This is a genomic window from Alcaligenes sp. PF14, assembly GCF_037150615.1.
Taxonomy (GTDB): Bacteria; Pseudomonadota; Gammaproteobacteria; order Burkholderiales; family Burkholderiaceae_B; genus Alcaligenes; species Alcaligenes phenolicus.
This window is the reverse complement of record NZ_JBAGRS010000010.1, coordinates 1-40,637: the sequence shown is the minus strand read 5'-3', so window position 1 is coordinate 40,637 and position 40,637 is coordinate 1. Positions and strand designations below refer to the sequence as shown.

The 40,637-nt window shown below is 56.3% G+C and carries 36 protein-coding genes and 1 pseudogene; 24 read left to right on the top strand and 13 right to left on the bottom strand.

Features of this window, described 5'->3' with window-relative positions:
- Positions 1-146 precede the first annotated feature (146 nt).
- From rpsJ to rpsQ, 13 genes are all read left to right on the top strand, one after another.
- On the top strand, positions 147-458 hold the full coding sequence (gene rpsJ, locus WFM49_RS18030) for a 30S ribosomal protein S10 (protein ID WP_003803053.1): 312 nt from the start codon (positions 147-149) through the stop codon (positions 456-458).
- Between the two features lie 272 nt (positions 459-730).
- On the top strand, positions 731-2,665 hold the full coding sequence (locus WFM49_RS18655) for a glycine betaine ABC transporter substrate-binding protein (protein WP_442893040.1): 1,935 nt from the start codon (positions 731-733) through the stop codon (positions 2,663-2,665).
- The gene (locus WFM49_RS18015) at positions 2,662-3,504 is read left to right on the top strand and encodes a quaternary amine ABC transporter ATP-binding protein (RefSeq protein WP_336974725.1); all 843 of its coding nucleotides are present in this window, start codon (positions 2,662-2,664) and stop codon (positions 3,502-3,504) included. The genes WFM49_RS18655 and WFM49_RS18015 overlap by 4 nt, the downstream gene beginning before the upstream one ends.
- A gap of 240 nt (positions 3,505-3,744) precedes the next feature.
- Complete coding sequence (gene rplC / locus WFM49_RS18010) at positions 3,745-4,419, top strand: 50S ribosomal protein L3 (RefSeq protein WP_003803046.1); 675 nt, start codon at positions 3,745-3,747, stop codon at positions 4,417-4,419.
- A 3-nt stretch (positions 4,420-4,422) separates the two neighbouring features.
- On the top strand, positions 4,423-5,043 hold the full coding sequence (rplD, locus tag WFM49_RS18005) for a 50S ribosomal protein L4 (protein ID WP_009462425.1): 621 nt from the start codon (positions 4,423-4,425) through the stop codon (positions 5,041-5,043).
- Positions 5,040-5,336: a 50S ribosomal protein L23 gene (gene rplW, locus WFM49_RS18000; RefSeq protein WP_003803043.1), complete on the top strand. Its 297-nt coding sequence runs from the start codon at positions 5,040-5,042 to the stop codon at positions 5,334-5,336. The genes rplD and rplW overlap by 4 nt, the downstream gene beginning before the upstream one ends.
- A 1-nt stretch (position 5,337) precedes the next feature.
- Positions 5,338-6,165, top strand: a complete 828-nt coding sequence (gene rplB / locus WFM49_RS17995; protein WP_003803041.1) for a 50S ribosomal protein L2 — start codon at positions 5,338-5,340, stop codon at positions 6,163-6,165.
- Positions 6,166-6,177: 12 nt separating this feature from the next.
- Entirely contained in the window at positions 6,178-6,453 is a 276-nt protein-coding gene (gene rpsS / locus WFM49_RS17990) for a 30S ribosomal protein S19 (protein WP_003803039.1), read from the top strand.
- Between the two features lie 3 nt (positions 6,454-6,456).
- Positions 6,457-6,786 (top strand): 50S ribosomal protein L22, encoded by a 330-nt coding sequence (gene rplV / locus WFM49_RS17985; RefSeq protein WP_009462426.1) that lies wholly within the window; start codon positions 6,457-6,459, stop codon positions 6,784-6,786.
- Between the two features lie 9 nt (positions 6,787-6,795).
- Positions 6,796-7,569 carry a 30S ribosomal protein S3 gene (gene rpsC / locus WFM49_RS17980; protein ID WP_003803035.1) on the top strand — a complete coding sequence of 258 codons (774 nt, stop codon included), beginning with the start codon at positions 6,796-6,798 and terminating at the stop codon, positions 7,567-7,569.
- 3 nt (positions 7,570-7,572) lie between these two features.
- The gene (gene rplP, locus WFM49_RS17975; RefSeq protein ID WP_003803033.1) at positions 7,573-7,989 is read left to right on the top strand and encodes a 50S ribosomal protein L16; all 417 of its coding nucleotides are present in this window, start codon (positions 7,573-7,575) and stop codon (positions 7,987-7,989) included.
- A gap of 9 nt (positions 7,990-7,998) precedes the next feature.
- Positions 7,999-8,190 (top strand): 50S ribosomal protein L29, encoded by a 192-nt coding sequence (gene rpmC / locus WFM49_RS17970; protein ID WP_003803032.1) that lies wholly within the window; start codon positions 7,999-8,001, stop codon positions 8,188-8,190.
- A gap of 1 nt (position 8,191) precedes the next feature.
- Entirely contained in the window at positions 8,192-8,467 is a 276-nt protein-coding gene (gene rpsQ / locus WFM49_RS17965) for a 30S ribosomal protein S17 (protein ID WP_009462428.1), read from the top strand.
- Between the two features lie 306 nt (positions 8,468-8,773).
- Here the strand turns inward: rpsQ and WFM49_RS17960 are convergent, their stop codons facing one another.
- Entirely contained in the window at positions 8,774-9,742 is a 969-nt protein-coding gene (locus WFM49_RS17960; RefSeq protein ID WP_336974720.1) for an AraC family transcriptional regulator, read from the bottom strand.
- A gap of 129 nt (positions 9,743-9,871) precedes the next feature.
- Here WFM49_RS17960 and WFM49_RS17955 point away from each other — a divergent pair, with 129 nt between their 5' ends.
- From WFM49_RS17955 to WFM49_RS17935, 5 genes are all read left to right on the top strand, one after another.
- On the top strand, positions 9,872-10,432 hold the full coding sequence (locus WFM49_RS17955) for a carboxymuconolactone decarboxylase family protein (protein ID WP_009462432.1): 561 nt from the start codon (positions 9,872-9,874) through the stop codon (positions 10,430-10,432).
- On the top strand, positions 10,417-11,508 hold the full coding sequence (locus WFM49_RS17950) for an acyl-CoA dehydrogenase family protein (RefSeq protein WP_088451690.1): 1,092 nt from the start codon (positions 10,417-10,419) through the stop codon (positions 11,506-11,508). The genes WFM49_RS17955 and WFM49_RS17950 overlap by 16 nt, the downstream gene beginning before the upstream one ends.
- Positions 11,505-12,314, top strand: a complete 810-nt coding sequence (locus tag WFM49_RS17945; protein WP_250756332.1) for an ABC transporter ATP-binding protein — start codon at positions 11,505-11,507, stop codon at positions 12,312-12,314. The genes WFM49_RS17950 and WFM49_RS17945 overlap by 4 nt, the downstream gene beginning before the upstream one ends.
- A gap of 10 nt (positions 12,315-12,324) precedes the next feature.
- Entirely contained in the window at positions 12,325-13,521 is a 1,197-nt protein-coding gene (locus WFM49_RS17940; protein WP_336974717.1) for an ABC transporter substrate-binding protein, read from the top strand.
- 77 nt (positions 13,522-13,598) lie between these two features.
- The gene (locus WFM49_RS17935; protein ID WP_035269569.1) at positions 13,599-14,348 is read left to right on the top strand and encodes an ABC transporter permease; all 750 of its coding nucleotides are present in this window, start codon (positions 13,599-13,601) and stop codon (positions 14,346-14,348) included.
- 326 nt (positions 14,349-14,674) lie between these two features.
- On the opposite strand, the gene cysG is transcribed toward WFM49_RS17935, so the two are convergent.
- The 12 genes from cysG to WFM49_RS17875 form a co-directional block, all read right to left on the bottom strand.
- Positions 14,675-16,129 carry a siroheme synthase CysG gene (cysG, locus tag WFM49_RS17930; RefSeq protein ID WP_336974714.1) on the bottom strand — a complete coding sequence of 485 codons (1,455 nt, stop codon included), beginning with the start codon at positions 16,127-16,129 and terminating at the stop codon, positions 14,675-14,677.
- 1 nt (position 16,130) lies between these two features.
- Positions 16,131-17,840 (bottom strand): assimilatory sulfite reductase (NADPH) hemoprotein subunit, encoded by a 1,710-nt coding sequence (cysI, locus tag WFM49_RS17925; RefSeq protein WP_060185540.1) that lies wholly within the window; start codon positions 17,838-17,840, stop codon positions 16,131-16,133.
- 11 nt (positions 17,841-17,851) lie between these two features.
- Positions 17,852-19,684, bottom strand: a complete 1,833-nt coding sequence (locus WFM49_RS17920; protein WP_336974712.1) for an assimilatory sulfite reductase (NADPH) flavoprotein subunit — start codon at positions 19,682-19,684, stop codon at positions 17,852-17,854.
- A gap of 154 nt (positions 19,685-19,838) precedes the next feature.
- On the bottom strand, positions 19,839-21,503 hold the full coding sequence (locus tag WFM49_RS17915; RefSeq protein ID WP_336974711.1) for an AMP-binding protein: 1,665 nt from the start codon (positions 21,501-21,503) through the stop codon (positions 19,839-19,841).
- A gap of 23 nt (positions 21,504-21,526) precedes the next feature.
- Positions 21,527-22,099: a chalcone isomerase family protein gene (locus tag WFM49_RS17910; RefSeq protein ID WP_250756326.1), complete on the bottom strand. Its 573-nt coding sequence runs from the start codon at positions 22,097-22,099 to the stop codon at positions 21,527-21,529.
- A 19-nt stretch (positions 22,100-22,118) separates the two neighbouring features.
- Positions 22,119-22,637 carry a DUF4442 domain-containing protein gene (locus WFM49_RS17905; protein WP_009462453.1) on the bottom strand — a complete coding sequence of 173 codons (519 nt, stop codon included), beginning with the start codon at positions 22,635-22,637 and terminating at the stop codon, positions 22,119-22,121.
- A gap of 9 nt (positions 22,638-22,646) precedes the next feature.
- Positions 22,647-23,972 carry an OmpP1/FadL family transporter gene (locus WFM49_RS17900; protein WP_009462456.1) on the bottom strand — a complete coding sequence of 442 codons (1,326 nt, stop codon included), beginning with the start codon at positions 23,970-23,972 and terminating at the stop codon, positions 22,647-22,649.
- A 125-nt stretch (positions 23,973-24,097) separates the two neighbouring features.
- Positions 24,098-26,041 (bottom strand): 3-hydroxyacyl-CoA dehydrogenase NAD-binding domain-containing protein, encoded by a 1,944-nt coding sequence (locus WFM49_RS17895; RefSeq protein WP_336974708.1) that lies wholly within the window; start codon positions 26,039-26,041, stop codon positions 24,098-24,100.
- A complete protein-coding gene (locus tag WFM49_RS17890; protein ID WP_336974706.1) occupies positions 26,038-27,333 on the bottom strand; it encodes an acetyl-CoA C-acetyltransferase in 1,296 nt (431 codons plus the stop codon). The genes WFM49_RS17895 and WFM49_RS17890 overlap by 4 nt, the downstream gene beginning before the upstream one ends.
- The gene (locus tag WFM49_RS17885) at positions 27,330-29,675 is read right to left on the bottom strand and encodes an acyl-CoA dehydrogenase (protein WP_026484842.1); all 2,346 of its coding nucleotides are present in this window, start codon (positions 29,673-29,675) and stop codon (positions 27,330-27,332) included. Before WFM49_RS17885 ends, WFM49_RS17890 begins: the two co-directional genes overlap by 4 nt.
- 211 nt (positions 29,676-29,886) lie before the next feature.
- Positions 29,887-30,540 (bottom strand): TetR/AcrR family transcriptional regulator, encoded by a 654-nt coding sequence (locus tag WFM49_RS17880; RefSeq protein WP_009462459.1) that lies wholly within the window; start codon positions 30,538-30,540, stop codon positions 29,887-29,889.
- A gap of 106 nt (positions 30,541-30,646) precedes the next feature.
- Positions 30,647-32,074 carry an NAD-dependent succinate-semialdehyde dehydrogenase gene (locus tag WFM49_RS17875; RefSeq protein WP_083055327.1) on the bottom strand — a complete coding sequence of 476 codons (1,428 nt, stop codon included), beginning with the start codon at positions 32,072-32,074 and terminating at the stop codon, positions 30,647-30,649.
- Between the two features lie 849 nt (positions 32,075-32,923).
- Here WFM49_RS17875 and WFM49_RS17870 point away from each other — a divergent pair.
- From WFM49_RS17870 to WFM49_RS17845, 6 genes and pseudogenes are all read left to right on the top strand, one after another.
- Positions 32,924-34,441: a TolC family outer membrane protein gene (locus WFM49_RS17870; protein ID WP_442893039.1), complete on the top strand. Its 1,518-nt coding sequence runs from the start codon at positions 32,924-32,926 to the stop codon at positions 34,439-34,441.
- 43 nt (positions 34,442-34,484) lie between these two features.
- Positions 34,485-34,706: a hypothetical protein gene (locus tag WFM49_RS17865; RefSeq protein ID WP_022983326.1), complete on the top strand. Its 222-nt coding sequence runs from the start codon at positions 34,485-34,487 to the stop codon at positions 34,704-34,706.
- Entirely contained in the window at positions 34,690-36,873 is a 2,184-nt protein-coding gene (locus WFM49_RS17860) for a type I secretion system permease/ATPase (RefSeq protein WP_336974702.1), read from the top strand. The genes WFM49_RS17865 and WFM49_RS17860 overlap by 17 nt, the downstream gene beginning before the upstream one ends.
- A 71-nt stretch (positions 36,874-36,944) precedes the next feature.
- Positions 36,945-38,230: pseudogene (locus WFM49_RS17855) on the top strand (HlyD family type I secretion periplasmic adaptor subunit).
- Between the two features lie 108 nt (positions 38,231-38,338).
- Complete coding sequence (locus WFM49_RS17850) at positions 38,339-38,953, top strand: response regulator transcription factor (RefSeq protein WP_035269588.1); 615 nt, start codon at positions 38,339-38,341, stop codon at positions 38,951-38,953.
- Positions 38,954-39,128: 175 nt separating this feature from the next.
- A partial coding sequence (locus WFM49_RS17845; protein ID WP_336974699.1) for a retention module-containing protein occupies positions 39,129-40,637 on the top strand: 1,509 nt, incomplete at its 3' end.

The following is a 40,637-nucleotide window of genomic DNA, read 5'->3' as shown; positions in this document are numbered from 1 at the left end:
TAAGCCTTGATCGCGGTGTGAAGGTGCAAACCTTCCCGCCGCGTCTTTGCTACCCCCAAAAGGGGTGCTTTTTAGTCAGCGTTTCTTCGAGTAATCGATAAACCCGGTCAAAAAGGCCCCACTTATATCGTTCTTTAGGATTACCCATGAAAAACCAGAAAATCCGCATCCGTCTGAAGGCTTACGATTACAAGTTGATCGATCAGTCTGCTGCTGAGATCGTAGAAACCGCCAAGCGCACCGGCGCTGTTGTTCGTGGTCCAGTACCACTGCCAACACGTATCCGTCGCTACGACATTCTGCGTTCGCCGCACGTCAACAAGACATCGCGCGATCAGTTTGAAATGCGTACCCACCAGCGCTTGATGGACATTGTCGATCCTACCGACAAGACCGTCGACGCTCTGATGCGTCTGGATTTGCCAGCCGGTGTTGACGTCGAAATCGCTCTGCAGTAATTCTGCCTAGCTGTTCGAGTTACATCGAAAGAAACGCCATGCGACCGCATGGCGTTTTTTTTCGTCTGCACGTTTCCTTCTGGCGCTGCAGGAGCAATGGCGACTGTCCGTTTATCCTGAACAGAACAAGAGCTTTGCTCTCAGGTGGTTCATGGCTAGTTCATCATGGTGTTGTTATTGGGAAAAAGCGGGTTTTGGTCTACTTTTTACGACCGGACACACTTTGCCAGGGCTACAAATGCGACGATGGGCAGGGTTGAAGGAGGACAAGAATGATAAATCGGAGAAGAAAGCCGTTCCTGGTCCTGTGGTATTTCCTGGCGCTCTGGCTATGTCTGTGGGGAAGCAGCGCATCAGCGCAAGCGTGTGCGGACGACAAACCCATACGGCTGGCGGACCTGAGCTGGGAGAGCGCAGCATTTAGCACCGAGCTGTATCAGCAGATTCTGGAGAAGGCCTACGGTTGCAAGACCGAACGGGTTCCAGGCTCCTCGGCGGCTTTGGAAAGTGCGCTGGCGCAAAATGATATTCAAGTAATTGGCGAGATCTGGTCGGGACGTACCGAGATCATTGAAAAAGCCATTGAAGCCGGCCAGGTGCAGGTACTTGGTAATACCCTGAAGGGTGGGGCAGAACAGGGCTGGTATGTGCCGGACTATGTCATCGATGGCAACCCGGACAAGGGAATCAAGCCAACTGCACCCGATCTACAGAAAGTTGAGGATTTAGGGCGCTATGCCACTGTTTTTAGTGACCCGGAACAGCCCAATAAAGGCCGCTTCTATAACTGCCCCTCCGGCTGGGTATGTGAAACCTTCAATAGTCGCCTGTTCAATCTCTATGGTTTGGGCGAGCACTATCAAAACTTTCGGCCCGGTACGGGTGCGGCTCTGGATGCGGCGATCAGCGCCGCCTATGACAGGCGTGAACCCATCCTGTTCTATTACTGGCAGCCTGCGGGTCTGATGGCCAAATATTCCTTCAAGAAGTTAGCTAGCGCGCCTTTCAATGAAAGCTGTTGGGAAGCCGCTGTGTCGGGCAAGGGCAAGATCTGCCCTACGGACTTTATCCTGGCGCATATAGGCGTAGCGGCTTCTACTCCTTTCGTAGAGTCCCACCCCGAGCTGGTCACTTTGTTTGAAAAGATCCAGCTAGAGCCCGAACAGATGAACAAGATTATTCTGGGCATGACAGAGGGTGGGCAGGACGCCAGCACGCAGGTACAGAAGTTCCTGAAAGAGAATGCAGAGCAATGGCGTCAGTGGATGCCAATAGCCCAGGCAGATCGCTTGCAGGCTGCTTTGCAATCTCAGGCAATACAGCCGGTAGCCGCAGCGCAGTCCCGTTTCTTCCCGGAGTGGTCGGCTGCTGATTGGGTGAACCGTCAGTTGCTGGTTGCCGTACAGGATTGGGGAACAGGATTTCGTCAGATCAGTGCCTGGATTCTGACGCATGCCATCTTGCCGGTAGAGCGTGTGTTGCAGCAGGTGCCTGCCTGGGCGATTCTGGCGTTGACCGGTTTGCTGGCCTGGTGGGGACAACGGCGCTTTTTGCCTGTTCTGCTCTATGTAGCGGGCCTGTACTTGATAGGCGCCATGGGTCTGTGGGACAAGCTGATGCAAACCTTCACCTTGGTGCTGGTGGCCACAGTCTTTTCTGTGCTGATTGGCGTCCCGGTTGGCATTCTTAGTGCTCGTAGCCGTCTGCTTAGAAAAGTGCTGACGCCCGTACTGGATGTGATGCAAACCATGCCCAGTTTTGTGTATCTGATCCCGGTACTGATGCTGTTCGGTCTGGGTAAGGTTCCCGCCGTTTTGGCCACTGTTGTCTATGCCGTCCCTCCCTTGATTCGCCTGACCAGCCTGGGCTTGCGACAGGTGGACAAACATGTGATGGAAGCAGCCCAGGCGTACGGGGTTACACGCTGGCAAATGCTGACCAAGGTCACCTTGCCCCTGGCGCGGCCCAGCATCATGGCCGGTATTAATCAAACCACCATGATGGCCTTGTCCATGGTGGTGGTCGCTTCCATGATTGGGGCTCAGGGTTTGGGTGAAGACGTGCTGGCTGGTATTCAGACACTGGATATAGGACGTGGTTTGCAGGCGGGGGTGGCGATTGTGATCCTGGCCATTGTTATTGACCGAATCTCTCAATCCTTTGGTCGTTCTCAGCGTCACCGTCGCAAGGTCAGGAGGCAAGCATGAATACCATTCCTACCCCCTCGGGTGAGCAGGGCTGCAAGATAGAACTGCGAGACGTTTATAAGGTCTTTGGGAGCCGGGCGACCGAAGCCGTAGAGCTGTTAAAGCAGGGGGCCGACAAGCAGGCCGTGCAAAAGCAGACAGATTGCATCGTAGGCCTGGCAGGGGTCGATGCCTGCTTTCCCGCGCAGCAGATATCCTGCGTCATGGGTTTATCCGGTTCAGGCAAATCCACGCTGGTGCGCCACATCAACCGTTTGATCGACCCCAGTGCCGGGCAGGTGTTGGTGGATGGACAGGACATATTGCAGCTGGACATGGCCAGCTTGCGACAATTTCGCCGCTATGGGATCAGCATGGTCTTTCAGGCCTTTGGCTTGCTGCCCCATTTGACGGTGTTGGAGAATGTCGCCTTCGGTCTGGAGGTCCGAGGAGACAAGCGTTCACAGGCCAGAGAGCAGGCTCGGCAATGGCTGGAGCGCGTGGGTCTGCATGATTATGCCGATAACTATCCGGACGAATTGTCAGGCGGGATGCAGCAACGAGTAGGACTTGCCCGAGCCTTGGCCGTTGATGCAGACATTCTTTTGATGGACGAAGCCTTCTCGGCCCTGGATCCCTTGATTCGCTACGAGATGCAGGATGAGCTTTTACGCCTGCAAAACAGCCTGAACAAAACCATCATCTTTATTACTCACGATATTGATGAGGCATTACGGTTGGGCCAGCATATTGTGGTGCTACGTGAGGGCAGGGTGGAACAAAGCGGTACTCCGGCTCAAATTCGTGATGAACCGGTGAACGAATACGTGGCTCGTTTTGTCAATAAGGCGCATCAATAGAAAATGCGCGGCAGATCAATTTTTCTGATTCAGACTGTGTAGCCAAGCACCCCGAATTCAAAAAAACTGTTGTCAATCAAGCAGTTTAGGGCGGATTTTTGCAGTAAATCTTGCTTGGCTTTACAGCTGCGTGCTATATTTACTAGCTTAGCCAAAAAGTTTTGGCTATGGTCGTCGCGCAAATTATTGCGTGTACTCTCAGTTAGCCCTGACCAATCGTAGTCAGGAATGGAGAAAACGATGTCGAACTCGACACCTACGCCTGCCGCGTGGCGGCTGGGCCTTGTTGGGCGTAAAGTTGGCATGACCCGTGTGTTTACAGAGGAAGGCGAGTCCATCCCTGTGACCGTGCTGGACGTGTCCAACAACCGCATCACCCAGGTCAAGACGCCCGCAGTTGACGGTTACGCTGCTGTACAGGTTGCCTTTGGCACCCGTCGTGCAACACGCGTTACCAAGCCCCAGGCAGGGCACTATGCAAAAGCTGGCGTTGAAGCTGGCAGCATCCTGAAAGAATTCCGCCTCGACCCCGCTGCTATCGCCGAGCTTTCCGCCGGTTCCGTAGTTGCTGTGGAAAGCATTTTCGAAGCGGGTCAGAAGGTTGACGTTACGGGCACCACGATTGGTAAAGGCTTTGCCGGTACCATCAAACGCCACAATTTTGGCGGCCAGCGTAACAGCCACGGTAACTCGCGCTCGCACCGCGTACCCGGTTCCATTGGTCAAGCCCAGGATCCAGGCCGTGTGTTCAAAGGTAAAAAAATGTCGGGCCATATGGGTGACGTTACCCGTACGGTTCAGAATCTTGACGTGATCCGCGTCGACGCCGAGCGTGGCTTGTTGCTGGTCCGGGGCGCTGTCCCAGGTCACAAGAATGCCAATATCGTTGTGCGCCCTGCTGTGAAAGGAGCCTAATCCATGGAACTGAAGCTCCTGAACGAACAAGGCCAAGCTGCATCCACATTGCAGGCCAACGAAACCGTTTTCGGTCGTGAATTCAACGAAGCACTGGTTCACCAGATCGTTGTTGCATACCAAGCCAATGCTCGCAGCGGTAACAGCAAGCAATTGACTCGTGCCGAAGTCAACCACAGCACCAAGAAGCCATGGCGCCAGAAAGGCACCGGCCGCGCTCGTGCTGGTATGACATCCTCGCCCGTGTGGCGTGGAGGCGGTCGTGCATTCCCCAACACCGGTGAAGAAAACTACGCACACAAGGTCAACAAGAAGATGTACCGCGCAGGTATCAGCGCGATTCTGTCTCAGTTGGTCCGTGACGAGCGTCTGTTGGTTGTTGATTCCTTCACTCTGGAAGCACCCAAGACCCGTCTGGCAGCCAACAAGCTGAAAGACCTGGGCCTGGAATCCGTGCTGATCATCACCGACGCGCTGGACGAGAACGTGTACCTGGCTACGCGTAACCTGCCTCACGTTGCTGTGGTTGAACCACGCTACGCCGACCCGCTGTCCCTGATCCACTACAAAAAAGTGTTGGTCACCAAAGCGGCTGTCGCTCAGTTTGAGGAGATGTTGGGATGAACGCCGAACGTCTATTGCAAGTAATTCTGGCTCCTGTCGTGACTGAAAAAGCCACGTACGTTGCCGAAAAAAATCAGCAAATCGCTTTCCGCGTCGCTCCTGATGCTACCAAGCCTGAAATCAAAGCTGCTATTGAACTGCTGTTCAAAGTAGAAGTTGAGTCGGTGCAGGTGCTCAATCAGAAGGGCAAGGAAAAGCGCTTTGGCCGTTTCATGGGTCGCCGCCGCAGTGTGCGCAAGGCATATGTCTCGCTCAAGCCCGGTCAGGAACTCGACTTTTCTGAGGTGAACTAATATGGCATTGGTAAAAGTAAAACCAACGTCGCCAGGTCGCCGTGGCATGATCAAAGTGGTTCACCCTGAACTGCACAAAGGCGCTCCTTACGCGGCTTTGCTGGAAAAGAAATCCAGCAGTGCTGGCCGTAACAACAACGGCCACATCACGGTTCGTCACCGTGGCGGCGGTCACAAGCAGCATTACCGTATTGTCGACTTCCGTCGCAACAAGGACGGTATTCCTGCGAAAGTAGAACGTCTGGAATACGACCCTAACCGCAGCGCTCACATCGCATTGGTGTGCTACGCAGACGGCGAGCGTCGTTACATCATCGCCCCTCGTGGTCTGGAAGTGGGTGCAACGGTTGTGTCTGGCGCGGAAGCTCCTATCCGTTCCGGCAACACTTTGCCTATCCGCAACATTCCTGTGGGTCAAACCATTCACTGCATCGAGATGCTGCCTGGTAAGGGTGCTCAAATCGCTCGTTCCGCTGGTGGTTCCGCTGTGTTGCTGGCTCGTGAAGGCACGTACGCTCAAGTGCGTCTGCGTTCCGGTGAGGTTCGCCGCATTCACATCGACTGCCGCGCCACGATTGGCGAAGTCAGCAACCACGATCACAGCCTGCGTCAAATCGGTAAAGCCGGTGCTGTTCGCTGGCGTGGTATTCGTCCTACCGTTCGCGGTGTGGCGATGAACCCAGTCGATCACCCGCACGGTGGTGGTGAAGGTCGTACGGGTGAAGGCCGTGAGCCAGTCAGCCCATGGGGTACTCCTGCCAAGGGCTACCGCACCCGTCGTAACAAGCGCACAGACAACATGATTGTTTCGCGCCGTAAGCGCAAGTAAGGGGCGAACACTATGTCACGTTCGATCAAAAAAGGCCCATTCGTTGATGCTCACCTGATCAAAAAGGTTGACGCAGCCGTTGTGGGTAACGACAAGCGACCAATCAAAACCTGGTCGCGCCGCTCTACCATCCTGCCCGAGTTCATTGGGCTGACGATTGCCGTTCACAATGGCCGTCAACACATTCCCGTTTACATCAACGAGAACATGGTTGGCCACAAGCTCGGCGAGTTCGCCTTGACCCGTACTTTCAAGGGTCACGCTGCGGACAAAAAGGCCCGGAGATAAGTGATGGAAACTACAGCAATTATTCGTGGAGTCCATATTTCGGCGCAAAAAGCACGTCTGGTTGCGGACATGGTCCGCGGCAAGTCCGTCGCTCACGCTCTGAATACGCTGACTTTCACTCCCAAGAAAGCCGCTGGCATCATCAAAAAAGCTCTGGAATCGGCTATTGCCAACGCTGAGCACAATGACGGCGCCGACATCGACGAACTGAAAGTCACCTCCATTTACGTGGACAAGGCTCAGTCGTTGAAGCGTTTTTCTGCACGAGCCAAAGGCCGCGGTAACCGTATTGAGAAGCAGACTTGCCACATTGTGGTCAAAGTCGGCGCTTAAGGAGTCACAATGGGACAGAAAATCCACCCAATTGGGTTCCGCCTGGCTGTTAACCGTAACTGGAGCTCGCGTTGGTACGCTGACGGTGCTGAGTTCGGTACGATGTTGGCTGACGACATCCGTGTGCGCGAATACCTGAAACGCAAGCTGAAAAGTGCGTCCGTTGGCCGTGTGGTCATCGAGCGTCCTGCCAAGAATGCTCGCATCACTATTTACTCGGCTCGTCCTGGTGTAGTGATCGGCAAGCGCGGCGAGGATATCGAAAGCCTGAAGGCTGACCTGCAGCGCCTGTTGGGCGTGCCAGTGCACGTTAACATCGAAGAAATTCGCAAACCTGAAACCGACGCTCAACTGATCGCCGACTCCATTGCTCAGCAATTGGAAAAGCGCATCATGTTCCGTCGTGCGATGAAGCGTTCTATGCAAAACGCCATGCGTCTGGGTGCCCAAGGCATCAAGATCATGAGCTCGGGTCGCTTGAACGGCATCGAAATCGCTCGTACCGAATGGTACCGCGAAGGCCGTGTGCCTCTGCACACCCTGCGCGCTAACATCGATTACGGTACTTCCGAAGCGCACACGACGTACGGGATCATCGGTATCAAGGTCTGGGTCTACAAGGGCGACATGCTGCCTAACGGCGAAATGCCTGTTGACACCGTAGCCCCTGAAGAGCGCCGCCCACGTCGTCCACGTGGTGACCGCCCTGAAAACCGCCGTCCAGGTGGTCGTGGCCGCGGTCCTCGTAAAGACGCTGCTCCTGCTGCGTCCGAAGGAGAATAAAACATGCTGCAACCTTCTCGCAGAAAGTATCGCAAAGAGCACAAAGGCCGTAACACCGGTCTGGCTACTCGCGGTGCGCAAGTTTCGTTTGGCGAATTTGGTCTGAAAGCCACTGACCGTGGCCGTCTGACTGCTCGCCAGATCGAAGCAGCACGTCGTGCTATTAACCGTCACATCAAACGTGGTGGCCGCATCTGGATCCGCATCTTCCCCGATAAGCCAATTTCGCAGAAACCTGCCGAAGTTCGTATGGGTAACGGTAAGGGTAATCCAGAGTTCTGGGTCGCTGAGATTCAACCAGGCAAGGTCCTGTACGAAATGGAAGGTGTTAGCGAAGAGCTGGCACGCGAAGCATTCCGTCTGGCCGCTGCCAAGCTGCCTATCTCGACGACGTTCGTAACGCGTCAGATCGGTGCTTAAGGAGACGTCATGAAAGCCAGCGAACTCCGTACTAAAGATGCCGCCGAGCTCCAAAAAGAGCTCGAGAGCCTGTTGAAAGCACAATTTAACCTGCGCATGCAGCGTGCTACTCAACAGCTTTCCAACACCAGCCAATTGGGCAAAGTACGTCGCGACATCGCTCGCGTCCGTACCGTCATGGCTGAGACCGCAGGAAAGTAAGATGAGCGAAACTCAAACTACCGCAAAACGTCAACGTACCCTGATCGGTCAAGTTGTCAGCAACAAGATGGACAAAACTGTCGTCGTTCTGGTTGAACGCCGCGTTAAACATCCCTTGTATGGCAAGATCATCGTCCGCTCCAATAAATACAAAGCGCACGACGAGACCAACCAGTACAACGAAGGCGATACCGTTGAGATTACCGAAGGCCGTCCTATCAGCCGCAGCAAGTCCTGGACTGTTGTGCGTCTGATCGAAGCAGCCCGCGTGATCTAAACGCTTGCTCAGATGTCCAGGCTTCGGCCTGGCTCTGGTAGGTCAAAAACCCCGATCTGTTTACAGATTGGGGTTTTTTTTATGCCCAGTTGTTTGTCGGCGGGCACTGGAACAGAAGAGTGATCGTATGGTGTGCCTGTTGCCAGCCTGAAGGTTGGAATTAGCGTTTGATTCCGAGTGGCCCGTGGGTTTTATGGCATCTTGCACAGGACAACGGCTACTCCTTATGGCTCGGGCCATTGAGCTGCATGAAGGATTAGGCTGAAAACAGAGGCTGGTTGCAGCCGTAAGTCGCGTACTGGCGACTTAGCTACGCGCGTCTTGCTTGCGCCATTGCGCCGGGCTGAGACCCACACTGCGTCTGAACGCGGCGCTGAATGCGGCCGCAGAGCTATAACCGATACGCTCGGCAATCTGCTCCATGGTCAGACCTTGCTCCAGCTGACGCTTGGCCAGCTGCATACGTAGTTGCAACAGTACTTGGGCTGGCGCCATCCCGCACAGCAAGGTAAAGCGGCGGTGAAAGGCAGCGCGTGACATGTTCAAGTAGGCGGCCATATCGTCCACCGACCAGGCTTTGGCGGGTTCACGCAGCAGCTGCTCGATCAGGCCACCAAAGGCAGGGTCACTTGCCAGATGAATCAAGCCGGCGGGCAGGGCACCTTCGGTGGGTGTCTGTCCTATTTGCTGGCGCAAGGTATAGAACAACAACAGCTCCACCAACTTTTCCAGCAGGCTGGAGTTGGCTTGCGGCTGGCGTCGCATTTCGGCCTGGATCAAGTCCAGCAAAGGGCGTCCTGAATCTGCATCTGTCTGAGAACCATCAATCAACAAAACATCAGGCACGGTCGCCAGCAGCAATTCGCTCAAACCACGGCCCAGATCCAGAAAGCCACAGAGCAAGCCCGTACTGTGTGGCACTTGTGGCTCCAGGCTCTGCATGGTTTGTCGCCGCATGGTCGTATTCCAGTCTGGCGGCGTGGGCGATGAGCTTAGGCGATGGGGCACATCCCGCAAGAAGAACACCGCATCACCCGCCTGCAAGGTCAAGGCTTCCTGATGCTGAATATGCAGCCAGCACGGCCCATGCAAGACCACATGAAAGCCTGCGCGTTGGTGCCCGTGCAGGCTGCTTTCCCATTGATTGCAGTATTGCCCCAAGTGAAACAGGCTGGCCGAGATCTCCAGCCCGGACAAGAGCAGTTCCTCCACAGGGTGTCCTGTGTCTTTGGAGTCGACAGCGCAATGGCTGTCAGGAAAGGCAGAGTCGCTCATGCAGAAAATATGCTTATTTCTTTTCGTGGATATTTTTAATATGAATACCGCTATGTTCGCACATGGAGATAAGGCGCCAGTCAATCGACAATGAAACCTTCTCGGATTAACTAAGGAATTGTCGCCATCATGACTCGCTTAACTTTGCATACTGTGGACTCCGCACCAGAGGCGGTCAAACCAGCCCTTGAAAAAGCTGTGCGTGGTAGCGGCTTTTTGTCCAATTTGCTGGCTATTTTGGCTAATGCGCCCGTTGCCCTGCAAGCCTATCAGGATATGTCTGCCTTGAACGCTACCGCCAGCCTGTCGCTGGTCGAGCGTGAAGTCGTGCAACTGGTTGCCGGTACCACTCACGGTTGCCGTTTCTGCGTGGCCGGTCACACCGCCATTGCGACCAATAAAGCCAAGCTGGACCCGGAAATTCTGGCCGCTTTGCGTGCGCGTGGCTTTGACCAGATCAACGACGAGCGCCTGCAGGCTCTGGCTCTGTTCAGTCGCGCCGTGATTGATACCCGTGGTCAGGTGTCGGATCAGGCTCTGGCCGATTTCCGTGCTGCCGGTTACGGCGACCAGCAGGCTCTGGAAGTGATTACCGGTATTGGCTTGGCGACGATCTGCAACTTTGCCAATAATCTGGCTCGTACGCCGCTCAATAGCCAGCTGGAGGCCTACGCATGGGAAACGCCTTAAAGCGCGCTGAGCAGCCTGTGCTGGCCTCAGAGCGCCCTGTTTTGTCGCCTGGCTTGGCCCAGTGGCTGGAAGAGCATGCCCTGTCGCTGGATAGCGATGCATCCCAGGCGCAGGCCTTGTTGCCTCGCCTGGCGCAAGACGGTTTGTTGAGCCTGGGCCTGAAAGCGGATTTTTCCGACTTCGGTGATGCCGTTCAATCCATCGTGGAAGTGGCCGAACATTCGCTGACGGCAGGTTTTGTCCTGTGGAGCCAGCGTACCTTTATTGAATACCTGCGTGACGTTCAGGACCCCGCCATGCGCGAGCGCTATTTGCCCGGTTTGCTGGATGGCAGTGTTGCCGGTGCGACGGGTCTGTCCAATGCCATCAAGTTTTTGGGTGGCATTGAAGAGCTGCAAGTGCGTGCTCAGCCTGAACAAGGACATTGGCAGTTTGAGGGCCGCTTGCCCTGGATTACCAATCTGCGTCCCGGCAACTGCCTGGTTGCCATTGTGGCCGCCATGCCTGAAGAGCAAGCCGGTATTTGGGTGGCAGAACTGGGCGATCCAGGCTTGGAGCGTTCCGCAGATCTGGATCTGGTCGGACTGCGTGGCAGCAATACCGCCGCTTTGAAGTTCAATGCTGTGCGTCTGGGACAAGAGCGTTTGCTGCATCCCGATGCAGGCCACTTTGTGCGCTCGGTACGCCCCCGTTTCATGGCGCTGCAATGCGGGATGACCATGGGCTTGGCACGTCGTTCCTTGAAGCAAGTGCTGGATGCGCCACGCTGCCAATGGGTACAGGAGCAGCCCGCCCGCCGCCTGCTGGATCGTGTGCAGGAATTGTCGGATGTGCTGGTTGATGCCGTACGTAAGCCCGGCTCGGCCACGCCGCCTGATTTGTTCAAAGTCCGTATCGAGCTAAGTAGTTTGGCGTCGCAGGCTGTGGCCCTGGAAAGCTCCGCGATCGGCGGGGCGACCTATATGCAGGGCAAGCATCCGCAACTGCTGCGCCGTTATCGCGAAGCCATGCTGGTGCCTTTGATTTCACCCACGGTGGCGCAGCTGAAAGCCGAACTTGGGCAGGATGCAGTATGAGTTCCGCCGCCCCCTCGCCTACCGATTCTGAAGGGGCCGGACTCTTGTCCGCTCGGGGGATCAATCTGGCCTACGGTGGCCAGACGATCTTGCAGAACCTGGACTTGAGCGTGCGCGCGGGCGATATCGTGGCGCTGCTGGGCCCCAGCGGAGTGGGTAAATCCTCTTTGTTGCGGGTACTGGCAGGCCTCCAAACACCCACCCAGGGAGAGGTGTCCTTTCTGGGGCAGCCCGTGCGTGGGGTTCACCCCGCTTTGGCCATGGCGTTTCAGGAAGCCATTCTCTTGCCGTGGCTGAATGTGCAGGCCAATACCGGTTTTGGTCTGGGTTTTGCGCGCCAGCCTTCCGTATCCGCTGCAGAGCGTCGCCTGCGGGTTGAACAGGCGCTGCGTCAGGTTGGTTTGTATGAAAGCCGTCATCAGCGTCCTGGTGCCTTGTCGGGCGGTATGGCACAGCGTGTTGCCATTGCGCGTTGTCTGGCTCGACGCCCACAAGTCTTGTTGATGGACGAACCTTTTGGCGCCCTGGATGAAGTAACTCGTCGCCAGATGCAGGAGCTGATTCTGTCGATACGCGACCAGACTGGCTGCGCCATTGTGCTGGTCACTCACGATATTGATGAGGCCCTTTTGCTGGCGGACCGAGTTCTGCTGTTAGGTGGCCGTCCTGCCGGTTTGCAGCGTGAATGGAGCTGCCCGGCCCACCCCCGATCTCATCTGGATAACTGGCTTCAGGCCATACGCCTGGAAATTGTGGCCAGCCTGGAGCAAAGCCTCTCCCAGGCGGTTCACGCTGCTGTTTTGTAAGGTGCACGTCATGATTGAATCTCCTACGTCTCGTACCCGTCGCGACTTGCTGAAACTGGCGTCTTTGCTGACCGTTGCGGGTGCTGCGCCCTTGCTGGCCCAAGGGACTGCCCGTGCACAAAGTGAGTCAAATGCGCCTTTGCGTATCGGCTATTTGCCGATTACCGATGCCACCGCCATGTTGGTGGCGCATCACAATGGATATTTTGAAGAAGCGGGTATTGCGGTTGAAAAGCCCGTGATGGTGCGCAGTTGGGCTCAGTTGATCGAGGCTTTTATCTCCGGTCAGGTCAATCTGGTGCACTTGCTCTCTCCCATGACGGTGTGGGCGCGCTACGGCAGCAAAGTCCCTGCAAAAGTGGTGGCATGGAATCACATGAGTGGCTCTGCTATCACGGTGGCGCAGAACATCAGCTCGGCCGAGCAATTGGGCGGGCAGACGGTGGCGATTCCTTTCTGGTATTCGATTCACAACGTGGTGCTGCAGCATGTGCTCAAAGCACATGGCCTGACGCCTGTCGTGAAAACCGCCGGTGCGCTGGCACCCAATGAGGTCAATCTGGTGGTGATGGCCCCTGCGGATATGCCTCCGGCCTTGGCCTCGGGACGAATTGCTGGTTTTACGGTGGCCGAACCTTTCAATGCTTTGGCAGAAACTCAAGGCATGGGCCGCATCCTGCGCTTTACTGGCGACGTCTGGCGCGATCATGCCTGTTGCGTAGCCTTCATGCACGAGCAGGATTTGCAGACTCGGCCCCAATGGTCGCAAGGCGTGGTGGATGGCCTGGTCAAGGCACAGATCTGGATACGCAGTCACCGCGCCGAGGCGGCCCAGATCCTGTCGCGTGAAGGCGGGAACCGCTATACCCCGCACACTCAGGAAAACCTGTTGAAAGTGCTGTCCCCGGACCCGGCGGATCGTGCGCAATACGTGAAGTCTGGCGTGATTCGTCATCCGGACTGGGACGACCAGCGTATCGATTTTCAACCTTATCCTTTCCCCAGCTACACCGAGTCCTTGGTGCAAATGCTGCAAGGGACCTTGATTCAGGGCGAGCGTGGTTTCCTGGAAGGGCTGTCTCCTGAACACGTAGCCAGCGATCTGGTGGATGACCGCTTTGTCCGTGCCGCGTTGGAAAAGCAGGGGGGCCTGGCGCAGTTTGGCTTGTCCGAGCAATACACCCGCAACGAGAGTATTGTTGTATGAGTTTGAGTGCGTCTGCTTCTTCTCCGTCATTGGCGCAGTCTGATCCGCGATCGGCTGCGTCTTTGCGACGCCCCAAAATGAATGCCTGGATTGCCAGCACCCTGTGGGGCTTGGGCGGTTTGTTGGCGGGAGTCGTGCTGTGGTACTTGGCCACAGCCTGGTCCAGCAGCTCTTTAATGCAGCAATTCGGGCCGGCCGCTGCCTTTCATAGCTTGCTGGAGATACTGGGCTGGTCCGAGACCTGGATGCACGTAGGTGCCAGCTTGCAACGTATTTTTGTAGGGCTGGCGATCTCATTGGGTGTCGGCGTGCCCGCCGGTTTGCTGCTGGGTTTGTCAGCGCGAGCTCACGCCGCATTGACTCCCTTATTCCAGTTCCTGCGCATGATCTCGCCCCTGTCCTGGATGCCTATTGCCGTCATGGCCTTTGGTATTGGGGATGCACCGATTTATTTTCTGTTGGGTGTGGCCGGTGTCTGGCCTGTCTTGCTGAATACAGCCTCGGGCGTACGGCATCTGAATCCGCGCTGGCTGATGTTGGGTCGCAGTCTGGCGGCCACCAAGCTGGAAACGCTGTTGTACTTGATTCTGCCCGGCATTGTAGGCTCGGTCTTGACAGGTAGCCGACTGGCAATCGGCGTCTTGTGGATCGTGTTGGTGCCCTGCGAAATGCTGGGTGTGTCAGCCGGTTTGGGTTACCTGATTCTGGATACGCGCGACCGTATGGCGTATTCCGAACTGATGGCCGTAATTGTCTTGATTGGTCTGATTGGCTATCTGCTGGATAGCGCTTTGCGAGCCTTGTTTGCGGCCTTGGGACAGCGCTAAATAATCAGCCCTTGGGCCGACAGGCGAAGAGCTTTGACTGTTTTGTATTTCCAGGAAAGACAAGTGACAGAGCATGCTCAGGCTATCTGCCGCTGCCAGTTCTGTTCTTGTAGGCGCTGGCAGTTTTACCTGGTGCTTAGTGGCTTTTCAGAAGCTGTAGAAAGATAAAAAAAGCCCTCAACATTGAGATGTTGAGGGCCTTTTTGGAGTCAGTTTGAAGCGGTATTCACGGATGCTAATCCCGCATTGACTGGAGCCTTAGTTGGTGCGTACGTATAGAAAAGTGATCTTGAGACGAGACTCTAGCTAGGCCTTGATCACTGCCTTCATGCAGCGACCAGGGTATTGTCCGCATCCTGCGTAATTGCTGTACGTGGACTGAGCTGGTCGATTAGCTCGCCATACCAGGATAAGGTGCTGCCTAAAGTCGCGACTTGCCCAATCACCAAAATGCACGGGCTGGCAAACTGATGTTGCTGCGCATCCTGGGCAATATTCTCCAGTGTGGATAGCAAGGTGCGCTGTTCGGGGCGCGAGCCATTTTCAATCAAGGCGCAGGGCGTGGTGGCACTGCGGCCACGCTGCACCAGTTCATGGCTAAAGCCCAGGATTTGCTGCAAACCCATGTACACAGCTACCGTCTGGCTGGTATCCAGCAGCGGGTTCCAGTCCTCAATACCGTGACCGCTTTTACGATGTGCCGTCACGAATTGCACGGACTGGGCGTGATCGCGGTGTGTCAGGGGGATACCGCTGTAAGCTGCACATGCAATGGCAGCCGTGATGCCTGGCACCACTTCAAATGCGATGCCATGCTCGGCCAGATATTCCAGTTCTTCACCGCCACGGCCAAAAATAAAGCCATCGCCGCCTTTCAGGCGCACCACGGTTTGACCTGCTCTGGCGTGTTCAATCATCAGTTGATGAATGCGGTTTTGGGTCTGGTGATGATCCTCGCCTAATTGCTTGCCCACAAAAATACGGTGGGCATCGCGACGGGCCAGCTCCATCACCTGATCGGATACAAGACGATCGTACAGAATCACATCAGCACGATTCAGTGCACGCAGGGCATGCAGGGTCAGCAGACCTGGATCGCCTGGACCGGCGCCCACCAGAATCACGCGGCCTTGTGTGGCGCGGGGTGATTCAGGCTGTTGCAGTGCGCTCTCCAGGCTCAAGCGGGCTTGCTCGGCTTGCTGACTGCGCAGGGCGGCACCCACCGGGCCATCCAGCAGCCAGTCGTAGAAACGGCGGCGTGCACCCAGCTCGGGGCGGGCGCGCCGAATGGCGCTGCGGTATTCCTGCGCCAGACGGCTGATCGCACCCAGGCTGTGGTCCAACATGGTTTCCAGTTGCTCCCGTACTCGCCGTGCCAACATGGGGGCTGACCCTGCAGAGGAAATGGCAATAATCAGCGGTGAACGATCCACAATGGCAGGCACCTGAAAACTGGACAATTCGGGGTCGTCCACCACATTGACCAGAATGCGGGCTTCTTGTGCGTCCTGGGCAATGATCTGGTTTACGTCCCGTTTGTCAGTGGCGGCAATAATCAGCCAGGCCCCTTGTAGATGCTGGGCCTGATAGCGCTCCCGAATCAGGGTAATGCGCCCTTGATTCGCCAGCTCTTCCAGACTGTCCACCACATAGGGGGCGACCAGCGTGACCTGGGCACCGGCGGCCAGGACCAGACGCACTTTGCGCTCGGCGATTTCTCCACCGCCGATCACTAATACCGCGCGCTGCTTCAAGTTGGCGAATAAAGGAAAGAGGTTCATGTCAGGCTGGCTGTAAAACTAAAGGAATCAAGCGGCTTGTAGGCTCGGCAACCACGCCAGCGCGAACCAGAAAATCGCCAAAGTGCTCGCCTTCCAGACGCTCGGCAGCGAAGCGGCCAAACAGCTCATCCAGAATGCTCAGAATTTCTGGTTCGGCAATATTTTGACGATAGATTACGTTCAGGCGCTCGCCGCTGAAGTTCGCACCCAGACGCAAGTCATAGCGACCCAGAGCACGGCCAACCAGGGCAATTTCACCCAGGTAAGGACGGGCGCAGCCGTTGGGGCAGCCGGAGATACGCAGCACAATGCGCTCGTCGCGCAGCTGGTACTTGTCCAGCAAGGCTTCCAGCTTGGGCAGCAGGATGGGGGCGTAGCGTTCGCTCTCGGCCATGGCCAAACCGCAAGTGGGCAGAGAGACACAGGCAATCGTGCTGCTGCGTATGCCGCTTTGTGTCTGGTACACATCCAGCTTGTGATCTGCGACCAGCTTGTCGATCTTGGCCTTATCTTCTTCAGGCACATCGGCAATGATCAGGTTCTGGTTGCAGGTCAGGCGGAACTGCCCTTGGTGGATCTTCGCGATCTCACGCATACCCGTCAGCCAGGGGCCGACTTCGGTATCCATGATGCGGCCCGAATCGATACGCAGGCTCAGGTGCCAGCGGCCATTGCTGCCTTGGGTCCAGCCGAAGCGGTCGCCATTGTGGTCAAAATGGTAGGGGCGTGACGGCTCCAGCGTTTGACCACTGCGGTTTTGCACTTCTTCCAGGAACCAGTCGGCCCCTAGCTTATCCACGGTGTATTTCAGGCGGGCATGACGGCGCTCGTCGCGGTTGCCGTGGTCACGTTGTGTGGTGATCACGGCTTCGCAAACGGCCAGCAGTTGCTCGGGGCGTACAAAGCCGATCACGCTGCCCAGTCGTGGGTAGGTGGTGTCGTCGCCATGTGTGGCACCCATGCCACCACCAATGGCGACGTTAAAGCCCAGCAACTGATTGTTGTCGATAATCGCGATCAGGCCGATATCCTGCGCAAACACGTCCACATCATTCAAGGGAGGCACGGCAATGCCGATCTTGAATTTGCGGGGCAGGTAAGTCTTGCCGTAAATCGGTTCAAAGTCTTCGCCGTCAATGGCGTCTTCGACTTTTTTGCCGTCCAGCCAGATCTCGGCATAGGCGCGGGTTTTGGGCAGGAAGGTTTCGGAAATCTTGTCAGCCCACTCCTGAACCAAGCCATGTTGCTCCGACAGCAAGGGATTGGTGGCGCTGACCACCTGACGGTTCACATCACCGCAAGTAGCCAATGTCGTGGACATGGCCTTGTTGATGGCTTGCAGTGTGGGTTTTAAAAAGGGCTTGCGTACGCCATGCCATTGAAAGGTCTGACGGGTGGTGATGCGCAGGCCAAACTGGGCCCAGTCACAGGCGATCTGGTCAAAGGCCAGCCACTGGGCGGGCGTGACCACGCCACCAGGCAGGCGGGCGCGAATCATGAAGCTGAAAGCCGGTTCCAGCTTTTGCTTGCGACGCTCTTCACGCTGGTCGCGGTCGTCTTGCTGATAGCTGCCGTGAAATTTCAGCAGCTTGTTGTCGTCTTCGCTGATGGCGCCCGTGATTGGGTCTGCCAGACCCTCGGTAATGCCACCGCGCAGATAGCGGCTATCAATTTTTACTTGTTCGATAGCGGCGATTTTCTTTTCTGTCATGTCCTTGCTTCTCAGTAAACGTCGCGGGCGTAGCGGCCCTGCGCCGAGAGTTCTTCCAACCAGCTGCGAGCCTGGTCTGCGTCCAATCCACCTTCCTGGCGGGCAATTTCCTGCAGGGTCTGGTGTACGTCCTTGGCCATCTGATTGGCATCACCGCACACATAAATGTGGGCGCCGCCCTGAATCCAGGCATAGACCTCGGCTGCTTTTTCCAGCAAGCGGTGCTGGACGTAAACCTTGTTTTCCTGATCGCGCGAGAAGGCCAGATCCAGGTGTTGCAACTGACCGTCCTGCAAGGCACGTTGCCATTCGGTCTGGTAGAGGAAATCGGAGTGAAAGTGCGGGTTGCCAAAGAATAGCCAGTTGCGGCCTTCACCACCCTGAACACTGCGTTCCTGCACAAAGGCACGGAAAGGGGCAATGCCGGTGCCGGGACCAATCATGATCACGTCACGGCTGGTATCTTCAGGCAGGCGGAAGCGTGTATTGGGGTCGATAAACACCGGCACGGTATCGCCTTCGTTCAGGCGGGCCAGATAGTTGGAAGCCACGCCCCAACGATCCTGCTCGTTGAATTGGTAATGCACATTGGCCACAGTCAGATGTACTTCTTCGTCCACCTCGGACTGGCTGGAGGCGATGGAATACATGCGGGGTGCCAGAGGGCGCAAGGCTTGCACCAGTTCGGCGGCGCTCCAGGTGGCCGGGAAGCGTTCCAATACGTCCAGCACTTGATGGGTTTTCAGCAGCTCTTGCAAAGTGCTCAAACCCTCTGGGCCTACGGCTGTCTGTAGCACGGCATCGCTATTGCGCTTGGCCAGTTCCACCAGGAAAGGTTTGGTCGGTTGCGTCAGCTCGCGGTAGTGGCTAAGCCATTCTTGCAGCGTGTGCGACTTGTCCTGAATGGTGACGGTCTCTTGCGGGTCCAGCTTCAACGTCTGGATAACCGCTTCGACCAGTTTGGCGTTTTGTGTAGGCCAGACACCCAGGGCATCACCGGGTTGGTACTTCAGGCCACTGCCTTCCAGCGACAACTCGTAGTGATAGATGTTGCGGGTGCTGTCGCGGCCCGTAATGCTTTGGCTTTGCAGCACGGTGGCCTGGAATGGATTGTCGCGGGTGAAGCTGCTGCGGGTCTGGGTTTCCAGCACCGTAACGTTGCTGGATTGGGCGGCAGGAACGGCCGCAGCGGCGTGGGCCTGGTGATCCGTTTCCAGAAAACCAAAGGCTTTGTCCTGCCAGGGGGCGGCGACCGTATCAATATCCAGATCAGCCAGCCCTGCGTCCAGAATGCGTTCCGCACCCAGCGCCAGCAGACGTTGATCAATCTTTTCCGCGATCCCACAGAACAGGGGGTAGCTGGAATCTCCCAGGCCCAGCACACCGAATTTCAGTGCGGGCAGCTTGGGGGCACGGGCACCGGACAGGAACTCGAAAAACGCGATGGAATCGTCTGGCGGATCGCCTTCACCCTGGGTGCTGATAATGACGTAGAGCAGACGTTCTTCTTTCAGCTCGCGCGTGGGGTAGCGGTCGGCGCGCAGCAGGCGCACGGGGATGCCGGCCGCTTCACAACGCTGGGCAAAGGCTTCGGCGACGCGTTGGGCATTGCCTGTCTGACTGCCAAACACAATGGTGGCAGGTCGTTGGGCGGGCGCAGCGGCGGCGGGCACCAACGACAGTTCAGGAGAAACAGGCGCTTGAGCGGGAAGGCCGGTGTGGCGCACTTGCGCGACACCCGCGAGATAGCCGGACAGCCAGTTCAGGGACAGCGGATCGAGCTCGTCGGTAATTTGAGCAATCGCCGTGCGATTGGACTCCGAGAGGCGGGACAGGGCGTGCATTCTGACACTCGCTTATATAAATAGTTTGTCCCATTCTAAAGAGCGGTATCAGGGCTACGAACGATCCGATTCTTATTTGTTTATGAATCCTTCGGTTAATGAAAAAGGGGCATAAGCCCCTTTCATCTTGGTCTAAGCGCGTGCGAAATACGTGTTATGGACGCAGTTCCCGACGCAGGATTTTGCCTACGTTGGTACGTGGCAAGTCGTCGCGGAACTCGACAATGCGCGGGGCCTTGTAGCCGGTCAGGTTCTTGCGGCAGAAGGCTATTACGTCTTTTTCCGTCAAATCGGGATTGCGGCTGATGACATAGAGTTTGACGATTTCGCCTGCTTTTTCATCCGGTACACCGACGGCAGCGGCCTCGACAATATCCGGGTGCTGGGCGGCGACGGCTTCCACCTCATTGGGGTAGACGTTAAAGCCCGAGACCAGAATCATGTCTTTCTTGCGATCCAGCAGGAAGACATAACCTTGCTCGTCCATATAGCCAATGTCGCCCGTGCGTAAAAAGCCGTCGCGATCAAAGACCTTGGCGGTTTCATCGGGACGTTGCCAGTAGCCGGGAGTAACTTGCGGCCCACGAATGCATAGCTCGCCCGTTTCGCCCAACGGCAGGTCGTTCTGGTTTTCGTCGCGTATGCGTATGTCGGTAGAAGGAACGGGCAGCCCGATTGAGCCAGTGAACTCTTTTTTATCCAGCGGATTGATTGTGGCTGCTGGTGAAGTTTCAGTCAGTCCATAAGCCTGGGCCAGGGGTTTGCCGGTCGCTTCTAGCCAGCGCTTGGCGACCACTTCCTGCACTGCCATACCGCCACCTAATGTAAAGCGCAGCGAGGAGAAATCCAGCTTGCGGAACTCGGCATTGTTCAGCATGGCATTAAAGAGTGTGTTCACCCCCGTAATGGCAGTAAAACGCAGCTTGGACATGTCCTTGATCATGGAGGGAATGTCGCGTGCGTTAATGATCAACAGGTTCTCCGCACCCAAACGCAGAAACACCAGCAGGTTCGCGGTGAAAGCGAAGATATGGTAGAGCGGCAGGGCAGTAACAACGCAGTCGATCTGGCCTTCTCTCAAATACGGGCGAATCCAGGACAAGGCCTGGCTCAGGTTTGAAACCAGATTGCCGTGGGTCAGGATGGCCCCTTTTGCAACGCCCGTCGTGCCCCCGGTGTATTGCAGGCAGGCAATATCATCGTGGGTCAGCTTGACCGGGGCCGGTGCGCGGCCTCGGCCCTGAGCCAGTACGGCTTTGAAAGAGACGGAGCCAGGCAAGGACCAGGCAGGCACACCTTTTTTAATGTGGCGCACCACTTGATTGACCAGCCAGCCCTTGAAGCCGCCCAGACAATCCCCCACGCTGGTCACAATGACTCGCTTGATGGGTGTTTCGTGCAGGATTTCCTGCAGCACGTGGGCAAAGTTCTCCGCAATGATGATGGTTTCCGCGCCACTGTCTTGCAGCTGGTGGCGCAGTTCACGGGCCGTATACAGCGGGTTGGTATTGATAATGGTGGCCCCGCTGCGCAACACCCCATACAGACTGATGGGGTACTGCAGCATATTGGGCATCATCAGGGCGACACGATCGCCTTTTTTCACGCCTTGGCTTTGCAGCCAGCTGGCCAGGGCCAAGGCATTGGTCGACAGTTCGCGGTAGCTCATGCGTTTGCCCATGCTGATATAGGCAGTGCGCTGCGCGAACTCGGTACAACTTTGTTCAAATACATCCAGCAAGGACGAGTACTGCTGGGCCTGATCTTCGATAGTGGCAGGAATACCGGCGGGGTAGTTCTGCAGCCAGACTTTATCCATGAAGCGCTCCGAGGCGTGTAGGTTCAAGACAATCCCAGCAGGGCCTTTTTGAGCGATTCTTGGGCAGGCTTCTTGCCTAGCCAGATTTTCAACAAAGCAGGGGTCAGATCAGGGTGAGAGAGCTCTCCCAGCGTCTTGTCGTTGAACAGGATCTTGACCTGAGGGGTGTGCATGTCCAGCACCACAACGTCGCCTTCCTTGGCTTCACCCACCTGGCGCATCAAGTCTTCAAATTGCTTGATGACAGGGTCCAGTTCTTGTTTTTCAGGATCAGTCAGGTTGTTGTGAATGCCGTCTTTCAGGGCATCGATCAGGGTTTGGGCATCCAGGTCGCGTTTGAGGACCAGTCGGATTTGATGCGGCCCGGGGGATTGAATAATGGCTTCGGCATCCTGGGAAGGCGAAGCGGTATACAGGGCGGCGACGTACACATCAAAAACAACTTTCTTGCGCAGGCCTGCCCCATTCAGTTTCAGGCTTTGCTGCTCGACGGTGACCGTGTCTGGCACGGTGACATTCGCAACAGTCGCGGCCTGGGCGGCGGGTAGCCCCAGGGACAGACTTAAAATCAGGGCGGCACAGCGGGGGGTAAACATGAAGCGGTCCTCCGGCAAATTAGCGTGATTGTGTTTTCTGCTTGTAGAAGTGGGCGTCGGCGATATAGATGGTGCGTTCCACCGTGGTGTAGATCTGGCCTTCGGGGTCCTGGATCTGCACGGTAAACGTGGCTTCAGCCTCGTGGTATTGGTCTAGCTGTCCTCGTATTGCGTCCAGTTCATCTGGATTGATTTGAAAATTGGCGTACAGAGTTTGGTAGCCGGGGCGGCGATACTGAATCTCTGCATTCTTGTCCCAGACAATCACATGGCGTTGCAGCCCAGCCAGAAGCATGGTGGCGTGCACGCCGTCTGTAATGGCAAACAGGGAGCCGCCAAATAAAGAGCCATTGATGTTGCGAGTGCGACGACGCAATGGCAGGCGTACGACGATGTGTTGCAAGTTCGCTGAAACTTTGTGGACCCGCCCGCCGGTTGCCCGGAAGGCGGGGTGCCAGTTAAAGCCCAGCTGCAAAAAGCGCGCACGCCATGTGGGGGGTAGGCGTGCGAGCAGCTCCATGCGGCGACTGCGGGCCATAGTGCATCCTTAGAAGCGATAGCTGAACTGCACGCCCAGGATGTCACCACTGTTTTTGTAAGTACCGCGTGTCAGACCACGACCAGCGGGATCCGTGTTGTTGTTCATGTCGGTGTTTTTCAGGAACAAGTGGGTGTAGCCGATATCCCAGGTGGCGTTCTTGCTGGCGCGATACTGAGCACCCAGGGACACCCAGTAGCGGTCGCTGTCAGGCAGGGCGGTTGGGCGGTAGTTCTTGTCGCGAACGGGAGATTGGTCCCAGGCAATACCACCCTTGAAGGTCCACTGCTCGTTGTAGTGGTAGTTCGCACCCAGGGCGACGCGCCATGCATCCTTGAATTTCAGTTCCAGACCGGAATCCTTGGCACCGGGGCCGCTGTTTTCAATGGTCAGACGCGGGATGCTGCTCCAGCCTGTCCAGGACACATCGGCCAGCAATTGCCAGCGCGAGTTCAGGTCGTGCACCAAGCTGACAATGGCGGTGTCAGGCAGCTTGATGGTGGCTTCTGCGTCCCAATTGATGTTGGGGGCAGGAATGCCAGCCGGCACGTTGCGGTTGCGCAGCTTGGTGTCGCCATCAGCCGTGACCTTGATTTGCGAGCGATAGGAAACGCCCAAACGAGTGCTGGGGGTAATTTGGTACAGCAAACCGGCATTCCAGCCCCAGGCGTCGCCCTTCATCTTGACGCGGGTGTCCATGTCCAGTGGACCCAAAGCCGGGTGATAACCAACCGGGGTAGCCAGACGGTAGTCCGCATCAATGTGCAGCCAGTTCACACCTACACCGAAGGACAACTGGTCGTTGACCTTGTAGGCCACCGAAGGGTTGACGTTGATGGTTTCAATGGCAAATTTTTCAGAGTGGTAACGGCCAACCCAGCCTTCGTCATACTCAGTTGTCAGACCAAACGGGACACCAATACCCAGGCCCACCCACCACTTGGGCGAGAGCTGATGGGACAGATAAATATTGGGAACGGCGGCGACTTTACCGGCATCACCACCTGAGCCGCCAGTAGCGGGACGGCTGGCGCCACCCGTCAGGGCCAGGGGGTCGGTACTGCCTTTATCGGAGAACTTGAAGGTAGGTTTAATCGCGTTAAAACCTGCCGAGAAGTTGGTCTCGGGCAACAAGGTCATGCCGGCCGGGTTGAAGTAGATCGTGCTGGCATTGTCACCAATGGCGGCCGAGCCTGCGTAGGCATTGCCCAGGCCGCTCGCATTCTGTTCGAGCAAGTTAAAACCAGCCGCATGGGCTTGACCCATTCCCATGCTCATTCCCAGAGGAATCAGCAAGGCGGGGATGGTACGCAAAGCTACAACCGTCTTTTTCATGTCTCTTCTCCAAGGTATAGGTGCGACGTCTGACAGAGGCTTATGACAAGTTTTAAAACACCTGTTTGTTTTCTATGGTGCATGACCTAGGCCAATCGGCGTATAGGTATTTGTGCCAATCCGAACTAATTGCGTTGTTTTTGTGTTGCTTTGTAATGCAGAGGGCCCCCTCTGAATGGGGCAAAGCCGGTACCGAAAATCACGCCTGCATCGGCCAGATCGTCGTTCTCCACAACACCGATGCGAACCTGGTGTTCGGTCTGTTCGATCAGCGGTTTAATCAAGCGATCTGCTAGACCGCTTGGGACTGTTCCCGCAGGAGATTTCTGGGCTTTGCCATCTTTCCACGTGTAAAAACCCTGGCCGGTTTTACGGCCCAGTTCCTGACGATCCAGATGGGTTTTCAGGCAGGCTGGCATGGCGGCTTGCTGGCTTAATTGGGCACCTGCATCACGCGCAATATCCAGGCCTACGGTATCGGCCAATTCCAGTGGTCCCATCGGCATGCCGAACTGCACCATGGCTTTGTCCACGGTGGCCGGGTCCAGCCCCTCGTCCACGCAGCGCATGGCTTCCAACATATAGGGAGCCAGGACGGCATTGACCAGAAAGCCGGGGCTGTCTTTAACGGGCAAGGGCAGCTTGCCAATCTGGTTCACAAAGGCGTAGGCAACGCTGCGCACTTCCGGGGCCAGCAGTTCGCTTTCCACCACTTCAACCAAGGGCATGCGAGAGACCGGGTTAAAGAAGTGAATGCCTACCAGTCGTTCCGGATTGATCAGGTTCAGGCTGAGCTCGGATAAAGGCAGGCTGGAGGTGTTTGTCGCCAGCACAGCACCGGGCTTTAGCAAGGGCTCAATGGTGGCGTACAGGCTGCGCTTGGCATCGGCGTTCTCGAAGATGGCCTCCAGAACCAGATCTGCCGACGGGATGCCGTGGCCGTCCGGGTCCGGGATCAAGCGGTCCAAGGCGGCTTGTACCAGTCTGCGGTCTTTGAGACGGCGCTGGAACAGCTTGGCGGCACGACCTTGTGCCTGGGCGATACGCTTGCGGTCCTGATCCTGCAGCGTCACACGCATGCCTTTCAGTGCACATACAGCGGCAATATCGCCCCCCATGACACCAGCACCGACCACGTGAATATGCTTGATCTCCTGAGTCGACGAATGCTTGCCTACGCTTTTCAGACGCTCTTGCAAATGGAAGACACGCAGCAGATTGGCTGCGGTGTTGGAGCGGGTGATTTGTTCGATCAGCTCGGGTGCCTTCAAGGCATTGCCGTTGTGCTTTTCCCAGATCTCCAGGATGGCGCGGGGCGCCTGATAGTGCTGATAGGGATCGCGCTTTGCCAACTGCTTGCGTACCTGATTAGCAACCAGGGGGCGTAGCAGCTTGGTATTCATCAGGCGTGACAGACCCTTGGCGCGACGCGGCTTCTTGCCACTGAGCACCTGTTTGATAGCAGCTTGCTTGGCCAGACGGACAGGAACGCAGGCATCGACCATACCCAGACGGGCGGCCTTGCGAGCATCCACGCTTTTGCCGCTCAGCATCAAGTCCATGGCGGCGGCAGGGCCTATATATTCAGGCAGGCGCAACATGCCGCCCCAACCGGGGAAAATACCCAGCATCACTTCAGGCAGAGCCAGGCGTGTATCGTCCTGATCTACGGCCAGGCAATAACGGCATGCCAGGGCCAGCTCCAGACCACCGCCCAGGCAGTGGCCTTGCACCAGCGCCAACGTGGGGTAGCTCTGCTTGGCCAGCTTGTTGAAGACGGTCCAGCCGCGTGTGACCAGTGCCAAGCCCTTTTCAGGGTTGTTGTTGTGTTCCGAAAACTCGTCAATGTCCGCACCGGCTACAAAACCGGCAGCTTTGCCGGAGTAAATGATCAGTGCTTTAGGAGGATGGCTGCCCAGGTAGTCCAGCGCCTGGTTCAGCTCCTGCAGGACGGCTGCCGAGAGTCGATTGACCGAGCTGCCCACGCAATCGATTTTCAGCCAGGCAATTTGCTGATCGTCCGTGTACAGCGTGAAGTTTTGCAAATCCAGGGTAGCGACGGGCATCATGATTCAGTTCCTTGCAGCGATTCGATCAGCATGGCGCCGCCTTGTCCGCCGCCAATACAAATAGCGGCCATGCCCAGGCGCAAGTTGCGACGACGCAGGGCATTCAAGCAATGCAGCACAATTCGCGCTCCGGAGGCACCCACCGGGTGGCCGATCGCAATGGCGCCGCCGTCCACATTGAGCTTGTCCATATCCAGCAGACCCAAAGCATCACGACCCAGATGCTTTTGGCACCACTCCTGGTTGTCCCATGCAGCACGACATGCTAGTACCTGTGCTGCAAAAGCCTCGTTGATTTCCCACAAGTCCGGACCATTTAGGGCCAGACGGTTGCGCTCCAAAATAGGCGTCGCGGCGAAAACAGGGCCCAGGCCCATGGTGGCTGGGTCCAGGCCAGCCCATTGCGCATCTACAATGCGGCCAATGGGTTTGAGCTGATGTTCCTTGACGGCGGCTTCGCTGGCCAGAATCAGCAGGGCAGCGCCATCGGTCACCTGGGAGCTATTGCCGGCCGTGATATTGCCCCAAGGTGGATCAAAGACCGGACGCAGCTTGGCCAGCTTCTCGGGCGTGGAGTCTTCGCGTACGCCATCGTCTTGCGGGTAGTTATTACCGCGCGTGTCGCTTAACGGCACGATTTCTTCAAAAGCGTTTTCTTGTTGAGCACGCAAAGCCAGACGGTGACTGCGGGCCGCAAACTCGTCCATATCCTGACGGCTGATACCAAACTCGTGCGCCAGAATTTCAGCGGTCTGCCCCATGGACAGGCCAACGACGGGATCAGTCAGCCCTTTAAGCAGGCCGATCACTGGTTTCAGATAGGACAGACGCAGACTGCGCAGCGCCTTCAGGCGTGCACCCAGGCTACGCGCTTTGCCCCAGGCGGCCAGCCAGCGCACCATGTCGTCGCTGAACAGGATGGGGGCGTGAGACAGCGCGTCAACGCCACCGGCCAGCACCAGATCCGAGCGGCCGGTTTGAATGGCCTGTACGCCCGAGTCCAGTGCCTGCATACCCGAGGCGCAGTTACGCATCACGGTCCAGCCCGGCACTTTGTGACCTGTGCCCAGACGCAGACCCAGAACCCGGCCGATATTGGTTTCATCGGGCGAGGGGGCGGCGCAACCCAGGATGACCTCGCTTAGCTGCGGGGCCTCGAAGGGTTGGCGCAGCAACAGCTCGCGACCCGTTTGTACGGCCAGATCTCCAGCAGAGAAGGGGCCGGGCGCATTGCGCGCTTTCAGAAACGGGCTGCGTGCGCCGTCAATAATATAGACCGGTTGAAAACTCATGCTTGGCTCCCACTGGCGGCTTCAGCGGCAGGATTTTCCCGACGCAAATCGAAGGGGAAATCATCCACGGCAATAACGCGATCACGCACGATGTCGCGGGCCTGGATTTGCTCGTATTCCTGGGCGGTGATGCCACCGGCCTGAAAGACGGCTTCGGCCAGATCGCGTACGTTGGCTTTGGGGTTGTCCTGCAATTGACCGCTTTTCTCGAACTGACGGATTTTGGCGTCAATATCGCGGGTGTTCAGCGAAGCCAGCAGGGCCGCTTCAATCGCACCGACGGGTTCCATATCGTCGTCAGGCAAGTAGGTGTCGTAAGTCAGGCGATCACGAGTAGCACCGGGCTTGGTCAAAAGTTTGGCAACAGTGTGGTCCAGCTTGTCATCAGGGCCCAGACGGCGCAGACCCAGAGGGAAGACCAGGAAGCGCAGCACGGCCGCCAAAGGACGGTTCGGGAAGTTCTCCAGTACTTTGTCTAGAGCGTGTTGAGCACGCATCAAGGCGTCTTGAGCCGCCCAGTGGGCCAAAGGTGCATCTTCCTGTTGACGACCTTCGTCTTGGTAACGCTTGAGCACGGCGCTTAGCATGTACAGCTCGGACAGCACATCCCCCAGACGCGAGGACAGGCGCTCGCGCATTTTCAGGGAACCACCCAGAACCAGCATGGAGGCATCGGCCAGCAGGGAGAAAGCAGCACTGTAACGGCTGGCCTGGCTGTAGTAGGTGTGCATGGCCTTGGAGGTGCCAGTAGGGCCACTTAGCAAGCGCCAGCCACCCAGGCCCAGCCAGAAGGAGCGGCCTGTATTGGCCAGTGTGTAGCGGATGTGCGCCCAGAAAGCCTGGTCAAATTTACGCAAACCGGCTTCGCGGTCAGGGTTCAGGGCGGCTGTCATCTCTTCAAGGATGAAAGGATGGCAACGGATAGCGCCTTGACCGAAGATGATCAGGCTGCGCGTCAGAATATTGGCGCCTTCCACCGTAATACCGACGGGGATCTGTTGGTAAGCACGGCCCAGGAAGTTTGATGGGCCAAGGCAAATACCTTTACCACCAATGACATCCATACCGTCATTCACCACAATACGACCACGCTCGGTCACATGGTATTTGACGATGGCCGAGACCACGGAAGGTTTCTCGCCCAGGTCCACGGCGGCTGCCGTCATGGTGCGGGCCGCATCCATGGCGTAGGTGTGTCCTGCGATACGGGCCAGAGCCTCTTCCACGCCTTCAAACTTGCTGATGGCGCTGCGAAATTGGGTACGGACGGCGGAGTAACCGCCCACGGCGCGGCTGGTTAGCTTGGCCATGCCAGTAAAGGAGGAGGGTAGAGAGATGGAGCGGCCAGCAGCCAGACATTCCATCAACATGCGCCAGCCCTGGCCAGCCATGGCGGGGCCACCAATGATGAACTCCAGCGGCATGAACACGTCTTTGCCACGGGTGGGGCCGTTCATGAACATGGCGTTCAAGGGGAAGTGACGACGGCCAGTATCCACGCCGGGGTGGTCGCTTGGAACCAGGGCGCAGGTAATGCCAATGTCTTTTTCGCCACCCAGCAAACCGTCCGGGTCATATAGGCGGAAGGCCAGACCCAACAAGGTGCAAACCGGAGCCAGGGTGATGTAGCGTTTGTCCCAGGTGACGCGCATGCCCAGCACTTCCTGACCTTCCCATTCGCCCTTGCAGACAATCCCTACGTCAGGAATAGAGGCGGCGTCTGAACCGGCCCAAGGGCTGGTCAGTGCGAAAGCGGGGATGTCACGGCCATCAGCCAGGCGGGGCAGATAGTGTTGTTTCTGCTCGTCGGTACCGTAGTGCAGCAGCAGTTCTGCCGGGCCCAGCGAGTTGGGCACCATGACCGAGACGGACAAGGCCGAGTTACGGGTGGAGAGCTTGGCGACAACCGCCGAGTGCGCTTGCGCCGAAAAACCACGACCGCCGTATTCCTTGGGAATAATCAGGCTGAAGAAGCGGTTTTCTTTCAGGTAGTTCCAGACCTCGGCAGGCATGTCGAAGTCTTCCTGGCTGACTTGCCAGTCGTCAATCATGGCGCAAGCCACATTGACTTCATTGTCCATGAACTGGCGCTCTTCATCGGTGAGCCGGTAGGCCGGATAAGAGCTCAGGGTATTCCAGTTGGGTTTGCCGCGAAACAGCTCACTTTCCCACCAGACCGTACCTGCTTCCAGCGCATCGCGCTCGGTTTGGGACATGGCAGGCAGAACGCTGGAAAAGGCGCGGTAGATTGGGCGGCTTAGCCACTTGGTGCGTAGATTCCGGTTTTTGAGAACGTAGACGCAGCCAAGCACTAGCACTATCAATAGCAAGGTCACAAACATAGCAACTCCGGACTAGCTCAGAAAAAAAAGAAGAAGGCCCCCACGCTGCGCCTTCGGCTTGTTGCCCCCGAGGGGGCACTTTTTACCGGGGGCGCCGAGCCTTGGTAGCGGCCCGGCGGTAAAACCCCCTCATGCTGCACCTTCGACTTGCTGCCCCTAAGAGAGGGGCGCGGTTCACCGTGGTGTAGCTTGGTGGTCAGGGCCGTTCAGCTCAGGTGCTGGCGGGTAAAGGAGCTCGTAATCCACCCAGCAGGAAACTCATCAAGCGCTGTTGCAGTTGTTGCTCACTTTCCGGGCTGTCGCTAAGGGGTAATTGCAAAGCCCGACGCAGTGATTGGGTGCCCATCAAGGCATAAGAGGTGGCACCCAGCATGAAATGGAATCGCCAGATGATTTCTTCTTCAGGCACGGTAGGCAGAGCTTCATGCAAAGCCTGCTTGAAGGGCAGGAAGATGGCGACCTGTTCATCCCAACAGATGGACTGAATGAAATCCTGCGGCGCCGGGCGGTCCTGCCCCGGCAAAGGAATAAACGAGCGTGGGGCGCCGTTGCCTGAACCTGCCAGGCGGATCAGTGGGCCAAAAAAGGCATCCACCACCTGGGATGCTTTCAAAGGACCTTCACCGGCTTGCTGGCGATAAAACGCCAGTTTTTCCAGGCGCTCTTGATTGATGCTGTTCAGGCGGCGCTGGAACACGGCCTGTGTCAGTCCGTCTTTACTGCCAAAGTGATAATTGACAGCCGACAGGTTCACCTTGGCTTGCGCCGTAATCTGGCGCATGGAGGTATTTTCGTGGCCATACAGCGCGAAAAGATGTTCGGCTGCATCGAGAATGGCGGACTGTGTCCGATCAGAGCGTTTCACCGTTATTTCCTAATTTCAAACGAGTGTTTGAATAATGTAACGGGAATGCGCAGTTAGTACAGTAGGGGTTCACCCTAGCCCCGCAAAGCGGGGCCAGGAGCCAGTCTTAGATCTGGGTCACAAATTTGGTGACTAAGTATCCGTCAAAGGTTTCGGCACCGCCTTCGCTGCCAATGCCGCTGTCCTTGACGCCGCCAAACGGAGTCTCGGGCAGGGAACTGCCGAAGTGATTGATATTGACCATACCGGATTCCAGTTCTGTGCCCAGTCGATGCGCGTCTTGCAAGGATTGTGTAAAGGCATAGGCCGACAAACCGTAGGGCAGGCTGTTGGCACGGGCGATGGCATCGTCCAGATCGCTGTAGCGCGTCAAGGGGGCGATGGGGCCAAATGGCTCCTCGGTCATGACCAGTGCATCGTCGGGCAAATCCGTCAGCACTGTGGGCGAGAAAAAGAAACCATCGCGCTTGATCTGTTCTCCTCCCAGCAACACTTTGCCACCCAGAGAGCGGGCGTTGTCGACAAACTTTTGCATCATGGGCAGGCGGCGCTCGTGAGCCAAGGGCCCCATTTGCGTATCCGGGTCCAGACCATCGCCCACTTTTACATTGGCCAGCTCTTCGGTGAAGCGGTCCACAAATGCAGTGTAGATATCGTCGTGGATATAAAAACGCGTGGGCGAAATGCACACCTGACCAGCATTGCGAATTTTGAAACGAGCCAGCTGACGAGCAGCGCGGGCTACATCGGCATCAGGCAGGACCAGCACAGGCGAGTGACCGCCCAATTCCATGGTGATGCGTTTCATATGGGCACCGGCCAGTGCAGCCAGTTGCTTGCCTACAGGAACAGATCCGGTAAAGGAGACTTTACGCACGATGGGCGAGCGGATCAGGTAGTCCGACACCTCCTGTGGCACACCCCAGACAATATTCAGTACACCCGGAGGCAGGCCCGCATCGTGAAAGGCTTGGGCAATAGCCATGACCGCACTGGGGGAGTCCTCGGGGCCTTTCAGAATAATCGTGCACCCAGCACCGATAGCCGCGCAGATTTTGCGAATGGCCTGGTTGTAGGGAAAGTTCCAGGGCGTAAAGGCGGCGCAGACCCCGATGGGCTCGCGCAGAACCATTTGCTGCACTTTGGGGTTGCGGGCGGGGATGACGCGGCCATAAATACGGCGGCACTCCTCGGCGTGCCAATCCGCATGGTCCGCGCAGGACATGATTTCGCCTACCGCCTCGGCCAAGGGCTTGCCTTGGTCCAGTGTCAGATTGCGGCCAATTTCCTGGGCGCGTTCACGCGACAGTTCCGCGACCTTGCGCAGGATCGCGCTGCGATCCATGGGCGAGCTGTGACGCCAGCTTTTGAACGCGTCCTGGGCGGCGTTCAGAGCCGCGTCCAGATCCGCCTGGGATGCCAGCGGCAGTTGGCCCAAGGTGCTGCCATTGGCAGGATTGATGACGGCTTGGGTCTGGCGACCTTGTCCATCCAGAAATTGACCATTGATATACAGGGCCAGGTGTTGATACATGAGCGGCCTCCAAGTTGTCTGTGTTGCTAACTAAATACGTACCGTTCGATGGTATCGGGCGAGCAGAAACGGGACAAGCGTGGGCGGCGGATATTGCGGCAACGGATTGTTCAGAGAAGCAACAAACGGGCGCGAAACAGGGGGGGGGTCAAGAAACCGTTATAAGTTTTTGATTTCACATCTCTTTTTGAAGGCCTGACAAAGAGATGAAAACCGACATCTAGCTGCAATAAGAAATCGTTACAAGTGCAGCATTCGTAATGTGAGCGATTGTTATATTTTTAACGATGAAAATATTTTTATCGCTTGGTGATAAGCTGGTTTTATCTTGATGTAACCTAAATGCTTATTAAGGTGAAAGTTTTTTGTAGATTATTACCAACGATCGCGCTACGTGGGATAAGCGCAACAGTTATTGGTTAAGCGCCTAATCGCCCGAAATCGTTTAATTTCAGTGTATTGTTGCTTTTTTTATCACAGGCTATTTATCATTTTTAACATTGTCGTCCACGAAGCCCCTTGTAATCTAAGATACAATTTGTCCCGTGATCTACGTGATGAGTTTCACTATGCGTCACGTAAAAAGTCACAATCAGACACAAGGTTATGCTCCAAGAATACAGGTCAGAAGCCTGTAGCTCCGCCTTGTCTTGCCCCGGTCCATTATGAACATACTGCTGCGGCTGGCGATGTACTTGCCAGCCTTAGATGTAAAGCCCATGTGCAATACATAGGTATTGGGCCCTCGGGTGGTGTTTCTTTCGCTTTGTTTGAGCGACACACCGAACCCATTCTTCTTTCATTTTTGTACTTAAATTTGATCTGGCAATGCGTTGCAACGCTGACGTAATGACGTCTGTTGCGAACGCGGCACAAGATCTTACGGAGGCCGACGTGCGTGGTAAGAAAACTCTAACGGTAAGTGCGCTGCTGACAGCGCTACTGCTGGCGCAACCAGCGCTTGCCCAGCAGGAAAACAGCCTGAGCTTCAAGGACAGTATTGAGCGGGCAATTATGTCCAATCCTGAACTTGGCGCTCGCTTCCAGGATTTCCAGTCTGCGCTTGAAGGTCAGAACGTTAGCCGTGGCGCCTTGTTGCCCGAGGTCAATGCCCAGGGTTGGGTTGGCAAAGAGTGGCGTGGCAGCACTTCGGGTGCCCCGTCTACCGACTGGTCCCGCAGCGGCTACAGCCTGCAACTGCGTCAGTTGATTTTTGATGGTTTCTCCTCGATCAACCAGGTTCGTCAGTTGGGTTACGAAAAACTGGCTACTTACTACGAGCTGCTGGCTTCGGTAGATTCCCTGGCTCTGGAAGCGGCCAACGCGCACATCGATGTGCTGCGTTACCGCGAAATGGAAAAGCTGGCCCGTGAAAACTACGGCATGCACATGAACATCCTGAGCCAGATTCAGGAACGTTCGGCATCCGGCGTGGGCCGTGGTGTGGACCTGGAACAAGCTTATGGCCGCCAGTCCCTGGCTCAAAGCAACATGATGACCGAGGCCGGCAACCTGAACGACGTGCTGCAACGCTACCGTCGCATTGTGGGTGTGGCTGCTCCTGAAGTCATGCAGGCGGCCCCTAGCCTGAGCGAGTCGATTCCTGCCAATACCACCGACTTCTTGCCATCCTTGCGCACCAGCCCTGTGATTTTGGCCAAGCAGGCCTTGTATCAAGCTGCTGAGTCGGGCAAACACGTGGCTCAAGGCCGTATGTCGCCTACGCTTGAACTACGTGCAGCTACCGGTAAGGACAAAAGCGATCCGCCAGGTTCCGCTTACCGCGATTCGCAAAGCAGCAACGTGCAGTTGATGCTGTCGTACAACCTGTTCCGTGGTGGTGCCGATGCTGCTCGCATCCGTCAAACCACAGCTCAGCAATACGCTGCCCGCGACGTGCGCGATTACACCTGCCGCAACGTACAGCAGGATCTGGCCGTGGCCTGGAACAACATCGAGCGCCTGCGTGCTCAGTTGCCATTCCTGAAACAACACGAACTGGCTACGTCCAAGGTTCGCGTTGCTTACATGCAGCAGTTCCAGATCGGTCAGCGCTCCTTGCTGGACTTGCTGGATACGGAAAACGAACTGTTTGATGCGCGTCGTGCTCTGGCCAATGCCACTTACGACCTGCAACAAGCCGAATACCGTTGGTTGACCTTGTCGCACCGTCTGGTGTCGGCAGTTGGCCTGTCCCAGCCTTACTCGGAGCAGCCTGAAGAAGCCGCCAAGCTGGACTTCCCCGAAGAGGCATTCAAGGCATGTATGACGCCTGTTCCAGATACCAGCAACCTGACCCCGGTTTCTGTTGATTACCGCGACGGTATGGCTCCGCCAGTCCTGCGCGAGAAACCAGCCGGGCTGTAAGTAGCTGCTTCTTGGCGTTATTGGATAGTGAAGGGAGGCACGTATGAGTCAGAACGAAGATGACTACAAACAAGAGCTCTCAGTCTCGGATGCCAGTTTTATCCGAGTGCTGGAGGATTTGATTGACGCACTGGTTGCTAACGGTGTGCTTCGTATGACTGATCTGCCTCCCCAGGCCTTGGCCAAATTGAACGAGCGCAAACGTACCCGTCAACGCCTGCGGGATTCGCTGGATTTGATTAATGACGATGAACCACTCATCTGACAGCACGACACAAGCAAGCGGGCAATACAGTATCCCGCCTCATCTGACGCATGATGATCCTCTTCTGACCTGCCTGGCAGAGATTACCCGTATCCACGGTAATCCTTGCACGCCGCAGCACTTGTCTGCAGGCTTGCCTTTGCAGCGTGGGCGTTTGACGCCTGCCTTGCTCAGTCGAGCGGCCGCGCGTGGTCATTGCACGGCCCGAGTGTGGCGCCGCGCCTTTACCGAACTCGACACCAATCTGTTCCCGGTTATTTTGTTGCTGAACAATAACCGGGCATGTGTATTGCTGGGGCTGGAAGAAGAACGTGCCCGGGTGCATTTCCCGGAAAGTGGTAGCCCCAGCGAAATCAGCCTGGAAGATCTGCAAGCGCAGTACTCCGGGCTGTTGGCTGTGGTACAGCCGGATTTCCGTGTCGAAGCGCGTGCCAAAGATGGTGTGGCCCCCATGAAGGGCAAGCATTGGTTCTGGACAGCCGTAGTGCAAAACTGGCGTCTGTATCGCGACGCCATTGGCGCTGCCTTGCTGATCAATCTGTTTGCGCTGGCCATTCCGCTCTACACCATGAACGTGTACGACCGGGTGGTTCCCAACAAAGCGATTGAAACCCTGTGGGTGCTGTCGATTGGGATTGGGCTGGTGCTGGTCATGAACATGGTGCTCTCCAGTGTGCGAGCCTATGTAGTTGATGCTGCCAGCAAACGGGTGGATATTCAGTTGTCTGCGCGGATTATGGAGCGGGTGCTGGACTTGCGCATGGAGAACCGACCGCCGTCGGTGGGCTCTTTTGCTGCCAATCTGCGCTCTTTTGAATCGGTGCGCGACTTTATCGCTTCGGCCAGTTTGACGACACTGGTCGATTTGCCATTTGTGCTGCTGTTTTTGGCTGTGCTGGCCTGGATCTCGCCCTGGATGCTGATTCCGCCCGTTGTGGCCATTGTGATCATCCTGGGTATTTCCTGGTTTGCTCAGGCACGTATGGAACGCCTGACCAAACAGACCTTCCAGGCTGCTGCCCAGCGTAACGCTGGCCTGGTCGAATCCCTGGCTGGTATGGAAACCTTGAAGGTCCTGAATGCGCAAAGCAATGCGCAGCGCGACTGGGAGCAGTCCACCGAATACCTGGCTCGTCAGGGTGCGCGCATCAAGATGACTTCCACCCTGACCGTGAATACGGTGCAGATGCTGCAGCAGATGGTCACCATCAGCGTGGTGATTATCGGGGTGTATCTGGTTCAGGAAACCAAATTGTCCATGGGGGGCATTATTGCTTCCTCCATGATTGCAGGCCGTTGCCTGGCTCCTTTGGGGCAAGTGGCTGGCTTGATGATGCAGTATCAGAATGCCCGTACCTCCTTGGGTTCGGTGGATTCGTACATGAATATGCCGGTAGAGCATCCGGAAGAGCGTCACTTTGTGCCGCGTCCTTATCTGGAAGGCTCTATCGAGTTCCGCAACGTCAGCTTCAGCTATCCCGGCACAACCCAGAACGTGCTGGATAAGGTCAGTTTTTCCTTGAAGGCTGGCGAGAAGATAGGGATTATCGGCCGTATTGGCTCCGGCAAAACCACTTTGTCCAAGCTGATCCTGGGGCTGTACAAACCGACGGGCGGCACCGTTGTGCTGGACGGAATTGATAGCCAGCAGATTGACCCGGCAGACGTGCGTCGCTCCATGGGCTATGTCTCGCAGGACCCCACGCTGTTCTATGGCACTTTGAAACACAATTTGCTGATGGGCACGCCTTATGCAACTGACGATCAAATGTTGGCAGCGGCTCGTCAGGCAGGGGTGGATGATTTCGCACGACGCCATCCTGATGGCTACGACATGATGATTGGCGAGCGCGGCGAATCCCTCTCGGGTGGTCAGCGGCAGGCTATCGCTGTGGCTCGTGCCTTGATCGGTAACCCGTCCATTCTGTTGCTGGATGAACCCAGCAGCAATATGGATAACCAGAGCGAATCGGCCCTGCGTCGCAGCCTGCATAAAGAATGTGAGGGCAAGACAGTTGTGCTGGTGACCCACCGCACCGCCTTGCTGGAGCTGGTGGATCGCCTGATCGTGATGGATATGGGGCGTATTGTGGCGGATGGTCCTAAGGATCAGGTCATTGCCGCCTTGCGTAGTGGGCAGATTGGTAAGGCCCGGAGTGCAGCATGAAAATAAAGAACCTGGCCAATTGGGTGCGTGCGCAACTCCAGGACACCAATTCCCCACCTCCTGGTGGCAATATGCTCAAAAACGCATCTTGGACGGCTCGTTACCAAGATGTACGGGGTTCCACGCTGCTGATCTGGTTGACCTTGCTGGCCATCTGCCTGCTGATTGTCTGGGCCAGCTTTGCCAGCATTGATGAAGTGGTGCGTGGCGAGGGCAAGGTTGTGCCATCTCGCCAGGTCCAGATTGTGCAAAGTCTGGACGGCGGTGTGGTTGAAGAAATTCTGGTGCGTCCTGGCCAGTCTGTGGAAGCGGGCGAAGTGCTGTTGCGTATCGATCCTACTCGTGCCTCGTCCTCCTTGGGCGAGAACGAAGCCGAGTCCTTGTCCTTGATGGCCAAGGCAGCTCGACTGGAAGCGATTGCTGCCGACCAGCCCTTTGATATGCCCAGTGAAGTGCTGGAAAAAGCCCCTGATCTGGCAGAAATGGAACGCCGCGTCTGGCAGGCTCGTACCGAAGAGCTGCGCTCTAATATTTCGGTGGCTCAGGAACAGCTGAACCAGCGTCAACAAGAATTGCGTGAGACGCAGGCCAATCGTGATCAGGCTGCGTCCAGTTGCGGGCTGACCTCGCAAGAACTGCAAATGACACGTCCTTTGCTCAAAGCGGGGCGGTGTCTGAAGTGGATTTGCTGCGTCTGCAGCGTGATGTGGCTCGTTACTGCGGTGAGCAAAAAGCGGCCTCGGCACAGATCAGCCGTATTCAGGCCTCGATTCAGGAGGCCCAGAACCGGATTGGCGAGGTGGAAATTACCTTCCGCAATCAGGCCCGTACCGAACTGGCTGAAACACGTGCCAAGCTGGCTTCCCTGGAGCAAGGCCAACGTGCCCTGGCCGACCGTGTGCGCCTGGCTGAAGTGCGCTCGCCCGTGCGCGGCACCATCAAGACCCTGTCTGCCAATACGGTCGGCGGTGTGGTGCAGCCCGGTAAAGACATTCTGGAAATCGTGCCTACTGACGACACTCTGCTGTTGGAAGTGCGCATTAATCCGCGCGATATCGGGTTTCTGCACTCGGGCCAGACTGCCGAGGTCAAATTCACCGCCTATGACTTTGCTGTTTATGGCGGCTTGCCCGGCGTGCTGGAACAAACCAGTGCCGACACCATTACCGATGAAAAAGGCAATTCATTCTATATAGCTAAAGTACGTACGGACACGGTGTATGTCGGTGACGATAACCGTCCAATCTTGCCCGGTATGGTGGCCGAAGTGCACATCATGACCGGCAAGCGGACTGTTATGCAGTACTTACTCAAACCTATTCTCAGGGCCAGATCCAACGCATTCAGAGAGCGTTAAGGCTGATTGGTCCGTTGGGGGAGTAGCGCTGACGATAGAGGTGTAACACCCGAGTCAGACCAAGAGCTGATGGCATATAGCTCGTGTTACCAGTAAGGGAAAAGCGGTATGCGACAAGTAAATTCGGTTTTATTTCTGACTGCCGATGAGGCGTTGTGGCAGCATTGGCGTCATCTGGATTCGGTCACCTGGCTGCCCGCCAGAGGGCAGGGCATGGACGATTTATTGCGTTGGAAACAACAGCAGCGTGATCTGGTGGTGGTCGATAGTGCCCTGGCTTTGTGGAATCATCCCCAATGGTCCAAGGCTGTGCAGGGCATGAAGATTATTGTCGCCAGCCCACGTCCTTTGGATAGCGAAGGTCAGGCCGTACTGGCCCTGGGGGCTCGCGGTTACATTCACGCCTACAGCTCGTCGCCTTTGCTGGTGCAGGCGCTGGACCACGTGGCTAGCGGGCAGGTTTGGGTTGGGGAGTCCTTGCTGAGCCGTTTGCTCAGCGACGTTACCCGTCGCCTGGAACCCAAGGCGGGCTGGGAAAGCACCCTGACCAGCCGTGAAGTCGAGGTTGCGCAACGCGCCTCGCTGGGCCACTCCAATCAGCTGATTGCAAAAGACCTGGGCATCACCGAGAGAACGGTTCGCGCCCATCTTCAGGCTGTTTTTGAAAAGCTGGATGTAACAGATCGTTTGATGTTGGCGCTAAAAGTACACGGCATAGCCTGAACCCCTGCTCGCCGTCCCGTTCGTATTGTTAAGTAAGGTCAATAACAATAAATAAAACAGCGAACTGGCGGCGACGCCAATATCGACTAGCGGACCAACTCGCTATTCTCTGATCAAAGAAAGTCCATTTCTGACTGCTGCTTGGCGGCAGTCTTTTTTTAGGAATCAGACAGTCATGGCACTGGATACTGTTTTAGTGACACGAGTTGAAGGTACGGCATGGATCCGTACCGCCGATGGCTCCAAAGTAGCTGTCAAAGAAGGCATGCGCGTCCCTGTTAATGCCGAGATCATCACCGAGACCGGCGCCAGCGTCGAGCTTGAGATCCCTGGCAGCCCATCGATGACCATTTCCGATAACCGCTCCTTCCTGGTCAGCGGCGATATCGCAGAAACCGATGTGGACCCCGTAGCCGCCGCTCTGGCTAACCCCAACGATCCAGCAATTACGGCGGTGCTGGCCGCCCTGGAAGCTGGCGATGACCCATTCTCCCAACTTGACCCAACCGCTGCCGTATTGACCGGTGGTGGCGAAGGCGGTGGCAGCAGCTTCACCCGCCTGGTCAGCATTGTGGAAACCACACGCCCTCTGGCCCTGGAATACCCACGTCCTGGCGTGCCTACCGTTGAGAACGTGCGTCTGGGTGGCTATTCAGGTGGTGATGTAGACCCAACATTGGTAACTGGGAAAACCATAGTTACGCTGGAGACGCCCGAGCGTGTTATTGAGGGCGATTCTTATGAGATTGTTGCTCGTGTAGATAGGCCAGTAACAGGACAAGACCTGATTATTACCTTGACCAATGGCAGCACTATTACTATTCCGGTCGGGGGCACAGAGGGCCGGGTTGTTGTGGATAATCCTTATCCGGATGATGCCTATAAACAAGGTGATCGCCCAGAAGATATAGGCATTAGCACCACCACGGGAGGTAACTACGAGGACCTGGATACTAGTGGTACTTCCAGTAGTACCGTTGTGGATGATGATGATGCCACTGTGATCACCCTGGAAGGTCCCGATACAGTTGTAGAAGGTGGGGACATCACTATTACTGCAACGGTTGAAAATCCCCCCCAAGGTGGAGACTTGGTGATCAAACTGACCAATGGTCAAGAAATTATCATCAAGGAAGGCGAGACAAGAGGCTCCGTTACGTATCCAGCTCGTCCTGATGATGGGATAGTGCAGGGCAACATCCCGGAAGAAGTCGGTATTGAAAGCAGTATCGGTGGGAATTATGAGAAAGTTGAATACGGGGATCCTGTTACAACTGTTGTTGAAGATAATGATGTGCCTTCTATTACCGTTTCCGACACGGTGATTAGTGAAGGGGGCTCGGGTACCTTCAGCGTTAATTTTGGCAAACCAGTCGATAACGAAACAACAGTCACTTTGAAGCTGGGACATGGTTCGACAGACGATGGTGACGTCGAGCTTGAGCAGCCCCCTCTTGTGCAACTGCTTAACGGCGACACTCTTGCTGTCACGCCTAATGGTGATGGCACGTACAGTTTTACACTGCCTCCCGGTGTCACTGACGTTACGGTAACCGTAGACACGAAAGATGATGACGTTTTTGAAGGCGAAGAAGATTTTACCTTGACTGTGACTCAGGAAGGAGAAACACAGAACGGCACCCTTGTTGAAAAAGTCCAGGGTGAAGGAACAGGTACGATCGTC

Bases quoted from the DNA above. Each gene is read 5' to 3' on its own strand.
- rpsJ (WP_003803053.1), top strand. From the start codon at position 147: ATGAAAAACCAGAAAATCCGCATCCGTCTGAAGGCTTACGATTACAAG.
- WFM49_RS18655 (WP_442893040.1), top strand. From the start codon at position 731: ATGATAAATCGGAGAAGAAAGCCGTTCCTGGTCCTGTGGTATTTCCTG.
- WFM49_RS18015 (WP_336974725.1), top strand. From the start codon at position 2,662: ATGAATACCATTCCTACCCCCTCGGGTGAGCAGGGCTGCAAGATAGAA.
- rplC (WP_003803046.1), top strand. From the start codon at position 3,745: ATGTCGAACTCGACACCTACGCCTGCCGCGTGGCGGCTGGGCCTTGTT.
- rplD (WP_009462425.1), top strand. From the start codon at position 4,423: ATGGAACTGAAGCTCCTGAACGAACAAGGCCAAGCTGCATCCACATTG.
- rplW (WP_003803043.1), top strand. From the start codon at position 5,040: ATGAACGCCGAACGTCTATTGCAAGTAATTCTGGCTCCTGTCGTGACT.
- rplB (WP_003803041.1), top strand. From the start codon at position 5,338: ATGGCATTGGTAAAAGTAAAACCAACGTCGCCAGGTCGCCGTGGCATG.
- rpsS (WP_003803039.1), top strand. From the start codon at position 6,178: ATGTCACGTTCGATCAAAAAAGGCCCATTCGTTGATGCTCACCTGATC.
- rplV (WP_009462426.1), top strand. From the start codon at position 6,457: ATGGAAACTACAGCAATTATTCGTGGAGTCCATATTTCGGCGCAAAAA.
- rpsC (WP_003803035.1), top strand. From the start codon at position 6,796: ATGGGACAGAAAATCCACCCAATTGGGTTCCGCCTGGCTGTTAACCGT.
- rplP (WP_003803033.1), top strand. From the start codon at position 7,573: ATGCTGCAACCTTCTCGCAGAAAGTATCGCAAAGAGCACAAAGGCCGT.
- rpmC (WP_003803032.1), top strand. From the start codon at position 7,999: ATGAAAGCCAGCGAACTCCGTACTAAAGATGCCGCCGAGCTCCAAAAA.
- rpsQ (WP_009462428.1), top strand. From the start codon at position 8,192: ATGAGCGAAACTCAAACTACCGCAAAACGTCAACGTACCCTGATCGGT.
- WFM49_RS17960 (WP_336974720.1), bottom strand. From the start codon at position 9,742: ATGAGCGACTCTGCCTTTCCTGACAGCCATTGCGCTGTCGACTCCAAA.
- WFM49_RS17955 (WP_009462432.1), top strand. From the start codon at position 9,872: ATGACTCGCTTAACTTTGCATACTGTGGACTCCGCACCAGAGGCGGTC.
- WFM49_RS17950 (WP_088451690.1), top strand. From the start codon at position 10,417: ATGGGAAACGCCTTAAAGCGCGCTGAGCAGCCTGTGCTGGCCTCAGAG.
- WFM49_RS17945 (WP_250756332.1), top strand. From the start codon at position 11,505: ATGAGTTCCGCCGCCCCCTCGCCTACCGATTCTGAAGGGGCCGGACTC.
- WFM49_RS17940 (WP_336974717.1), top strand. From the start codon at position 12,325: ATGATTGAATCTCCTACGTCTCGTACCCGTCGCGACTTGCTGAAACTG.
- WFM49_RS17935 (WP_035269569.1), top strand. From the start codon at position 13,599: ATGAATGCCTGGATTGCCAGCACCCTGTGGGGCTTGGGCGGTTTGTTG.
- cysG (WP_336974714.1), bottom strand. From the start codon at position 16,129: ATGAACCTCTTTCCTTTATTCGCCAACTTGAAGCAGCGCGCGGTATTA.
- cysI (WP_060185540.1), bottom strand. From the start codon at position 17,840: ATGACAGAAAAGAAAATCGCCGCTATCGAACAAGTAAAAATTGATAGC.
- WFM49_RS17920 (WP_336974712.1), bottom strand. From the start codon at position 19,684: ATGCACGCCCTGTCCCGCCTCTCGGAGTCCAATCGCACGGCGATTGCT.
- WFM49_RS17915 (WP_336974711.1), bottom strand. From the start codon at position 21,503: ATGGATAAAGTCTGGCTGCAGAACTACCCCGCCGGTATTCCTGCCACT.
- WFM49_RS17910 (WP_250756326.1), bottom strand. From the start codon at position 22,099: ATGTTTACCCCCCGCTGTGCCGCCCTGATTTTAAGTCTGTCCCTGGGG.
- WFM49_RS17905 (WP_009462453.1), bottom strand. From the start codon at position 22,637: ATGGCCCGCAGTCGCCGCATGGAGCTGCTCGCACGCCTACCCCCCACA.
- WFM49_RS17900 (WP_009462456.1), bottom strand. From the start codon at position 23,972: ATGAAAAAGACGGTTGTAGCTTTGCGTACCATCCCCGCCTTGCTGATT.
- WFM49_RS17895 (WP_336974708.1), bottom strand. From the start codon at position 26,041: ATGATGCCCGTCGCTACCCTGGATTTGCAAAACTTCACGCTGTACACG.
- WFM49_RS17890 (WP_336974706.1), bottom strand. From the start codon at position 27,333: ATGAGTTTTCAACCGGTCTATATTATTGACGGCGCACGCAGCCCGTTT.
- WFM49_RS17885 (WP_026484842.1), bottom strand. From the start codon at position 29,675: ATGTTTGTGACCTTGCTATTGATAGTGCTAGTGCTTGGCTGCGTCTAC.
- WFM49_RS17875 (WP_083055327.1), bottom strand. From the start codon at position 32,074: ATGTATCAACACCTGGCCCTGTATATCAATGGTCAATTTCTGGATGGA.
- WFM49_RS17870 (WP_442893039.1), top strand. From the start codon at position 32,924: ATGACGTCTGTTGCGAACGCGGCACAAGATCTTACGGAGGCCGACGTG.
- WFM49_RS17865 (WP_022983326.1), top strand. From the start codon at position 34,485: ATGAGTCAGAACGAAGATGACTACAAACAAGAGCTCTCAGTCTCGGAT.
- WFM49_RS17860 (WP_336974702.1), top strand. From the start codon at position 34,690: ATGAACCACTCATCTGACAGCACGACACAAGCAAGCGGGCAATACAGT.
- WFM49_RS17850 (WP_035269588.1), top strand. From the start codon at position 38,339: ATGCGACAAGTAAATTCGGTTTTATTTCTGACTGCCGATGAGGCGTTG.